This is a genomic window from Acinetobacter thutiue (assembly GCF_030385805.1).
GTDB classification, from domain to species: Bacteria; Pseudomonadota; Gammaproteobacteria; order Pseudomonadales; family Moraxellaceae; genus Acinetobacter; species Acinetobacter corruptisaponis.
Genome location: NZ_JAUDZE010000003.1, coordinates 230,686 through 288,356, shown reverse-complemented (window position 1 = coordinate 288,356; position 57,671 = coordinate 230,686). Strand labels below are relative to the sequence as shown.

At 45.2% G+C, this 57,671-nt stretch carries 46 protein-coding genes and 4 tRNA genes (1 of these 50 running past the window's edge); 33 read left to right on the top strand and 17 right to left on the bottom strand.

Annotated elements, in window-relative coordinates:
* Positions 1 to 21 precede the first annotated feature (21 nt).
* Positions 22 to 378, top strand: coding sequence for a hypothetical protein (locus tag QTA56_RS10070; protein ID WP_267980825.1), 357 nt, complete (start codon positions 22 to 24; stop codon positions 376 to 378).
* Here the strand turns inward: QTA56_RS10070 and QTA56_RS10065 are convergent.
* Both QTA56_RS10065 and ompR read right to left on the bottom strand, forming a co-directional pair.
* Positions 375 to 1,826: an ATP-binding protein gene (locus QTA56_RS10065; protein ID WP_267980824.1), complete on the bottom strand. Its 1,452-nt coding sequence runs from the start codon at positions 1,824 to 1,826 to the stop codon at positions 375 to 377. The two genes, QTA56_RS10070 and QTA56_RS10065, sit on opposite strands and share 4 nt — an antisense overlap.
* A gap of 17 nt (positions 1,827 to 1,843) precedes the next feature.
* Positions 1,844 to 2,608, bottom strand: coding sequence for an osmolarity response regulator transcription factor OmpR (gene ompR, locus QTA56_RS10060; RefSeq protein WP_004678831.1), 765 nt, complete (start codon positions 2,606 to 2,608; stop codon positions 1,844 to 1,846).
* 319 nt (positions 2,609 to 2,927) lie between these two features.
* Between ompR and QTA56_RS10055 the strand changes: the two genes are divergently transcribed.
* The 3 genes from QTA56_RS10055 (at position 2,928) to QTA56_RS10045 (ending at position 6,438) form a co-directional block, all read left to right on the top strand.
* Complete coding sequence (locus tag QTA56_RS10055) at positions 2,928 to 5,285, top strand: Tex family protein (protein ID WP_267980823.1); 2,358 nt, start codon at positions 2,928 to 2,930, stop codon at positions 5,283 to 5,285.
* Between the two features lie 131 nt (positions 5,286 to 5,416).
* A complete protein-coding gene (locus QTA56_RS10050) occupies positions 5,417 to 6,124 on the top strand; it encodes an AzlC family ABC transporter permease (protein WP_267980822.1) in 708 nt (235 codons plus the stop codon).
* Positions 6,121 to 6,438 carry an AzlD domain-containing protein gene (locus QTA56_RS10045; protein ID WP_267980821.1) on the top strand — a complete coding sequence of 106 codons (318 nt, stop codon included), beginning with the start codon at positions 6,121 to 6,123 and terminating at the stop codon, positions 6,436 to 6,438. Before QTA56_RS10050 ends, QTA56_RS10045 begins: the two co-directional genes overlap by 4 nt.
* 47 nt (positions 6,439 to 6,485) lie before the next feature.
* Here QTA56_RS10045 and QTA56_RS10040 read toward each other — a convergent pair whose 3' ends face one another.
* Positions 6,486 to 7,241 (bottom strand): SDR family oxidoreductase, encoded by a 756-nt coding sequence (locus QTA56_RS10040; protein WP_267980820.1) that lies wholly within the window; start codon positions 7,239 to 7,241, stop codon positions 6,486 to 6,488.
* Positions 7,242 to 7,347: 106 nt separating this feature from the next.
* Here QTA56_RS10040 and QTA56_RS10035 point away from each other — a divergent pair, with 106 nt between their 5' ends.
* Positions 7,348 to 8,232 (top strand): LysR family transcriptional regulator, encoded by an 885-nt coding sequence (locus tag QTA56_RS10035; RefSeq protein ID WP_267980819.1) that lies wholly within the window; start codon positions 7,348 to 7,350, stop codon positions 8,230 to 8,232.
* A gap of 99 nt (positions 8,233 to 8,331) precedes the next feature.
* Positions 8,332 to 9,096: an HD domain-containing protein gene (locus QTA56_RS10030; RefSeq protein ID WP_267980818.1), complete on the top strand. Its 765-nt coding sequence runs from the start codon at positions 8,332 to 8,334 to the stop codon at positions 9,094 to 9,096.
* A 66-nt stretch (positions 9,097 to 9,162) separates the two neighbouring features.
* On the opposite strand, the gene QTA56_RS10025 is transcribed toward QTA56_RS10030, so the two are convergent.
* Positions 9,163 to 10,455: an MFS transporter gene (locus QTA56_RS10025; protein ID WP_267980817.1), complete on the bottom strand. Its 1,293-nt coding sequence runs from the start codon at positions 10,453 to 10,455 to the stop codon at positions 9,163 to 9,165.
* 211 nt (positions 10,456 to 10,666) lie between these two features.
* Positions 10,667 to 11,044 carry a MerR family DNA-binding protein gene (locus QTA56_RS10020; protein WP_267980816.1) on the bottom strand — a complete coding sequence of 126 codons (378 nt, stop codon included), beginning with the start codon at positions 11,042 to 11,044 and terminating at the stop codon, positions 10,667 to 10,669.
* A 101-nt stretch (positions 11,045 to 11,145) separates the two neighbouring features.
* Between QTA56_RS10020 and QTA56_RS10015 the strand changes: the two genes are divergently transcribed.
* The gene (locus QTA56_RS10015; RefSeq protein WP_267980815.1) at positions 11,146 to 12,246 is read left to right on the top strand and encodes an SDR family oxidoreductase; all 1,101 of its coding nucleotides are present in this window, start codon (positions 11,146 to 11,148) and stop codon (positions 12,244 to 12,246) included.
* A 61-nt stretch (positions 12,247 to 12,307) separates the two neighbouring features.
* Here the strand turns inward: QTA56_RS10015 and QTA56_RS10010 are convergent, their stop codons facing one another.
* Positions 12,308 to 13,195, bottom strand: coding sequence for an SDR family NAD(P)-dependent oxidoreductase (locus QTA56_RS10010; RefSeq protein ID WP_267980814.1), 888 nt, complete (start codon positions 13,193 to 13,195; stop codon positions 12,308 to 12,310).
* A 249-nt stretch (positions 13,196 to 13,444) separates the two neighbouring features.
* The gene (locus QTA56_RS10005) at positions 13,445 to 14,722 is read right to left on the bottom strand and encodes an O-acetylhomoserine aminocarboxypropyltransferase/cysteine synthase family protein (RefSeq protein WP_267980813.1); all 1,278 of its coding nucleotides are present in this window, start codon (positions 14,720 to 14,722) and stop codon (positions 13,445 to 13,447) included.
* A 302-nt stretch (positions 14,723 to 15,024) separates the two neighbouring features.
* On the opposite strand from QTA56_RS10005, the gene ettA reads away from it, so the two are divergent.
* The gene (ettA, locus tag QTA56_RS10000) at positions 15,025 to 16,686 is read left to right on the top strand and encodes an energy-dependent translational throttle protein EttA (protein WP_267980812.1); all 1,662 of its coding nucleotides are present in this window, start codon (positions 15,025 to 15,027) and stop codon (positions 16,684 to 16,686) included.
* A gap of 57 nt (positions 16,687 to 16,743) precedes the next feature.
* Here ettA and QTA56_RS09995 read toward each other — a convergent pair whose 3' ends face one another.
* Positions 16,744 to 17,112 carry a tetratricopeptide repeat protein gene (locus QTA56_RS09995; RefSeq protein WP_267980811.1) on the bottom strand — a complete coding sequence of 123 codons (369 nt, stop codon included), beginning with the start codon at positions 17,110 to 17,112 and terminating at the stop codon, positions 16,744 to 16,746.
* Between the two features lie 226 nt (positions 17,113 to 17,338).
* Here QTA56_RS09995 and QTA56_RS09990 point away from each other — a divergent pair, with 226 nt between their 5' ends.
* The 5 genes from QTA56_RS09990 to QTA56_RS09970 all read left to right on the top strand — a co-directional run bounded on the left by QTA56_RS09990 (position 17,339) and on the right by QTA56_RS09970 (position 24,836).
* On the top strand, positions 17,339 to 17,740 hold the full coding sequence (locus tag QTA56_RS09990) for a cation efflux protein, CzcI-like (RefSeq protein ID WP_267980810.1): 402 nt from the start codon (positions 17,339 to 17,341) through the stop codon (positions 17,738 to 17,740).
* A 54-nt stretch (positions 17,741 to 17,794) separates the two neighbouring features.
* A complete protein-coding gene (locus tag QTA56_RS09985) occupies positions 17,795 to 19,219 on the top strand; it encodes a TolC family protein (RefSeq protein ID WP_267980809.1) in 1,425 nt (474 codons plus the stop codon).
* 4 nt (positions 19,220 to 19,223) lie between these two features.
* A complete protein-coding gene (locus QTA56_RS09980; protein WP_267980808.1) occupies positions 19,224 to 20,465 on the top strand; it encodes an efflux RND transporter periplasmic adaptor subunit in 1,242 nt (413 codons plus the stop codon).
* Entirely contained in the window at positions 20,455 to 23,616 is a 3,162-nt protein-coding gene (locus QTA56_RS09975; protein WP_267980807.1) for an efflux RND transporter permease subunit, read from the top strand. Before QTA56_RS09980 ends, QTA56_RS09975 begins: the two co-directional genes overlap by 11 nt.
* Before the next feature lie 275 nt (positions 23,617 to 23,891).
* Positions 23,892 to 24,836, top strand: a complete 945-nt coding sequence (locus tag QTA56_RS09970) for a cation diffusion facilitator family transporter (RefSeq protein ID WP_267980806.1) — start codon at positions 23,892 to 23,894, stop codon at positions 24,834 to 24,836.
* A gap of 31 nt (positions 24,837 to 24,867) precedes the next feature.
* Here the strand turns inward: QTA56_RS09970 and QTA56_RS09965 are convergent, their stop codons facing one another.
* Complete coding sequence (locus tag QTA56_RS09965; protein ID WP_005156642.1) at positions 24,868 to 25,206, bottom strand: zinc-ribbon domain-containing protein; 339 nt, start codon at positions 25,204 to 25,206, stop codon at positions 24,868 to 24,870.
* A gap of 228 nt (positions 25,207 to 25,434) precedes the next feature.
* Here QTA56_RS09965 and QTA56_RS09960 point away from each other — a divergent pair, with 228 nt between their 5' ends.
* Positions 25,435 to 27,054: a hypothetical protein gene (locus QTA56_RS09960; RefSeq protein WP_267980805.1), complete on the top strand. Its 1,620-nt coding sequence runs from the start codon at positions 25,435 to 25,437 to the stop codon at positions 27,052 to 27,054.
* 173 nt (positions 27,055 to 27,227) lie between these two features.
* A complete protein-coding gene (locus QTA56_RS09955) occupies positions 27,228 to 28,163 on the top strand; it encodes a hypothetical protein (RefSeq protein ID WP_411956093.1) in 936 nt (311 codons plus the stop codon).
* 84 nt (positions 28,164 to 28,247) lie between these two features.
* Here QTA56_RS09955 and QTA56_RS09950 read toward each other — a convergent pair.
* The 7 genes from QTA56_RS09950 to QTA56_RS09920 all read right to left on the bottom strand — a co-directional run bounded on the left by QTA56_RS09950 (position 28,248) and on the right by QTA56_RS09920 (position 32,394).
* Positions 28,248 to 28,323 (bottom strand) — tRNA-Glu (locus tag QTA56_RS09950).
* 39 nt (positions 28,324 to 28,362) lie between these two features.
* Positions 28,363 to 28,438 (bottom strand) — tRNA-Glu (locus QTA56_RS09945).
* Positions 28,439 to 28,683: 245 nt separating this feature from the next.
* Positions 28,684 to 30,090, bottom strand: coding sequence for an amino acid permease (locus tag QTA56_RS09940; RefSeq protein ID WP_267980804.1), 1,407 nt, complete (start codon positions 30,088 to 30,090; stop codon positions 28,684 to 28,686).
* Between the two features lie 113 nt (positions 30,091 to 30,203).
* Positions 30,204 to 30,279, bottom strand: a tRNA-Glu gene (locus QTA56_RS09935).
* A gap of 55 nt (positions 30,280 to 30,334) precedes the next feature.
* A tRNA-Ala gene (locus tag QTA56_RS09930) sits at positions 30,335 to 30,410 on the bottom strand.
* Between the two features lie 58 nt (positions 30,411 to 30,468).
* A complete protein-coding gene (gltX, locus tag QTA56_RS09925; protein ID WP_267980803.1) occupies positions 30,469 to 31,977 on the bottom strand; it encodes a glutamate--tRNA ligase in 1,509 nt (502 codons plus the stop codon).
* A gap of 108 nt (positions 31,978 to 32,085) precedes the next feature.
* Positions 32,086 to 32,394, bottom strand: coding sequence for a DUF4179 domain-containing protein (locus QTA56_RS09920; RefSeq protein ID WP_267980802.1), 309 nt, complete (start codon positions 32,392 to 32,394; stop codon positions 32,086 to 32,088).
* 409 nt (positions 32,395 to 32,803) lie between these two features.
* On the opposite strand from QTA56_RS09920, the gene QTA56_RS09915 reads away from it, so the two are divergent.
* The 8 genes from QTA56_RS09915 to QTA56_RS09880 all read left to right on the top strand — a co-directional run bounded on the left by QTA56_RS09915 (position 32,804) and on the right by QTA56_RS09880 (position 42,033).
* Positions 32,804 to 33,799, top strand: a complete 996-nt coding sequence (locus tag QTA56_RS09915; protein ID WP_267980801.1) for a sulfate ABC transporter substrate-binding protein — start codon at positions 32,804 to 32,806, stop codon at positions 33,797 to 33,799.
* A gap of 197 nt (positions 33,800 to 33,996) precedes the next feature.
* Positions 33,997 to 34,923 carry a 16S rRNA (cytosine(1402)-N(4))-methyltransferase RsmH gene (gene rsmH / locus QTA56_RS09910; protein ID WP_267980800.1) on the top strand — a complete coding sequence of 309 codons (927 nt, stop codon included), beginning with the start codon at positions 33,997 to 33,999 and terminating at the stop codon, positions 34,921 to 34,923.
* The gene (gene ftsL, locus QTA56_RS09905; RefSeq protein WP_004683425.1) at positions 34,920 to 35,258 is read left to right on the top strand and encodes a cell division protein FtsL; all 339 of its coding nucleotides are present in this window, start codon (positions 34,920 to 34,922) and stop codon (positions 35,256 to 35,258) included. The genes rsmH and ftsL overlap by 4 nt, the downstream gene beginning before the upstream one ends.
* Positions 35,259 to 35,268: 10 nt before the next feature.
* Complete coding sequence (gene ftsI, locus QTA56_RS09900; RefSeq protein ID WP_267980799.1) at positions 35,269 to 37,101, top strand: penicillin-binding protein PBP3; 1,833 nt, start codon at positions 35,269 to 35,271, stop codon at positions 37,099 to 37,101.
* A gap of 3 nt (positions 37,102 to 37,104) precedes the next feature.
* Positions 37,105 to 38,604 (top strand): UDP-N-acetylmuramoyl-L-alanyl-D-glutamate--2,6-diaminopimelate ligase, encoded by a 1,500-nt coding sequence (locus QTA56_RS09895; protein ID WP_267980798.1) that lies wholly within the window; start codon positions 37,105 to 37,107, stop codon positions 38,602 to 38,604.
* Positions 38,605 to 38,626: 22 nt separating this feature from the next.
* A complete protein-coding gene (locus tag QTA56_RS09890) occupies positions 38,627 to 40,036 on the top strand; it encodes a UDP-N-acetylmuramoyl-tripeptide--D-alanyl-D-alanine ligase (RefSeq protein ID WP_267980797.1) in 1,410 nt (469 codons plus the stop codon).
* Positions 40,037 to 41,155 (top strand): phospho-N-acetylmuramoyl-pentapeptide-transferase, encoded by a 1,119-nt coding sequence (mraY, locus tag QTA56_RS09885; RefSeq protein ID WP_267980796.1) that lies wholly within the window; start codon positions 40,037 to 40,039, stop codon positions 41,153 to 41,155.
* Between the two features lie 59 nt (positions 41,156 to 41,214).
* Entirely contained in the window at positions 41,215 to 42,033 is an 819-nt protein-coding gene (locus tag QTA56_RS09880) for a putative RNA methyltransferase (protein WP_267980795.1), read from the top strand.
* Between the two features lie 13 nt (positions 42,034 to 42,046).
* On the opposite strand, the gene ponA is transcribed toward QTA56_RS09880, so the two are convergent.
* Complete coding sequence (gene ponA / locus QTA56_RS09875) at positions 42,047 to 44,638, bottom strand: penicillin-binding protein PBP1a (protein WP_267980794.1); 2,592 nt, start codon at positions 44,636 to 44,638, stop codon at positions 42,047 to 42,049.
* 162 nt (positions 44,639 to 44,800) lie between these two features.
* On the opposite strand from ponA, the gene QTA56_RS09870 reads away from it, so the two are divergent.
* From QTA56_RS09870 to QTA56_RS09825, 10 genes are all read left to right on the top strand, one after another.
* Positions 44,801 to 45,859 carry a pilus assembly protein PilM gene (locus tag QTA56_RS09870; RefSeq protein ID WP_267980793.1) on the top strand — a complete coding sequence of 353 codons (1,059 nt, stop codon included), beginning with the start codon at positions 44,801 to 44,803 and terminating at the stop codon, positions 45,857 to 45,859.
* On the top strand, positions 45,859 to 46,491 hold the full coding sequence (locus tag QTA56_RS09865; protein WP_267980792.1) for a PilN domain-containing protein: 633 nt from the start codon (positions 45,859 to 45,861) through the stop codon (positions 46,489 to 46,491). The genes QTA56_RS09870 and QTA56_RS09865 overlap by 1 nt, the downstream gene beginning before the upstream one ends.
* The gene (locus tag QTA56_RS09860) at positions 46,488 to 47,210 is read left to right on the top strand and encodes a type IV pilus inner membrane component PilO (protein ID WP_267980791.1); all 723 of its coding nucleotides are present in this window, start codon (positions 46,488 to 46,490) and stop codon (positions 47,208 to 47,210) included. Before QTA56_RS09865 ends, QTA56_RS09860 begins: the two co-directional genes overlap by 4 nt.
* Positions 47,210 to 47,737, top strand: coding sequence for a pilus assembly protein PilP (locus QTA56_RS09855; RefSeq protein WP_267980790.1), 528 nt, complete (start codon positions 47,210 to 47,212; stop codon positions 47,735 to 47,737). Before QTA56_RS09860 ends, QTA56_RS09855 begins: the two co-directional genes overlap by 1 nt.
* A gap of 61 nt (positions 47,738 to 47,798) precedes the next feature.
* Positions 47,799 to 49,937 carry a type IV pilus secretin PilQ gene (locus QTA56_RS09850; protein ID WP_267980880.1) on the top strand — a complete coding sequence of 713 codons (2,139 nt, stop codon included), beginning with the start codon at positions 47,799 to 47,801 and terminating at the stop codon, positions 49,935 to 49,937.
* A 19-nt stretch (positions 49,938 to 49,956) separates the two neighbouring features.
* Complete coding sequence (gene aroK, locus QTA56_RS09845) at positions 49,957 to 50,517, top strand: shikimate kinase AroK (RefSeq protein ID WP_267980789.1); 561 nt, start codon at positions 49,957 to 49,959, stop codon at positions 50,515 to 50,517.
* 21 nt (positions 50,518 to 50,538) lie between these two features.
* Positions 50,539 to 51,621, top strand: a complete 1,083-nt coding sequence (gene aroB, locus QTA56_RS09840) for a 3-dehydroquinate synthase (RefSeq protein WP_267980788.1) — start codon at positions 50,539 to 50,541, stop codon at positions 51,619 to 51,621.
* 19 nt (positions 51,622 to 51,640) lie between these two features.
* Positions 51,641 to 52,519 (top strand): hypothetical protein, encoded by an 879-nt coding sequence (locus QTA56_RS09835; protein ID WP_267980787.1) that lies wholly within the window; start codon positions 51,641 to 51,643, stop codon positions 52,517 to 52,519.
* 464 nt (positions 52,520 to 52,983) lie between these two features.
* The gene (gene gltB, locus QTA56_RS09830) at positions 52,984 to 57,462 is read left to right on the top strand and encodes a glutamate synthase large subunit (RefSeq protein WP_267980786.1); all 4,479 of its coding nucleotides are present in this window, start codon (positions 52,984 to 52,986) and stop codon (positions 57,460 to 57,462) included.
* Positions 57,463 to 57,533: 71 nt separating this feature from the next.
* Positions 57,534 to 57,671 carry the 5' end (the start) of an FAD-dependent oxidoreductase gene (locus tag QTA56_RS09825; RefSeq protein WP_267980785.1) on the top strand. The gene runs 1,284 nt beyond the window's last position, so 138 of the gene's 1,422 nt are visible here — the first part of the coding sequence; it begins with the start codon at positions 57,534 to 57,536; the stop codon falls past the right edge of the window.

The window sequence follows — 57,671 nt, the reverse complement described above, 5'->3', positions numbered from 1 at the left end:
ACCGCATGATTGAGCAAGTCAATGAAAAAAATTCAAAGTGTAATTGTTTTGATGAGTATGCTTGCTTTACATGGCTGTAAAGTTGTTAATCATCATACCGTGAAGCTGACAGGTTCCGCAGAAATGCAGGGAGCAGAAATACACTTGCCGATTACAACAGGGCATATTTATCTCTCAACCCAGCAACTGACTGAGAAAGATAAAGAAATTTTAAAAAGCATTTTGCCTTTTCAATGCCTGAAAATTACCACTTCTGAACCCTTTGATATGCAAAATCGGGCTGTTCACTTTCGTGACTTCAAGTTTAAAAAATTGCCTATTGGCGATTCAGAATGTCGCAAGATAAAAGTGGGAACACGTATCAGTGCGACATTTTAAAAATGACCGCTTAGGGTTTGCTTGATCTTGTCGATGGTGTTGCTATGTGATTCATCTTCAGGTGTGGGAATAGGCAGGGAAATCACCACTTCCAGACCGCCTTGCTCTCGGTTGCGGATGTTGATCTGTCCCTGATGGATGTCCACAATACGTTTCACAATGGCGAGGCCCAGACCACTTCCCTGAATGGTACGTGCGGAATTGCCACGTACAAAAGGCTGCATCAGTTCCTCCACCTGATCGGGCGGGATGCCTTCTCCATGATCAGCCACGGTAATTAAAATATACTGGTCAACATGACTGGCAGACAGTTCGATGGGTTCGGCACCATAACGCTTGGCATTATTGATCAGGTTGGCAATCAGGCGCTTGAGTGACAGGCTGCGTGCAGGAATCACGGGAAGTTCCTGTGCCTCAAAGCGGATGTCCAGCGGCTTGAACTGCACCACCAGTTCTTGCAGCAAGCTGTTGATATTGGTATCTGTCAGCTCCTCATCCGAACCATCTCGCATATAGGAAATAAACTGATTCAGGATGGCATCCATATCATCCACATCATAAATCAGCCCCTCACGGAAAAACTCATCAGGCAGCATTTCCGCTGTCAGGCGAATACGGGTTAGTGGAGTGCGCAAATCGTGGGAGATGCCCGCCAGCATGACACGGCGGTCACGCTCGGTTTGTTCCAGTGTATACACCATGTGGTTAAAGGCCTGATTGACCTGACGGATTTCCAGTGGCCCGTGGTTGGTGTCCAGATAGGGGGCCTTGCCCGTTTTACTGTAGTTGTTGGCGGCATTCTGTAGGCGGCGCAAGGGACGGTTCATCTGCCGCACCAGAATCAGGATAATAACGGAGGACAGGATCGGCACACCAAACAGCCATGATGCAATCAGTTCAACACTGTAGTTGGTGTAGGTCTTGAGGGGTTCCCTGACCCAGTTGCCATTCATTTCAGGCGTTTGAATCCAGATACGTGGAATCGGCTTGAATTTAAAATAAACGGTAACTTTCTCAACACCCAGCTCTTTGGCAAGCTTTTCCTCAATCTGGTCGGTGAAGAACTCGGCCAGAAACTTATCTTCCAGTACTGGAAACTCCCGTGGATCGGTTACATATTCAATCCCAATACGGTTTTTTAGCCATGTGTCGATATCGACTTCGGTATCGCGGTGTAGGATGCGAATGTCAGGATTGTTGACCAGTTCCAGCTCAATGGCCAGATAGCGTGCATGCTGTTGCAGTTCAGGAAGGTAGAGGGTTCGCCAAAAGAACCACAAGGACATGAATAGGCTAAAGAACACCGTAAACAGTACCAGTACGGTGGTACGCATTGCGGCAGACCGTGGCTTGATCTTGTCTAAAAAACGTTCCCATTGGGTCCGTGGCTTTTCAGAGTAGGTCTCAAAGTCGGTAAATTCTTGTGGATCAATCGGTTCAAGCTTCAAGGTTGAGTTTCCCGCACTTACTCAGCACCATCTGGAACAAAAACGTAGCCTACGCCCCAAACAGTCTGGATATAGCGGGCGCGGGCAGGATTGTCCTCAATTAAGCGGCGTAAACGGGAAACCTGCACGTCAATCGAGCGTTCCATTGCCCCCCATTCACGGCCACGGGCAAGGTTCATCAGCTTGTCACGGGTCAATGGCTCACGGGGATGCTGGACCAGTGCTTTCAGCACGGCGAACTCACCTGTGGTCAGGGTCACCACCTGTCCCTCACGGGTGAGGGTGCGGGTAGACAGGTCCAGCGCCCACGGTCCAAAACTAACCACTTCAACCTGCTGGCTTGGTGCGCCTGGCACCTCGCGAACCTGACGGCGCAGTACCGCACGGATACGAGCCAACAGTTCATTTGGGTTGAATGGCTTTGGCAGATAGTCATCTGCACCCGCTTCCAGACCTGCAATACGGTCAGAGTCACTGCCACGCGCGGTCAGCATGATGATTGGAGTGTCAATATTGGACTGGCGCAGGCGACGACAGATACTTAAGCCATCTTCCACAGGAAGCATAAAGTCGAGCACGATAAGGGAGAACAGTTCACGCTGTAGCAAACGGTCCATCTGGGTGGCGTCATGCGCGGTTTTTACCACAAAGCCCTTGTCTTCAAGGAAGCGTTGTAACAGTGTACGCAAGCGCACATCATCATCGACGACTAGGATGCGTTCGACCCGATCGGTTTCATGGTGTACGGTTTCCGTTGATTCGGCAGGTACAACTAAACTCATGATGTGCTCCTTTTATCGTTTATTGTCATCGTCTTTATGCAATGCGAAGAAGTATACGATTCATTGCACAGTTTTGGCTATGTTATAAAGCAACAAATATTGCCAATAAAATCAAGAGATAGATACCAAATATATACAGGCAAAATGATGACAATCAACCTATTTTTCAATATTTAGCCTAAAAAACGCCGTTATTTTAGAAACATTGACGGATTTGCAAAAACTACTGGTTAAATATTCAAAAAAACAATGGTGGATTTTATAGCCATGAACTTTATAATCAGTGCTTTTAGACTTAACCCTTGTGGAATCAATCACGATGACTGACTTAGTTCAGCAGTTGGCAAATGAACTTGCCGTACGTCCAAACCAAGTAGAAGCTGCTATTCGTTTAATTGATGAAGGCGCCAGTGTTCCCTTTATTGCACGTTACCGTAAAGAGGTCACGCAAGGCTTGGACGATACCCAATTACGTCAACTCGATACACGTTTGACTTACTTACGTGATTTATACGAACGTCGTGAGAAAGTGATCCAGTCTTTACAAGAACAAGATAAATTAAGTGATGATTTATTGGCGCGTGTCAATGCCGCAGAAACCAAGAACGCACTGGAAGAAATTTACGCACCTTACCGTCCAAAACGGACCAGCAAATCATTTAAGGCAAAAGAAGCGGGTCTAGGCCCAGTTGCTGAAAAAATTATTTCAGATCAAATTGATCCAATTGAGGCGTTGACTGGTTTTAGCCATGAAGACTATCCAGATGTAGAAAGCCAGCTTGATGCAATCCAGCATATCCTGATTGATGACTGGGCGCAAAATATTGCACTGACCACTGAATTAAAGCAAAGCTTTGCCAAAACTGCGGTGTTGAAAAGTGCTGTCGCCTCTGAAGATAAAAAAGAAGTGGGCAAGAAGTTCCGTGATTATTTTGAGTTCTCTGAAAACCTGAATAAAGTGCCATCACATCGTTTATTGGCAATGTTGCGCGGCCGTCAGGAAAATGTATTGGGCTTAAAAGTGGATGGTGAGGATGATGCACCACTGGCACGTATTGAAAGCGAATATAATCTTGAAATGCTACAGCCACAAAGCCGTCAGGATTATTTAAAGCAAACGGCAAAACTGTTCTGGCTGGGCAAGGTTCGTCCACAGATTGAACATTCACTACTGACAGATAAACGTTTGTCTGCTGAAGCGGAAGCCATGGATGTGTTCGCTGAAAACCTGCGTCATCTACTGCTTTCTGCACCAGCGGGTGGCCGTACCACTTTGGGCGTTGACCCTGGTATTCGTACAGGCGTGAAGCTTGCGGTGGTGAGTGATGCGGGTGATGTGCTTGCCTACAGCACCATTTATCCATTTGCCCCGAAAGAAGATAAAGAGGGTTCTATTGCGGAACTTGCCCGTTTGTGTCGAGAGTTCCACGTGGAACTTATTGCGATTGGCAACGGAACTGCAAGCCGTGAAACCGAAGCAGTGGTTGCTGAGATGATGGCGGCAAATACTGATTTAAAACTGACGCGTATCACAGTGAGTGAGGCAGGTGCATCAGTTTATTCAGCAAGTGAACTTGCTTCGCAAGAATTACCAGAGCTTGATGTGTCGATTCGTGGTGCAGTGTCGATTGCACGCCGTTTGCAGGACCCGTTGGCCGAACTTGTGAAGATTGATCCAAAATCCATTGGTGTGGGCCAGTACCAGCATGATGTGAACCAGACAGGTTTGGCAAAAACACTGGATGCCGTGGTGGAAGACTGTGTGAACGCGGTGGGTGTGGATGTCAATACTGCTTCTCCTGCAATTTTGGCTTATATTGCTGGTTTAAATAAAGCGATTGCACAGCAAATTGTTGAATACCGTAAAGAACATGGTCGTTTTGACAACCGTCAGGCATTGAAAAAAGTACCACGTTTGGGCGAACGTACGTTTGAGCAGTCAGCAGGTTTCTTGCGTGTCCAGAATGGTTCAGAGCCATTGGATGCATCTGCGGTTCACCCTGAAAGTTATGGTCTGGTGGAAAAAATTGTTGCGGCAAAAGCAACAACCGTAAAAGATATCATTGGCAATACTGAAATCATTCGCCAAGTCAAGGCGGATGAATTTGTGGATGACAAATTCGGTTTGCCCACCATTCAGGATGTTTTGGCAGAACTGGAAAAACCAGGCCGTGATCCACGTCCAGAGTTTCGTACCGCCAAATTCCGTGAGGATATCACTGAAGTTGCACAATTGACTGAAGGCATGCAGCTTGAGGGTGTAGTGACCAATGTGACGAACTTCGGTGCGTTCGTAGACGTGGGTGTGCATCAGGATGGCTTGGTGCATATTTCTGAACTGGCGAATGAATTTGTTTCTGATCCACATAAGGTGGTGAAGCCAGGTCAAATCGTGCAGGTGCGTGTGATGCAGGTGGATGTGGAGCGTAACCGTGTCAACCTGAGTATGCGTGCTGAGGGTTCTGCACCTGCAAAAGCATCGCGCCAACAGCAGCGTCCACAGCAAGACCGTGCGGAACGTTCAGAGCGTAAACCGCAGGGACAGCGTCCACCACGTAAAGACGGTGAGTTTAAACGTCCGCAAAACAACAAACCAAAAACCGAGAAACCACAAGAGCAAAAAATTGGTGGATTGGGTGCCTTGTTGTTGCAGGCGGGAATTAAAGGGACGAAATAAGTCTATTACAATTTTTGATAATGTAGAAACCTCCCTCGGGAGGTTTTTTACATTCAAAATAGATGATTTTTCCATTTTTATTTTGAACTTTATTATAATTCCTCAGTTCCCAACGCAAACTTGTTGTTCTTATGTTCCCAGATTCTGCTGAAAATCTTTCCTCTCCCCAGCGTGCTTTTTTACAAGGGATAATCAAAATACTTCCCCTATGTTTCGCAGTGTTGCCGTGGGGTTTGCTGGCAGGTTCAATGGCGATTCAGGCTGGCCTGACCACTGGGCAAGCCATAGGAATGTCTGCACTGGTTTTTGCTGGTGCAGCACAGTTGATGACACTAGGTTTGGTCATGGCGGGTACACCTGCACTCACCATTATCATTTCAGTATTTTTGATCACCACACAGCATTATTTATATGCACTATATTTTCGTGAAGAAATTGCCAGACTGCCATTAAAACAGCGTTTGTTATTTGGTTTTTTGCTGACTGATGAATTGTTTGTTGTTGGTATTCATAAACGTGAACATTATATTTATTTTTTGCTTGGAGCTGGCAGTTGTTTCTATTTGGCTTGGGTGCTATTTAGTATTGGAGGTATTGTGTTGGCTTCCTCTCTGCCAAATTTAGACCAATATCATCTCGATTTCTCTATTGTTGCAACCTTTATTGCCATCGTGATTCCCTTTATTAAAAACCTAAATACGTTGGTGGGTGTACTGGTTTCGGTGATTTTAACGGTGGTGTTTCTAGGCCTGGACATTAAAAGTGCAGCCATCTTGGCAGGGGTGATTGGAATGTTGACCGCAACCTGCTTGCAGAATTTTCGGGAGCGTGTGGTATGAGTTGGTTTCTCCTGATTATTTTGGCAATTGTGGTGTTTATGAACCGCTATATCTTGCTCGAACCGAATCTTCCCGTGCGTTTGCCCAAATGGTTTCAACAGTCCTTGCAATATTCAGCACCATGCTTATTGACTGCGATTGCCACCCCGATTGTGTTTATGGATGAGCAGGGCGTATTTCGTTCAACCCTGCTCAATCCTTATTTTCTGGCCACGATTTTAACCATTGTGATTGCCTATAAGGTCAGACATACCTTATTGACCATTATCCTGAGTTTGGCGTGTTTTTATGCCTTGGTGTTTTGGTTAAATTAGCAGGCTTGGGCAATATGGAATTTGCCACAAGCCCCATTTAAAAACTGTTAACGTGTGGTATAACCACCATTGGCAAAAATAGTCTGCCCCGTAATCCACCAGCCATCAGTGACCAAGAAGCGAACTAAAGGCTCAATATCTTCAATCTTGGTTAAGCCACCTAAAGCTGAAGCAGATTTGTGGTAGGCCACTGCTTCAGGCGCTTCCTGACCATAGAAAAAAGGTGTATCCATTGGGCCAGGTGCAACGGCAGTCACTGAAATACAGCGTTCACCAAATTCCTTGGATGCCGCACGGGTATAGTGTTCCACGGGCGCTTTCAAGCCCTCATAAGTGGAATAAAGTCCTGTATAGGCGGCAAGTAAACTGGTCACAATGGTACAGATTTTTCCATTGGCATTGAGATGACGACCTGCTGACTGAATAAAGAAATAGGCAATCTTGTTGTTGATGTCATTCATGACATCAAACTCTTGCTCGGTGGTGTCCAGATAAGGCTTTTTCAACACACGCCCCACGGTGTTAATGGCAATATCCACACTACCAAACTCTTGTTTAGCCTTGATAAATAATGCCTCAATATTTTGAATATCGGATAAATCGGCTTGTACCAAGATGGCTTTTGCGCCTAAATCTTGTACTGCTTTTAAGGTGTCTTCGGCATCGGCTTGGGTTGATGTACTGTTGTAATGGATCAGTAGATTCGCACCTTGCTCAGCAAATTTACGCGAAATTAAACCACCTAAGTTTTTTGCACCGCCTGTGATCAATACCGTTTTACCTTTTAAGTCATGCTGTGACATCTGCTTATCCTCGTCTTTGTTTTGCATAAAAATCATGCTAATTGAATTTATTTGTTTGAAATAGTTGTTAGTATTGAACTGATTGTGCAGAAAAGTTGAATAATAAATGGACAAGATTGAGCGTTTAAAAATTTTCTGCCTGGTAGCGGAGAAACAGTCTTTTGCACAGGCAGCGGTGCAGTTGGGACTGCCACGTTCCAATGTCACCTATGCGATTCAGTCCCTTGAAAAAGAATATGAAGTGCTGTTGTTTTACCGTACCACCCGTAAGGTGGCGCTTACGCATGAGGGCAGCTTGTTTTATGAAGAAGCGATTCGCTTGGTCGCACAATTAAAAGAACTGAATCGCTTTAAAACCCATGTGCGTAGTCAGGAGGGAAAAATCAGCATTGGCATGCCGAAACGCTTGGCAACACAGGTGCTTATTCCAAATTTATTGACCTTTTATCAGCGTTATCCAACAGTAAAGGTGTTGATTAATGGCAGTGATGATTTTTGCAACCTGATTGAACAGCAACTGGACTGTGTGGTACGGGTGGGACAGGTTCAGGATGAATACCTGCTGATCAGGCCTATTAAACCAGCCAAAATCTGGACGCTGGCATCACCTCACTATCTGGCAGAATTGGGCGAGCCTAAAAACTTTGATGAGTTACCGCAGCATTTTGCCGTGGATTATCATGTGGCAAAACATTATCGTGAGTTAAGTGAACTGGAGTTTCGTAACCAGCGTGTCAAAATGCCCTACCGTCTGCTGGTTGAAAATACCGAGGCCTATATTCAGGCAGGTTTGGCGGGGATTGGCATCATCCAGATTCCTGAATTTGATGCCAAATCTTATGTGGAACAAGGGCAGTTACAACGCCTGTTTACCGATATTCCAGCTTTGGAATTGCCTGTGAGTATTCTGCTGACAGATCGGCAATATCGTCCAAAATATTTTCAGGTCTTTATTGACTGGCTGGATGCTTTGCTAAAGAGCCAACTGTAAATCCATGTTTTGATTAATCGCAATTGCTTTGACATCCCTGTTTATTTCCAGTAAAACTAAAAATTAGAGTAATTACTCTAATTTTATTGGAGGGTAAATATGCAGATTGGTCGACAGGCATGGATGGCACAAACTTCGGGTGATTTATCATTGAAAGATCGTATGGCCTTATTGAGCCATAGTCTGCTGCCTGTGCTTAAGCAAAGTGTAAAAATGTATGCCTTGGCACATCGCTCAAAGGCAATGGTGCAGGGCAGTCTGACACTGGATGACCTACGCTTGCCCGACAGTGCAGAGGTCAGGCAGGCGCTGGAAAAGATGCAGTCCTGTAGTTCGGATGCCTTGCAGAACCATTGCCTGAGAACATGGTACTATGCCATTGGGTTTGCCAGGATGCAGGGCTTAAAGCGTGATGATGAGTTGTTGGCGGTGTCCTGCTTATTGCATGATTTGGGCATGACCGAGCTGCATTATCAGCACCATGCGAATTGCCGCTGTTTTGCAGGACAGGGTGCCTACGCCGCAAAAGATTGGTCGATTGAACGGGGCTGGGCTATTCCAAGGGCTGACCAGCTATTTGATGTGATCAGTATGCACATGAATCCCTATGTATCCCTTGATGAGGGAACGGAAGCACACTTGCTACAACAGGCTGCCAGTTGTGATGTGATTGGAAGCCGAGGTTTTGAGTTTGCTCCTCAGTTTAGGCAACAGTTATTTCAACAGTATCCCCGTTTAGACTTTAATCAACAGATGATTGAATTTACCCAGCGAGAAGCAGTCCATCGTCCCAAATCACGTACCGCAATGGTGGTGCAGAGTGGCTTTAAACAGTTGGTCAATCTCAATCCCTATCTTAATTAGTGCCTTGAAAATAAAAACCACCTTTGCCTGAACAAAGGTGGTTTTTATCTTATAGCCTTGTTTTTGCTAGTGGTCATGTTCCAGATATTCAGGTTTCTTCGGTAATGCCAGACTACAGAAGAAACAGATGATGAGCATGATAATCACGTAAACGAAAAACGTGTTTTCAATCCCTGCATCCTTGAACAGTAACGCCACAGAGGGAGCGGAACCACCAAACAGGGCATTACCCACCGCATAGGAAAAACCGACACCTAGGGCACGGACATGCGGTGGGAACATTTCAGCTTTCACCAGGCCACTGATGGAAGTATAGAAACTTAGCAACATCATCAGGAAAATCAGCAATAAAGTGATAATGATGGGTGAGTTGACAAAGCTGCGCATACCCGTGACCATCACAGGATAAATAAAGATTGCACTGAGTAGGCTGAAAGCCAGCATGGAGGTACGTCGCCCAATCCGATCAGACAGCATCCCGAAGAATGGCTGGGCGATCATAAACACGAATAGGGCCGTGGTCATGATAAAGCCAACGGTTTTGCCGTCCATACCGATGTTGGTGAGGTAGGTCTTGGAATAGACCGTGACCACATAAAATGTGAGTGAACCCGCTGAGGTATAGCCCACCACCAGTAAAAAGGTTTTCCAGTGCTTTTTCAACAGGGCAATCAGGCTACCCGATTCCTCACGCTCAGCATCCTCATGCGACAGGGTTTCCTCCAGACGGCTACGCGCTGCCAAAGACAGCAAGGCGGCGATCCCTCCAATCACAAAAGGAATACGCCAGCCGCCATCATTCAACTGCTGTTCAGTCATGAAGCCAAGCAAGATGACGCCGAGCAGGCTGGCAAGCAACTGGCCACCTGATAAGGTTACATACTGGAATGAGGCAAAGAAACCGCGTTGGCCTTTCAGGCCCAGCTCACTCATATAGGTGGCAACCGCGCCGTATTCACCACCCACGGAGAGACCCTGTAACAGTCGAACCATCAGCAACAGGAATGGTGCAAACATGCCCACCTGCTCATAGGTCGGCAATGCTGCAAATAGAAATGAACTAAGTGCCATAAGGCAGATCGAGATCACCATGGACTGCTTGCGTCCATGTCGGTCGGCAATCCGTCCAAACAGCCAGCTACCAATGGGGCGCATAAAGAAGCTTGCGGCAAACACCCCCCATACATAGATGGCCTTGGTGGTGGGTTCCATATCGGGAGCGGTCAGTGCATGGGTGAAATACGCAGCAAAAACGGCATAAATATAGAAGTCGAACCATTCAACCAAATTCCCTGATGCCGCACCGATAATACCCTTAATGCGGCTTGCTCTTTCTTCCCTGCTATATGTCTGAGTCATATATGTTCCTTTCTCAACCAGGCAAGATTCTGTAACTGAACCTTTACAGAATGTTATATACCGCTAAAAAGCATGAAAATGACGCGATTTTGTATGCTTTTTATGACTATATTTTTATATGGAGAGAATGAAGGCGGTTTTAGCTCATCATCTAAGAAAGAGGGAAATGGGCGCTATGGTCAATGGAAGATTTTAATTTTTTGAAAATGAATCAGTTTAATTCAGGAATCGGACAATCCTTTCTCAACGGGCAGGCCTCACCCTGGGTCAAGCGGCTGAGCATGGTCCTGATTTGATGTAACTGGGCAATCTTCTCATCAATCATGTTCAGCTTTTCCTGAAAGATACCCTGAACCTGTGTGGCTGGAATTTCATCCTGTGCGGTCATTTCCAGAATCTGCTGGATTTCACCCAGGGAAAAGCCCAGATTCTTGGCGGTACGAATCAACTGCAACTGTTGCAGGGTTTGCTCAGGATAGTCCTTGTAGCCATTATTGCGCGTGATCGACTGGATCAACTGCATTTTTTCGTAGAAGCGAATGGTGTCGCGGCTTAACTGTGCCTGTTTTGCCAATTCCCCAATCAACATGCTGCCACCGTTATTATTTAAAGATATGAAAAAAACTGCTTGACCATTGAGTGTACTCCATCCTTTAGCCTATGCCTATATTCAAGAAATAGGATGTAAAAATGGAAAATAAGCAAACCAGACCAGATCAGCAACAGCTTGCCCTGGTTGCAGGCGCAACAGGCTTTGTTGGGCGATTTCTGATCGCAGAGCTGTTAAAACAGGGACATCAGGTTTTTGCCCTGGTCCGCAATCAGGCGGCGCAGCAGCCTATACTGGAAAGCTGGCTGGGTGAAAAACAGCTTGCTCTGGATAGGCTGACATTCATTCAGGGGGATGTAACCCAGCCAAATCTGGGAATCAGTGGGCAGGACTGGAACAGGTTGGCTGTGGTAAACACCCTGTACAACAGCAGCGCACTGTTTGCCTGGAATCTCAGTATGCAGCAGGCACGCGCGGTCAATGTTGAGGGAGCACTGAATTTACTGCGCTGTGTTCAGCAGCACTGCACACTAAAACGTGCTGTGCATGTGTCGGGTTATATGCTCACCATAAAAGATCATTTACATCAGGCGGGTGTGTGTCTTGATCAACCAGAAAAGACCGATTGGCAGGCTGTTTATCAACATTTAGGTGCTTATGAGGCATCCAAGATTGAGGCACATTTTGCATGGATTCAGCAGGCGCAAAAACTGGCTGTAGACTGGACCATCATTCATCCCGCAACAGTGGTGGGAGATGAACTGACAGGTGAGATTCCCATGAACCAGCCGATTGCCCAGATGGTTGACCTGCTAAAGCGTAAAAAAATGAGTGCGATTCCTGCGACACCCCAGCATTACCTGCCTCTGGTCAGAGTCGATGACTTATGTCGGATCATGCTGAATGCCGCCACAGATGCCGAATTATGCAATCAGGCTTTACTGGTGGCAGCTGAACAACATATTCCAATGTGTCAACTGGTTCAAATTATTGCCGATCAGCTTGGCGTTTCAGCTCCCACCCAGTATGTGCCAATCGGGCTATTAAAAATCATCTTAAAATGGCGATGGTTGGCCCAAAAGCTGGAGATGTCGGGGGAAATGCTCAGTTTCCTCAGAACCGAACAGCTTGACCTAAAGGCATTGCAACAGTTTAGGCAACGCTGGAATATGCAGTCAGGTCATCTGGAGGCCGCCATTCGCAAAACAACTGACTGGATCAATCAGGGGGCGGGGGGCTAATTGGACAAATAAAAAAGCAGCGTTGTTGATACGCTGCTTCTTGAGGTTTGGACTGGACAGATTACCAGTGTTCACCTGGGAACAGGCGGGCATAGGCGCGCTGTACAATCGTTAATTTCTCTTGTTGACCAATAGAGGCAGTTGAACTTGGGAATAAGTTAAAGCCAATTGACATCAGGATGTTGTTAATGTCTGGTGCAACTGCATAAGTAATTGAAGCAATGCGACCTAGATTTGTTGCAATTTTCTTTGGACGTTTCACAATGGCAGTCGCAATTAAATCTGCTGCTTCCTCAGGTGATAAGGTTGGAACATATTTATACATCTTGGTTGGTGCGATCATTGGGGTACGCACTAAAGGCATATAAATTGAAGTAATTGCAATCTTGTGTGAATGCACTTCAGCAGACAGACAGCGGCTAAACGCATCCAGCGCAGCCTTGGACGCAACATAAGCCGAGAAACGGGTTGCATTGGCAAGTACACCGATTGAGCTGATGTTGATGATCTGGCCATCCTTGCGCTGCATCATATGAGGCAACAAGTTAAGGACTAAACGCACTGCACCAAAGTAGTTAAGTTGCATCGTACGTTCGAAATCATGGAAACGATCAACAGATTCATGTACAGCACGGCGAATTGAACGTCCTGCATTGTTGATCAAGATATCAATGTGATCTACGCTTGCCAAAATTTCTTTTGACACGGCATCAATTGATTCCATATCGTTGAGATCACATGGAAAGACCGATGCCTTGCCACCCTCTGCCTCAATTTCCGCCTTGACTTCATCCAGTTTATCTTTGGTACGTGCAAGCAACAACACATGAGCGCCAGCTTGAGCAAGATATTTTGAAACCGTTAAACCAATACCACTCGATGCACCAGTGACAATGATTGTTTTACCGTCGACTTTTTGCTGAAAAAGTTTTTTAAGTTTTGCGTTCATGTACGTGTCCTACATTAATCAAGCTGTTGTTTGCATTGCCATCCAGGTTGCGATTAGCACTGCACTTTATTTTGTATGTATATTAACCGATATTTTTTGTTTGTCTAGTGTAAATTGTTGAAAAATAATAATTTTTTTAGAGTAAAAACTCTAAAACAAGATATTGTAATAGTTGAAAAAGATATTATATTTTTGGGTTGCTGCATAAAAAATAGCCCCTAAAAAGGGGCTATACGGTTTTAGTTGAAATCAAACCTGGGCAAGGGCCTGTTCTAGGTCAGCAATCAGGTCGTCAACATGCTCAATGCCAATGGATAAGCGGACCAGGTCCTCACTGACCCCCGCAGATTTTAGTTCCTCTGCATTGAGCTGACGGTGGGTGGTGGTTGCTGGGTGGCAGGCCAGACTTTTGGCATCCCCAATATTCACCAGACGTGTAAACAGTTGTAATGCATCAATAAAGCGGGTGCCGCCCTCAAGGCCATCCTGTACCCCAAAGGAAAGGATGGCAGATGGTTTCCCTTTCACATATTTTTGTGCCAAATCATGCTGTGGATGGTCTTTCAGACCTGCATAATTGACCCATTTCACTTTTGGATGCTGTTTTAAGTATTCAGCAATTTTGATGGCATTTTCAGTATGGCGCTCCATTCGCAGGTTGAGGGTTTCCAGTCCCTGCAAGATCAGAAATACGCTGAGTGGGCTAATGGCCGCTCCAGTATTGCGTAAAGGCACCACACGGGCGCGGGCAATATAGGCGGCCGCACCCAATGCCTCTACATAGTTGACACCGTGATAGCTCGGATCAGGGGTATTGAGTGCCTTGAAGCGTTCAGGATACTGACCCCAAGGGAACTTGCCGCTGTCGACAATCACACCACCGATGCTGTTGCCATGACCGCCAATATATTTGGTGAGGGAATGGATCACAATATCTGCACCAAATTCAAATGGTTTGAGTAGTGCAGGTGTCGCCACGGTATTGTCCACAATCACAGGCACACCATATTCATGTGCAATCTTGGCAATGGCTTCCAGATCAATGATATTGCCAAGTGGATTACCAATGGATTCAACAAACACCAGCTTGGTTTTATCATCAATAATGGAGCGTAATGCTTCTGGATTCTGGTAGTCAAAGAAGTGGACCTCTATGCCCTGTTTTGGCAAGGTATGGGCAAATAGGTTGTAAGTGCCGCCATACAGGGTTGAAACCGAGGCAATGTTGTCCCCAGCTTCAGCAATGGTCTGAATGGCATAGGTAATCGCGGCCATGCCCGATGCCAAGGCAAGCGCTCCAATACCACCCTCTAGTGCCGCGATCCGCTGCTCCAGTACCGCCGTGGTTGGGTTCATGATACGGGTATAGATATTGCCCTGAACCTTTAGGTCAAACAGGTCTGCACCATGCTGTGTGTTATCAAAGGCATACGAGGTGGTTTGATAGATTGGCACAGCCACAGCCTTGGTGGTGGCTTCTGGTGAATACCCTGCATGAATAGCTAAAGTTTCATCTTTATAGGTCATGGTTACATCATCTACGTGAGTTAAATAATCATCGAGTGTAGCTTAAAAGCTATCCAAAATGGTGCATAAATTATGCGATTTTTAGCATTTTTATTCATATAAATGAGATGACGATAACGGTGCCTGTATTTTTCCTGGCAAGGTCCTTGCCGCTCTGCAATGTCTTGAAAAAGAAAATCCTTTGTTCGGGACAAACAAATCCTATCTTAACTTCAAGTTGATCGGGTTTTCAGCGTATAATACGCCCGATTATTTTATTCGCTTTTTTGCGATGTATTGGTTTTTCAATTGAGGAGTCCTGCGTGGCCCAATATATTTATACGATGAACCGAGTGTCGAAAATGGTTCCGCCTAAGCGCGAAATCCTGAAAGACATCTCTTTATCATTTTTCCCAGGCGCAAAAATTGGTGTGCTTGGTTTGAACGGTGCAGGTAAATCGACCCTGCTCCGTATTATGGCTGGCGTAGACAAAGATTTCTCAGGTGAAGCACGTGCACAACCAGGAATCAAGATCGGCTATCTGGAACAGGAACCGCCACTTGACCCAAGCAAGGATGTTCGTGGCAACGTTGAAGATGGTGTACGTGAAGCGCTGGATGCTTTAGAGCGCCTTGACCAGGTGTTTGCTGAATATGCCGACCCAGATGCTGACTTTGACAAGCTTGCCAAAGAACAGGAAAAACTGGAAGCGATTATCCAGACTTGGGATGCACATAATTTAGATAACCAGTTGGAAATTGCAGCAAACGCCTTGAACCTGCCTGCATGGGATGCTGACGTGTCTTTGCTTTCAGGTGGTGAGCGTCGTCGTGTGGCACTTTGCCGTTTGCTGTTGTCTAAACCAGACATGCTATTGCTGGACGAACCGACCAACCATTTGGATGCAGAGTCAGTGTCCTGGTTAGAACGTTTCCTAAAAGATTTCCCTGGCACCATCGTTGCGATTACGCATGACCGTTATTTCTTGGATAACGTGGCCGAGTGGATTCTTGAACTTGACCGTGGCATGGGGATTCCTTATCAAGGAAACTATTCTTCTTGGCTGGAACAAAAAAATGCTCGTCTAGAGCAGGAACAGAAGCAGGAAGAATCTTTTGCCAAGGCATTGAAAAAAGAACTTGAATGGGTTCGTTCAAATGCCAAAGGTCAGCAAAAGAAAAACAAGGCGCGTATGGAGCGTTTTGAAGAGTTGAACTCTAAAGAATTCCAGCAGCGTAATGAAACCTCTGAAATTTACATTCCACCTGGTCCACGTTTGGGCAACAAGGTTGTGGAAGTTGAAGGCATCAGCAAGTCATTCGATGGTCGTCTATTGTACGAAAACCTGACCTTTACTGTACCACCTACAGCGATTGTCGGGATTGTGGGTCCAAACGGTGCAGGTAAAACCACCTTATTCCGTATGATGACTGGCGAACAGCAGCCTGATACAGGTACTGTGACTTTGGGTGAGTCGGTTAAAGTTGCGTATGTTGGTCAGATTCGTGACACCCTGGATAATAACAAAACCGTATGGGAAGAAGTTTCTGGTGGTTTGGATATCTTAAAAATCGGTGATTATGAAATCGCATCCCGTGCTTATATTGGTCGCTTTAACTTTAAAGGCCAAGATCAGCAAAAACGCGTAGGTGAATTGTCTGGTGGTGAGCGTAACCGTTTACAACTTGCGAAAATCCTGCAAATGGGCGCAAACGTCATCTTGCTGGATGAGCCATCGAACGACCTGGATATCGAAACCCTGCGTGCGCTTGAGGATGCCATTCTGGTGTTCCCTGGTACCGTCATGGTGGTATCGCATGACCGCTGGTTCCTTGACCGTATTGCTACGCACATTCTGTCATTTGAAAATGAACAGCCAGAATTCTACACAGGTAACTATGCAGAATATGAAGCTTATCGCCAATCACGTCTAGGTGATGATGCAGCTCAAAAACGTACCAAGTACAAAAAAATTACAGGTTAAGTCCTGATATAAAAAAACCAGCTTTCGGGCTGGTTTTTTTATTGCCTGAATCTGGTTTTAAAATGCCAGTTCACTATAGGCCTGAGATAAATATCTTTTTGCTTCAGGATGCCCCTGACTGGCAGCGCGTTCCAGCCATTTTTCTGCTTTCTGATAGTTTTTATCCAGTCCCAGATCACCATGCAGATAGCTGACCCCAAGCTTAAACGAGGCATTGGCATCACCGCGCAAAGCGGCACGCAGAAAGTACCAGATTGCATTGCGGTCATTTGATGACACCACATAGGCATTTTCATGCAGATGGGTTTCATGGGCGAGATGTTCAAAAAATTCAGCGCGCTCAATTTCCTGATGCGCATCTGACAATTGCAAGGCAGGCGTAAAGTATTTAGGCAAGAGATGTTGCAGCAACTGTCTAATATTCATGATTCCCACCCCAAAAAATAATTGTTCTATCTTTCTAATATATGCCTGTTTTTCATTGGCTTGATATAAAAATTGTAAGGAAATTATTTTTGGCTGTACTGTTTAATTGGTTAAAAATAATACCGTTTCAAGATGAAGCAATGATTGGTATAAATTCTGTTTTTGTAATTTTATTACATGGTGCTTAGTTGCTATAGTGATGCAAATTTTGAAAAGTTGATGAAGCGTGCGCCGTTCCGCCGTATTGATGACCCTCTTGCTGAGTTTGTTCATGTTCCAGAGTTTCTGGAATGTGGCGGCGGCTTTTTGCGGCCATGAAACGGTTAGCCAGTCGAAAGGTCTGCACCACTTTGGGCATCATGTGGTCGATACCTCTTCCTGTACCACACCACCACATCAGCATACTACTGAACATACTGCATCCAATGGTTCAGTGCCAGTCAGCCTGCAAGATCACCATGATCATTTGCCATCATGTTTCCATGTGGTGGTGACTGAAGCACAGCAACAGCTACTTCAACCGATTCCCAAAATTAAGCAGTTACAACCACAATATCACTGGTTCAATTCCTATCAGTCGCCTGATTTAACTGGACACCATCCGCCTCCTGTATTGACCCCGCTATAGGTGGGGTAGCCGAAAAATAGCCCACCGCAACCTTATTTATTTGCGGGGCTTTCTATGTCTTTAAATTTAAATCAGCGTATTGATGCACTCAAAAAGCATGCGCTTAAACATCATGTCCTTGTATCGTCATCAAGATACTCAGTTTTGGCTATCGCTTTATCAGCGGTGGTTCTCAGTCCATCCATCACGGCAAAGCCCTTGCTGGATGTCAATCAACCCTCAACTGTTGTTCAGGGAACTAGCAGTTTTGAACAAATTTTAGTGCGGGTTCGGACCTACCAGAACCAGCAAGCCAGTTGGCAAACCCAGCAACAGATGGCAAATGCTCAACTAAAACAAAGTGGTCTCTGGACTAATCCCAGTATCTCGATTGAACAGACGGGTTTGCAAAGTGATCAGGATCGGGAATTGGCAATTGGCATTTCCCAGCCGTTGGACCTGTTTGGGCAGCGTAAAGCGGTGCAGGCAGTTGCAAAGCTTTCAGCCAGTCAAGTTGATCTGGATCAGCAGCGCTATGATGCGGAACTGGAACTGATCGTGCAGTATCTCTGGTCACAGGTGGCGTTATTGCAACTGGAAAAATCCGTCATTCTCGAGCAGCTACAGGTCAGTCAGCAAAATCTGGAGGCATCAGAAAAGCGTTATCAGGCAGGCGGTATTGCACAGGTGGATGTGGATCGGATTCGAATTGCCCATCTGGAAAACCAGCGCATTTACCAACAGGCGGATTTACAACTGCAAGTGGTGCAAAAGCAATTGGCTAGCCTGTGGGGAGAAAACCGCAATACATTTGTGATTGAGCCAAGTGTTAATGATCTGTGGGTACAGGCAACACGGATTCAACCTGCAATTGAGCAAAACCAGAATGTGTTTGAACGTGGTCTACAGTTGGAAACCCAACGCCAACAGGCACATATTCAGCAACTCAAGGCACAGGCACGTCCACAGCCGACCATGACCTTTGGCGTAAATCGTACCCGTTCGGCAGATCAAAACAGCGAAAACCAAGTGCGGTTGGGTGTTGAAATTCCATTGAATATTTTCAACAAACAAAAATATGGGATTCAGATTGCTGAGGCCAAACAAATCCTGATTCAGCAACAGCAGCGTTTCTACCGTCAACAAAACCAGATGGATATTGATGTTCGTCTGGCCGAGCTGAATGGCTTGCAAACACAGTTCCAGCAACTGAATGATCAGCAAATTCCTTTAGCCGTTCAAGTCCAACAGAAAACCTTGCAGGGTTTCCGTTTAGGCAAATTTGCAGTGACCGATGTACAGCAAGCCACCGTGCAATTACAGGATGTGCGTTTGCGCAAGGTGCAACTACTGAAACAGGCATGGCAGCTTAGTGTTGAAGTGCAAAGCGCACGCATGGGACTTGCAACAGAACAAATCACAGCTAAAGATGCCTTGATGCAACTCAATCAGCGTATGTGGCAACAAAGTAATGCTTTTCCAAGCCAGCTAGGAGAATAAAATCATGAATATCAAACAAAAAACACGTTCTCAGTGGCTTTGGATTGTAGTGATTGTAGTCATGACCTTATTATTATCTGGCGGATTATGGTGGGGTGGCAAAAATAAAACGGCTGAAAATGCAGATCAGGGACATGCGCATCAGGAAAATGAAAAAGATGAACATGACGAGGGTGAAGAACATGATGAGGAAAGTCTCAGCTTAACCACTGAGCAGATGCAGCAACATGGTGTGAAGCTGGCACAGGTAGCATTGGGCGAGGTCAATCAGGTTCAAACTTTCCCTGCAAAACTGGTGGTGAATACCGACCGTCAGGCGCATGTTTCTCCAAGCTTTGCAGGCCGTGTTGAATCGGTCTACGTTGAGTTGGGTCAGCAAGTGAAACGTGGTCAGGCTTTGGCACACTTATTGGTACCAGACTTGGTGGATCAACAGGCCAATTTACAAATTGCCCAGACCAATCTGGATTTGGCCAAACAGGATTATGAGCGTGAGCATCGCTTATGGTCGCAAGGAATTTCTGCCAAGCAGGACGAACAACGTGCCTACAATGCCTATCGTCAGGCGCAAATTCAGGTACAGGCAGCCCGTTCGCGTCTTACCGCTTTTGGTGCAGGCTCTGGCTCAAATGGTCGTTATACCTTAACCGCACCCATCAGTGGTGTGATCAGCAATAAAGATATTGTCATTGGTGAGAATGTTCAGCTTGCGGATCAATTATTTACCATTGATCAGCTCGATCAGTTGTGGCTGGAATTTGTATTGCCGACCATGGCGAATATCAATGTACAGCCAAATCAGCAGATTCGTTTTAAATCGCTACAAACAGGCAATACTTTTAATGCCCAAGTCCAGAGCTTAACCACGGAGGCCGATGCACAAACAGGTCGATTACAAGTTCGTGCCAAAGTGTTGTCCAATGCGGCTGAATTACGTCCAAACCTGATGGTGAATGTGGAACTACAGGCAGGCTCTAAAGCATCTGTGATCCGTGTCAATGCGGAAGCCATTCAGCAGGTTGAGGGCAAGGATGTGGTCTTTGTTGCACAAGCCAACCAGAACAAAGGTTTTGACTTTAAAGCTGTCCCTGTTCAGATCGGTCAACGTCACATTCCAAAAGAGCAAGGGGATGGACAATGGGTCGAAATTATTCAGGGTCTCAGTGAGGGGCAGTCTTATGTGGCAGCAGGCAGTTTCTTGTTGAAATCGGAGCTTGAGAAAGGAGAGGCCGAGCATGGACACTAATGCTTCTCAACTCCCCAAACCTGAAGGTTTGTTTGATCGGCTGATTCAGTTTGCGATCAGCAACGCCATCTGGGTGATGCTGTTTGTTATGACATGGATTGCTGTTGGTGTTTGGAGCTATCAAAAACTGCCGATTGATGCCGTTCCTGATATCACCAATACCCAGGTACAGATTAATACCCAAGCCAATGGCTATACCGCATTAGAAGTTGAACAGCGGATTACCTATCCGATTGAAACAGCAATGGCAGGGATTCCTGATCTGGAACAGACCCGTTCGATTTCTCGTTATGGTCTGTCACAAGTCACTATTATCTTTAAGGATGGCACCGATATTTACTGGGCAAGGCAGTTGATTAATCAACGTTTGCAGGAAGCGGATGGGCAATTGCCTGATGCGGTTGATCCCGTGATGTCGCCAATTTCCACAGGGCTTGGCGAGATTTACCAGTGGGTGATTAAAGCCAAGCCTGATGCAAAAAAGCAAGATGGAACGCCTTATAGTGCAATGGACTTGCGTGAAATTCAGGACTGGATTGTACGTCCGCAATTGCAACGGGTTAAGGGTGTTGCCGAGATCAACAGTATTGGCGGCTACAACAAAACCTATATTGTTTCACCTGACCTAAAACGTTTACAGCAACTGCAAATTTCTTTAACAGAATTTCAGGTTGCGTTGCAAGAGAATAATGAAAACCGTGGCGCAGGTTTTATTGAAGAAAATGGACAGCAACTCACGGTTCGTGTACCTGGCATGCTCAGCACTGTTGAAGATATCCAGAACATCACGGTCTCAGTTAAGAACGGTCTGCCGATTCGTGTTGCCGATGTGGCTTCGGTTGCGATTGGACATGACTTGCGTACAGGTGCGGCGACCTATAATGGCGAGGAAACTGTACTAGGCATTGCCATGATGATGATGGGTGAAAACAGCCGCACTGTTGCACAGGCGGTTGATGCCAAGGTCAAGGAAATCCAATCGACATTGCCAACGGGTGTCGAGATTGAAACGGTGTATGACCGTACCAGTCTGGTCAATAAGGCCATCAAAACCGTTCAGAAAAATCTGGTGGAAGGTGCGATTCTGGTGATCGTGATCCTGTTTATTTTTCTGGGTAATTTCCGCGCAGCCTTGATTACGGCCTGTGTGATTCCACTGTCGATGCTGTTCACCTTAACGGGCATGGCTGAGCAAAATATCAGTGCCAACCTGATGAGTCTGGGGGCGCTGGATTTCGGCATCATTGTTGATGGTGCGGTGGTGATTGTGGAGAACTGTATTCGACGGTTGGCGGAGGCACAGCATCATACAGGACGCTTATTAACACGGCAGGAACGGTTTAGAGAAGTGTTCCTTGCGGCAAAACAGGCACGAAAACCCTTACTGTTTGGTCAGGCCATTATTATGGTGGTGTATTTGCCGATTTTTGCACTGACAGGTGTAGAAGCGAAAATGTTCCATCCAATGGCGATGACTGTGGTGATGGCGCTGCTCGGTGCCATGATTCTGTCTGTGACTTTTGTGCCTGCGGCAGTTGCCTTGTTTATTACAGGTGAGGTGAAAGAGAAAGAATCTCGCTGGATGCAGACCTTAAAACGCAAATACCAGCACATCCTTGATTGGGCTTATCAATTTAAAATGGTGGTGGTGGCTTTAGCCATTAGTATTCTGGTCCTAACGGGTGTATTGACCACACAAATTGGTAGTGAATTTGCCCCACAATTAAGTGAGGGAGATTTTGCCCTACAACAAATGCGTTCACCAAGCACAGGTCTGGAACAGTCGTTACGCATGCAGGAAAATACAGAAAAGCTGATTTTGAAGAATTTTTCAGAGGTAAAGGCTGTATTTGCCAGAACGGGGACTGCTGAGGTTGCCACCGATGTGATGCCACCAAATATTTCCGATGCGGTGGTTTTATTAAAACCACGTGATCAATGGGAAAACCCGAAACAAAGCATAGATGAACTGCGTACACGTATGCAGGAATTTCTGGAAACCATTCCAGGCAATAACAGTGAATTTTCTCAGCCGATTGAGCTGCGTTTTAATGAGCTGATTTCTGGTGTTCGTAGTGATGTTGGGATCAAGGTCTTTGGCGATGATATGGATGTGCTGAATACTCAGGCACAGGCAATCGCGCAAAAGGTACAGAAAATTTCGGGTGCAACCGCAGTGAAAGTAGAGCAGACCACGGGTTTGCCTGTACTGAATGTGGATATCAATCATGCATTGGCGGCGCAATATGGCCTGTCGGTCAAAACCATTCAGGATGTGGTCGCTGCCAGTGTTGGCGGGCAGAATGTGGGACAGATTCTACAGGGTGATCGTCGTTTTGACTTTGAGATCCGTTTGCCTGATGAACAACGTACGGCACAGAATTTGGCACAACTGCCGATTCAATTGCCGAATGGCGGTTTAATTCAGCTACAGGATGTTGCCAGGGTGGAAACCATTTCAGGCATGAGTCAGGTGGGGCGTGAAAATGGTAAACGCCGTGTCATTGTCACCGCAAATGTTGAGGGGCGTGATCTGGGTTCATTTGTACAGGAGCTACAGGCAACACTGAAACAGCAACCATTACCCGCAGGTTATTGGCTGGAATATGGCGGACAGTTTGAGAACCTCGCTTCAGCGGCTGCGCGAATGCAAATCGTGATTCCATTGGCTTTGGTCACCATCTTCATTTTACTGATGGCGGTGTTTCATAACTTCAAGGAAAGCCTGTTGGTGTTTAGTGGGGTGCCATTCGCCTTGTCAGGTGGTCTGGTTGCGCTGTGGTTGCGGGATATTCCATTGTCGATGTCGGCAGGCGTCGGTTTTATTGCACTCTCAGGCGTGGCGGTGCTGAATGGTTTGGTAATGCTCAGTTTTATCAAGGAACTGCGTGAGCAGTTAGATATACACACGGCCACATGGCAGGGGGCAGTTTTACGCTTGCGCCCTGTGTTGATGACTGCTTTTGTGGCATCACTGGGCTTTATTCCCATGGCGATTGCCACAGGTACAGGCGCGGAAGTACAGCGTCCATTGGCAACGGTGGTGATTGGTGGGATTATTTCATCGACTTTACTGACCTTGGTGATTTTGCCTGTGGTGTATCGCTGGATGAATGAGAAAGCTGCTGTTCAGTCTAGCAATATTTCATAAGTCATCGAAATTCTGAATGTGCTGTGTATAAAGTTTTTGCCTTACTTTTCAAAGATGAAAAGTAACAAAAATCTTTTGTTGGACAGAGGGTACATCCCTGTAACCCCTGTCCAACGGGCGGCATCCATGCCGCCACCACGATAGTAAATGTGTACTAGAGATATAGGATAGAAAGATTTTAGGACAATTATTTGCACTTCATAAATCATATTCATTAATGATTTGAGATAGTGTAATTAAAAAGCAGTTTGAGCTTTGTATATAAGGAGTCCAACATGAGTGGACATCATGGGCATGACCATAGTCATGCAGTGGTGACTGAGGGTAATGCCAGAAAACTTACCATTGCCTTAATACTCACCAGCACATTTTTAGTGATTGAAGTCATTGCTGGTTTAATCACGCAAAGCTTGGCTTTATTGTCCGATGCCGCGCATATGTTTACCGATGCCGCAGCACTGGCAATTGCATTGGCGGCGATTCAAATTGCCAAACGTCCAGCAGACAACAAACGGACTTTTGGCTATCAACGTTTTGAAATTCTGGCGGCATTGTTTAATGCCTCTATGCTGTTTTTTGTGGCGATGTACATTCTTTATGAGGCCTACCAGCGTTTTACCCAGCCACCTGAAATTCAGAGTCTAGGAATGCTGATTGTTGCATCAATTGGATTGGTGATTAACCTGATCTCCATGAAGATTTTAATGTCGAGTGCTGCTGACAGCCTGAATGTAAAAGGTGCCTATTTAGAGGTACTCAGCGATGCTTTGGGTTCGGTAGGGGTCATTATTGGGGCAATTATCATCTATTTCACCAATTGGTATTGGGTCGATACGATTATTGCGGTTGCGATTGGTTTCTGGGTGTTGCCAAGAACATGGATTCTGCTTAAGCAAAGTATCAATATTTTGCTGGAGGGTGTGCCTGAAGAGGTGGATATTGAAAAGCTGCGCAATGACTTACTGGCGCTGGATGGCGTTGAAAGTATCCATCAATTGAAAGTCTGGGCGATCACTTCAAAAAATATTCATCTGACTGTACATCTGTTCGCGCCAAATGCTGACCGAAAACAGCTGCATTATGCCGCAGCGGAGATGCTATCGCACGAGCATGGTATTGCCGAGGTGACCTTACAAATTGAGGATGATGCAGAAATGAATTGCCAGCATACCCATCAACATGATGAAGATGATGAACATGATCATTCACATCAGCATTAAGCTGATGTGAAACCTACTTCTTTTATGTGGTTTAATTCTGCCATTCATGATTGCAGTCACGGCATTTCCAGTGCTTTTGTGCCTGCATAAAGGCCTGCATGGAGATTTTAAAATCTGGCAGATCACGCCAGAACAGAACACCTGCAATCACACAAACACCAAATACCGCAACGGTTGCGATTTGCAGTGTTTGTCCTGCACCATTACCAAAAATCCACATCCCAACACTGATCAGCACCAAAACCAGTAAAATAAAAATGGCGGGAACGAGAAGCACCAGGCTTTTTGGCACGTTGGGACGAGGGCTGTTGGCACCCTGACTGACAGGCATAATTTTCACGCTTTGACATTTAGGGCAACGGTATTGCATAGAGGATTCCTATAGTGTTTTGGCTATTTTAGCGAAAATTATGCAAAAGCTAAAATCCTGAATTATTCAAATACATAATTTTACTTGTTTTGTACTTTTAACTGCTTCGAATCAGCGCTGGAGTTAAGCCAAAGGTCTATATACAGCTCGTCTAAACCTGTTCGCAAAACTACAATCAGTCATGATAGTTTTATTCTAGGGTTTATTTACGGTTGTGAAAGGAAACGCATGTTATCCACCAAAATTCTAAAATTGCGTTTGTCTCGGATTGAAAAGGGAAAGGAACATCTTTCCACTCAGGACAAGTTGATGCTGGTCAGTATGGAAAGTCCTGATCTCAGTGCCAATTTCTTTTTACGGCTCTTTAAGATGTCTTTGCCAAAAGAGTGGAAATTCAGGCATGAGACGGAAGAGGACATCCTGTATTCAACACAGCTGATTCAATTGGTTGAAGATGAGTTTATTCCTGCCTATGAAACCCATGCCAGAAAACATGCCTGGTATGAACAATGCCTGATGTATCGATTGAACTTCATTACGCCACAACCGACTCAGCAGCAAATCAACATCTATTTGCGTCAACTCGACCCATGTCTGGACCAGCAGCCTAAACTGGATTTGCTTCATCATTTTCAGCAGCAATATCCAAGTGCCCAGCATGCGGTGGCACTGGCGAAGTCCTATGCAGGTGCAGGGCAATATGCGCAGGCCATCACACAATATGAATGGGCAGCGCAGCAATCCATCCAGCGCAGTGAAGTTGCCTTTTATGGCTATATCGACTGCCTGCTTAAGCGGAACCAGCCTGAATATAAGCCACAACTGAGTGATGTGGAATATGCAGTTGAGTTGTTAAACCAATATGGTAAACCGATTGACCAGAAAACCCATGCCATGCTGTTGCAGCGGGCAGTGAGCCTGTTGTTACCCGCCAACATCTTGCAGACACGGGCAACTGAAACCAATATCTTGGCGGATGTCGGACGTGGTTTAAATTCACTGGGGAAATCCTTGGGAGGAATACTGGGTGGAAGAGAGTTGCATCTTCCTTATAGTCAGGATGTGATTGCCAGCGCGCCCCAGCTTTTAATAGATCAGACCATTCTTGCGAGCCTGGTTCATTCAAATAACATGCAGGCAGCGTTAAAACGTATTTTAAACCCTGAAAATGATTTGGCAATCACACAGGATAATGCTGAACAACAACTTGGGTGTTTATGGCTTGCTGTTCAGGCCAACCCTGATATTTTGAAATTATTGGACCAACCTGAGCAATTGACAACAACGCTGACCAATACAAAGGCATTGGATGAAACCACTTTAAACTTGGGTTCAATCCAGACCATTCTGGAGCAAGGCTTAATGGCCTATCTAGGCGATATTCGTCTGGATAAACACCATCCTGAAAGAACGGCCTTATATGACCAGCGGGATGTGGTGGTTGCAGAAATGACTGCATTTGCCCAATGGTTCCATCAGGATATTTTAAAGGTCTACCTTGAGCAACAAAGCAAACGATTGCAACACATGCTGCGTTTGTTGCGTGAGCAGACGGTTGAGGCTGGGCTGACAAGCGGGCTATTTGCCTATCAGTTTGAACAGCAGCAGCGGGCTCAGGACCTGTTTAACTGGATGCAGCAAAAACTGGAAAAGGGCAATGATTTTGACAGGATGCAGGCTGCATGGGTGGCGCTGAGGGAAATTGTTCATTTCCATCTTGAGGGTGTGGAAAGAAAGATTGAATTACTCGAGCAGGCTTTGGACAAGTATAAAACCATCCGTCTGGAACAGGTGTGGGTACGACCAGAGCAGCCTGAAACCACATCCATCAAAGAAGATGAAAAGTAACGTTTTTTTATTAGGGATTGTATGTCTGACGCATTAAATAATTTGAAGTTACGCAACAAAAAGACGCAATTTGCCATGCGTTGCATGCTAATCTAGAAAAAAACGTTGAATAAGTTTAAGTAGAGTGTAGCCCATAGAAATGGGCCAGTAAGAAAGGGAAGAGGGAGAACATCTTGAATCGACAAGATGATAAAAAGGCAATGTTTGATATTATGCCAGCAGACTCAGATGAATCGGGTGAAAAACCATCACTGTCACGTCGGCTGATCAACAAAACCCTGCAACATGCGCAGGATGCGGTTGAATTTGCCACGGACACATCCCGTAATATTGCAGGTGTTGCGGATGCCGCACTGGATGCCCTGGATCATGTGACCCACCAGACCAAACGGGGAGTGGAGGGGATGCGCAATTCCGTGCGTGACATGGTTTCCGAAACCAGCGAGGCGGCACGTCAGGTTGCACTGGCAATGGCGAGGGCATCTCTGGGTAAAGGTACAATTACCCTGTATTTGCCTGAAATGTTATTGAACAGCCAATTGCGTAAACGCATCAATCGGGCGGAAATTGATGACATTAAGGTGGAATGTGGCAATGACCGCTTTCACATTGAACTGGACGGGCATTACCGTCGTTTTCTCTACCGTCTTTCGCTTGAGTTCAATGTGCTGGAATGTCGAATTGGTCAGGAAAAATATCTGCGTTTACGCCAAATTGATGAGCATCTGGACCTGCAAATCCGTCATGGTGGCACGCTAACCAACTGGGCGGCACGTCGGGTGGGTAATGTCAGCTTTGAAGTCATTAATTCCTTGCCCATTCCTTTTTTAATTAATCACCTGATCCGTGATGTGCCAGGCATCCAGAAAGAGGGGCACCGCATTTGGTATATCGACCTTGAGGAAGCGGGCTTTATTGATTTTATTAACAATCGTTCATGGATGGTTGATAAGCTGCTCAGCCTGTCTGATTTTAGCATCCTGCCTGGCTTGAACATTTTGCAGGAAAGCCGTGAGCTGGTACAGCAACTGGTGGACCAGTTTGAGATTCGTGGCTTACGGGTACAGTCAGGACGGCTGGAAGTACAGGTTGGTATCGGAACAGATTAGGGTAGGGGCGTATTGTATACGCCCTGTAAATTGCATATGTTCAATAAAAAAAGCCACTGTCAATGCAGTGGCTTTTTTAGAATCTGGCGTCCCTACGGGGATTCGAACCCCGGTTACCGCCGTGAAAGGGCGATGTCCTAGGCCTCTAGACGATAGGGACTTATTGAGGCATACATCTGATTAATTTATTTAAATAAATTGGCGTCCCTACGGGGATTCGAACCCCGGTTACCGCCGTGAAAGGGCGATGTCCTAGGCCTCTAGACGATAGGGACGTTTCAGAGGTGGGCGTATATTAGGTTGAATTGCATAGGGTGTCAAACACTTTTCTCAGGAAAATCCATAAAAACTTGATAAGTGTCTAAAAATAAAGCGTTGTGCGGAATAAATAAGCAAAAATGGTTTTAAGGTTAGTTGCTTCAGCCAAATCACTTTTTTATGGAGATAAAAAATGCAGCTTAAGCAAGCCAAAGCGATTGAAGCTTTGGCGAAGTGCAAGTGCATTTTTATTGAGTCGATTTTATGTACGGTTACGATAGAAAATGTAATGGCTGAGATAACAGACTGCGATAAACAGTAAACAGCCAACAAAGCCAGCCTGCATTTCAGGATCTGCCGCCATACTTAAACCTGTAATAAAGCAGAAGACAAAACCCAGAATCGGAACAATCGGATAAAGTGGCGCAGCAAACTTGAGGTCTTTTGCGGAGTGACCCGCCTTGTACCATGCACGTCTAAAGTTGAACTGGCTCCAGCAGATGCTCATCCACACAATCACCATAGTAAAAGCGGCAATACCGAGTAAATTCTTAAAAATGGTTTCAGGGGCAAAATGCTCTGATAACAGTCCTGGAATTGCACCAAACATGGTGACCACCAGTGCAATCACAGGTGTGCCACTGCTCGACAGACGCGAGAACACTTGTGGAAGCTGGCGTTGCGCGGACAATGACCACATCATCCGTGATGCCGCATACAGACCAGAGTTGGCGGCAGACAACAGTGCGGTAATAATCACGAAACGGATAATGTCATCGGCATAAGGAATACCAATGTAGTTAAACACAGTCACAAAAGGACTGTTGCTTACACCCTCACCACCCAGGCCTGCAACCTGAAATGGCAATAAGGCACTAATCACCACGATGGTGCCGACAAAGAAAATCAGTAATCGCCAGATTGCGGCGTTGATGGCTTTTGGCACATTCACCGCAGGGTCTTTGGTTTCACCTGCTGCCACTCCAATCAGTTCAGTACCTGAAAAGGCAAAGTTTACAATCAGCATGGTGGTGAAAATTGGAACCATCCCCTGAGGAAACCAGCCTTGTGCAGTAAGGTTATGGAATAGGGGGGCAGACTCGGCGCCGTGGAAAGGAATCAGGCCGAAAATTGCCAGCAAACCCAGGATAATAAAGGCAACCACAGTCACCACTTTAACCAGTGCCAGCCAAAATTCAGATTCAGCAAAAATACGGGTTGAGCTGAGGTTCAATGCAAAAATGGTGATGGCAAAGATAATGGTCCAGATCCACATGGAAATATGTGGAAACCATTCCTGCATCAGCAAGGCCGCGGCCGTAAATTCGGTCCCCAGGGTTGCGGTCCATGTCAGCCAGTAGACCCAGGAAATCATGTATCCCGTACCTGGACCAATGTATTTTTGCGCGTATGCACCAAATGAACCCGCCACAGGCATGTGTACCGCCAGTTCACCTAGACAGAGCATGACCATATAGGCGATCAGGCCACCTAAAATATAGGCAATGATGGCACCAACTGGACCTGTTTGGGCGATGACTTCACCAGAACCAAGAAACAGGCCTGTACCAATTGCACCACCTAAAGAAAGCATGACCAAATGGCGGGTACTCATCGCACGTTTCAGTGCCTTGGTTTCTGAATTCGCATTTGAGTTGGAAGATTGCATAGCACAATTTGTCCAAGCATGGAGAAGCGGCTATTTTATGGAAAATTCGGAAATGTGCAATCTGAATAATGGAAAGATTGAGAGAAAAGTATAATTATTGGATAAACAGAATATGGCGTCCCTACGGGGATTCGAACCCCGGTTACCGCCGTGAAAGGGCGATGTCCTAGGCCTCTAGACGATAGGGACAGATGAGGCAGTCATTTATCTGCATAGCGCAGATGAAACATACACATAAAAAACTTGGTGGAGTCAAGCGGGATCGAACCGCTGACCTCTACAATGCCATTGTAGCGCTCTACCAACTGAGCTATGACCCCAGTATGTGTGACAGCAATCTTAGGAGGATTGCCATCACACGTCAATGATTAGATTGAATTAATTTTCACTGTTTGCATCATTTTTCGGCAATTTCAGCGTTTCATTCAACTTTTCCCAAACTTTCAGTTCCTTCTTGCTTGGAGAACCAACAATCTCAAGCGCATGGCGTAGACGGGCAAAGGTCAGGTCAGGCCCAATGGTCACCATGGATTGCATGACAGGCGTGGAGCTGGTTGAGCCTGCAATCGCAATAAAGAATGCAGGCATGAAGTCACGCAGCTTCACTTCCATCTGGTTTGCCAAATCCATCAGTGTCTGGCTGACTGTGTCATTGTTCCAGGTGAACTGGCTTTCCAGACGCCAAATGGCAAACTGTAGACTTTGGCGAACCTGTTCTTCAGTCAATTTCTTGCTTTCAAACTGTTCCTTGCTGATTTGAGGCATGTGGTTGAAATAGAAACCTGCCCAGTTTACCGCTTCAGACAACAGGTTAATACGTGGCTGAATGGCGGCGGCAATATCTTCCAGCGTTTGACGGTCATTTTTCCATGCCAGTAAACGGTCCAGCAATTGTCCAGGAGTCAGTGCCTTGATCCATTGACCATTCAGCCAGTTGAGTTTTTCAACATCAAAGATTGGACCACCCAGAGAAACACGCTGTACATCAAAGTTTTCCACCATTTCCTCTAAGGTGAACACCTCACGCTCATCTGGCATTGACCAGCCCATACGGCCTAAATAGTTGAGCAGGGCTTCTGGTAACACGCCGATGTCGCGATAATAGTTGATTGAGGTTGGATTTTTGCGTTTAGACAATTTTGATTTGTCTGGGTTACGCAATAAAGGCATATGGCACAGGGTTGGCATGTCCCAGCCAAAATATTGATACAGCAACTGGTGCTTTGGTGCAGAAGGCAGCCATTCCTCGCCACGCAATACATGGGTGATTTCCATCAGGTGATCGTCAACCACATTGGCAAGATGGTAGGTCGGCAAGCCATCAGTTTTTAATAGTACCTGCATGTCCACCTGTGCCCACGGAATCTCCACTTCACCACGCAACAGGTCATTGATCTTACATACACCCTCTTCAGGGACTTTCATGCGGATCACATGGGGCTCGCCCGCAGCAAGACGACGTTCCACTTCTTGCTGTGATAATTTTAGCCCACGACCATCATATTTTGGTGTTTCGCCACGCGCCTGCTGTTCAGCACGCATCTGGTCAAGTTCTTCCGCGGTTGCAAAACAGTAGAAAGCATGACCTTTTTCAACCAATTCCAGAGCATACTGCTTATAGATTCCCATCCGTTCCGACTGGCGATAAGGCGCATGCGGCCCACCAACATCAGGACCTTCCGACCAGTTCAGACCCAGCCAGCGCAAAGAGTCCAGAATCATCTTTTCAGATTCGGGTGTTGAGCGAAGCTGGTCGGTATCTTCAATACGGAGAATGAACTCACCACCATGCTGTTTGGCAAAACACAGGTTGAACAGGGCAATATAGGCAGTGCCTACATGCGGAAAGCCTGTAGGAGAAGGAGCAATACGGGTACGAACTTTCATAGGGGAATGGGTTTTTTAAAATAAAATTGGCACTATTATAACGAAAAAGCCTAGTCACGACATGACTAGGCCCATTTAAACATGCAAGGGGACTACATATTTAAAAAATCAGGAATTTTGCTGCTGGAACAGGCTCTGCACAAAACGTGAAAAACGCTGGTTCTGCGTTGCAAAGAAATTCTGTGTTGGCGTGGTGCGGATGGTGTTCAACATTTTCAATTCATCATCTGTCGATGGAATCATGCTGGTGTTTCGTTTTTGCTGATCCAGCGCCTTGCCAATAAGTGAGGATGAGGTCGATTTATCAATCGTTTTTATGTTACTGCTTTCTTTAATTGCAGCTGCATGCCCGAACTGGACTGAACATACCAAAAATAAACTTAAGCATAATGTTTTTTTCAATTTTAATGCTCGCATTGCTACGCCCCTACATGATTTCGAGTCTACAAGACTAACTAAGCGAATATAGTATTGCTTTAATGATACAATTCAAACATAAATATTAATGAAAAAGTAGAACTAAGTCACATTTTTTACAAAAAAGATAAAATTCCATTAATTTTATGTCCAATATTTATAGCTGTGTGGCTACTTTGTGTGCAAGTTAAATTTAGCAGGCAAATATGTAGAAAGCGTGAAGAAGTGTCATTATTCTTTATTTTATTAAACTTTCTTGATTTTAGCTTTTTTTCTGCTAAGTGTAGGCGGTTTTACTATATCTCTAAAACTGGATAATAAACAAATTATTAATATAACTATATGATTGTAAAATAATTATAAAGAAATATAGTGGTCGTCAATGGGGCGAAAAACGAGTAATCGGTCAATGAAAAAATTAATTGCGACTGCTGTATTGGCATTGGGGCTGGGTGGAGTGGCACAGGCGGCAACAACTTTCCTGAATGTTTCCTATGATCCAACACGCGAGTTCTATCAGGAATACAATCAGGCATTCGGGCAATACTGGAAACAACGTACAGGTCAGGAGGTTGACTTCAAGCAATCTCATGGCGGCTCTGGCAAACAGGCACGGTCTGTAGTTGATGGTTTGCAGGCGGATGTGGTGACCTTGGCACTGGCCAATGACATTGATGAAATTGCCAATGCAGGCCTGATTCGAAAGGACTGGCAAAAACAGTTCAAGGATAATTCCGCACCGTATACCTCAACCGTGGTTTTTCTGGTGCGCAAAGGCAATCCTAAAAACATCAAGGACTGGAATGACCTGACCAAAGAGGGTGTGGAAATTATTACCCCAAATCCAAAAACAGGGGGGGCGCCTCGCTGGATTTATTTATCTGCCTGGGGCTATGCATTGAAGCAGCCAGGTGGAAATGATGCAAAAGCACGTGATCTGGTGAAAAAGCTGTATCAAAATGTCAAGGTGCTGGACTCTGGTGCGCGTGGTTCATTAACCACCTTTGCTGAGCGTGGCATTGGTGATGTGCTGTTGTCCTGGGAAAATGAGGCTTTATTGGCGACTCAGGGACTCGGCAAGGATAAATATGAAATTGTTTATCCATCCATTTCAATTTTGGCAGAACCCTCGGTTGCAATCGTTGATAAGACCGTGGATAAAAATGGAAACCGCCAGTTGGCGCGTGGCTATTTAAACTTCCTTTATTCACCGTTGGGACAGGAGCTGGCGGCGAAACATTATTTCCGTCCGCGTAATCCTCAGGTTGCGGCAAAATACGCAGCACAATTCCCCAAAATTAAGCTGTTTAGCATTAATGATGTGTTCGGTGGATGGGCAAAGGCGCAGAAAACCCACTTTGTAAATGGTGCGGTCTTCGACCAGATTTATACAGAGAAGCAATAAACACTCAGAACAAAAACAGGGTAAGTAAACGTGAAAAGCAAATACATACGATGTATTTGCTTTTTTCTTTGCCAAAAAGATGAAGAAAACGGTTTTATCTATAGAAAGTTAAGAATTCTCTACAAAAAGTCGTTTGGTACTGGCATAAAACAAGGTAATAATGTGCAGTTACATTTTTAGCTATTGATCTATTTCTTATGTCGCATATTTCTGTCTTACTTCATGAAACCGTTGATGGCGTATTGGCAGGTCGCGACACAGGCATTTATGTCGATGCCACCTTTGGTCGTGGCGGACATACCCGACTGTTGCTCTCAAAGCTGGATCAGGATGCGCGTGTTTACGCATTTGACAAAGATCCGCAGGCGCTTGAGGTTGCGGCACAACTGGAACAGGAAGATTCCCGTTTCAGGATCATCCATGCCAGTTTTGCTGATATTCAGGCTGAGCTTGCCAAGATCGGCATTACTGAAGTCGATGGCATTATGGCGGATTTGGGCGTGTCATCGCCGCAGCTTGATCAGGCAGAGCGTGGTTTTAGCTTTATGCAGGACGGGCCATTGGATATGCGGATGGATAATTCGCAGGGTCTAACCGCAGCACAATGGCTGCTTGAAATCGAAGAAGAAAAACTGGCCAATATTATCTATCAATATGGTGAAGAGCGTTACAGCCGCCGTATCGCCAAGGCAATTAAGCAGGCTGGTGAAATCACCACCACCGCGCAGCTTGCTGAAATTGTCAAAACCGCACATCCAAAATGGGAAAAGCATAAGCATCCCGCAACCCGTAGCTTTCAGGCCATTCGTATTGCCATTAACAAGGAGCTGGATGACATTGAGACATTCCTGCCGCAGGCGGTAGAATTGCTCAAGGCAACAGGGCAGTTGGCGGTGATCAGCTTTCACTCTCTGGAAGACCGTTTAATCAAGCAGTTTATTCAAAAAGAATCGAGTCTGGCTGAAGATTCAGGCTGGGGCATGCCACAGGCACAGGTGGATACCCGACGTTTAAAGAAAGTTTCACGTGTTCGTGCCAGTGAAGCGGAAGTCAAGGCAAATCCCCGTTCGCGGAGCGCATGGCTGCGCGTGGCGGAGCGTTTAGAGCAAAAAGGCAAACAATGAACAATAACAATAATGATGATATTTTATCAAGTGGCAACAAGGGACTAAAAAAGGTTGTTGTTTACGCTGTACTTGTTGCGCTGGTGTTTGTCAGTGCAATGATGGTGGTGTTTCAGGTATTTGAGTATCGCCATGATTATCGTGACTTAAGTGCCTACATGCGTGAAAAGGATGATTTAAACGCGGAGTGGGGCCGTTTGCTGATTGAGCAGCAAACCTTTGGTGCCACGGCACAGATTGGTTCCCGTGCGGTCACGCAACTGCGCATGTTTTCACCGCCTGCGGCACAAACGGTTGTGATTTCTTTACCTATGACTTCAAAGCAAGACAAATAAGGCATGCTGTATGGCAGATAAGCGAAGCAAACCAATACGAAAAAAACAGCAGTCCATTTCGGAAAGACCCACCCTTGCGCTGGATATGTGGCGATTTTACTTGCTTTGGGGAACGGTGCTGCTGTGCTTTGTGGTGATTGTGGCGCGCGCTTTCTATGTACAGGTGGTCAATAAGGATTTCTTGCAGAACAAGGCCAATGCCAACATTTTACGAACTGAGCGTCTAGAGGCAATGCGTGGGGTGATCAGTGACCGTCATGGCGTGCCACTTGCGATCAGCACCCCAATTATGAAGATTGTCATCGACCCAAGGGATTATTGGGAAACCAAGCAGCTTTATGATGAAACGATGGCTGAGCTCAAAAAAGACCCGACCAGTCGTAAATTAAAACGTCAGTTGCCTGATAAAAACCTGAATCTGGATGAGTTGGCGGATGTCGTTGGTGTAGACCGTGCGGATCTGAAAAAACAAATGGAGGCTCGTCCACGGTCACGTTATCTGGTACTGCAAAAAGAAATTCCACCGCAACAGGCCGATTTAATTGTTAAGCGTAACTTTCAGGGTGTCTATGCAGAAAAAAGTTATAAACGCTACTATCCGCAACCTCAGCCCAATGCCCAGATTATTGGCTTGACCAATAGTGAGGGAACAGGGATTGAAGGTTTGGAAATGCAACTGAACAAGCAACTGGCAGGACTGGATGGCGAACAAAAAATTATTCGGGATAAAAAAGGCAACCGTTTAAAGGTTTCAGAAGTCATTAAGGAAGTTGAATCGGGCGAAAATATCACCCTGAGTATTGATTCACGTTTGCAGTACATTATGTATCGTGAACTGACCGCCGCTGGGGTGGCAAACAATGCACGTTCCGCAACCGCGATTGCGGTGGATGTGAAAACGGGTGAAATCTTGGCAATGACCAGTTGGCCATCCTATAACCCGAATGATAAAAATGGGCTTTCCAATAAGGATGCGATGCGTAACCGTGGTGCAATTGATATGTTTGAGCCTGGTTCAACCATGAAGCCGTTTACGGTTGCGGCGGCATTGGAAAGTGGCAAATATACGCCGAATACGATTGTCAACACTTCACCAGGTTCGATGCGTTTGGGTTCACATACGATTCGTGATACCCATAACTATGGCGCCTTGACACTGACAGGCATTATCGTTAAATCTTCCAACGTGGGATCAGCCAAATTAGCCTTGTCCTTGCCTAAAGATGCCATTCCCTCGTTCTTCCGTCGGGTCGGTTTTGGTCATCGTTCAGATGTTAAATTTCCAGGGGAAAGTGCAGGTCTGCTGTATTCAGGTGATAAATTGAATCTGTCACAATTGGGGACTATGGCCTATGGTTATGGCTTAAGTGCAACGATTTTGCAGTTGGCGCAAGGTTATGCCATGTTGGCAAACCATGGGGTGGAAGTACCATTAAGCCTGCATAAACTGGATCAGCCGCCTAAGGGTACACAGGTGCTTGATCCTAAAATTGCCGATCAAGTGTTGATGATGCTGGAGCAGGTTACCATGCCAGGCGGAACAGCGACCCAGGCCAATATTCCTGGCTATCGTGTAGGGGGTAAAACAGGAACGGCACACAAGTTGCGTGCAGACCGTAAAGGCTACTCCAGTAATGAGTACCGCGCCTTATTTGCTGGCGTTGCACCGATTAGTGATCCACGTTTGGCCATGATCATTGTCGTGGAAAATCCACAGGGACGTTATTACGGCGGTCTGGTTGCCGCACCTGTGTTTGCGCGAATGATGCAGGAGTCTTTACGTCTGCTCAATGTTCCACTGGATAAGCCACTCGATACCCCACAAAACCCAATCCGTAGGTAAATTATGTCGATTAGTTTTCAACAGATACATCAAATCAGCATAGATGCGGCTTGGTACACACAACCGTTTAAAGGCTTCTGTCTGGATAGCCGTAAGGTTGAAGCAGGGCAAATCTTTATTGCCTTAAACAGTTATAGCCAACCTGAGAAAACGCGTTTATTTGCTGAGAATGCCATGAATGCGGGTGCATTGGCGGTGATAAGTGAAACAGATCTAGGTCTTGCAAATGAATGGGTTTGTCCCGAAGTCCGTTATTTAATGGGTGAATGGCAGAAGCAATATTTGCAGGCAGTTGATCCTGTAACAGCGCTGCGTGGAATTGCAGTCACAGGCACCAATGGCAAAACCACCATTTCACGCTTGATTGCTGAATTGATTAGCTCGCAGGGCCAAGGCTGTGCAGTGATGGGGACAACGGGCAATGGCATTCTGCCAAACCTTACGCCATCAACACATACCACTTTAGATGCCTTGCAGTTGCAGAACGCATTGCATGACTATGCCAAACAGGGTGCCAATTTTGTTGCACTTGAAGCCAGTTCACATGGTCTGGAGCAAGGCCGTTTAAATGGCTGTGCGATTGAAATTGCGGTATATAGCAATTTAAGCCGAGACCATCTGGATTATCATGGTACGCTGGAAGCCTATGCTGAAGCGAAAGCGTTACTGTTCAAATTTACGACCTTAAAAACTGTCGTCATTAATCTGGACGATGCTCATTCCAGCCTCATGCTGGATGCAGCCAAAGCCAATCCATCACAGCCTAAAATTTTGACTTATTCCTTGACCCAAACAAATGCGGATTATCATATTGCCGATTTGCAATATCGTTTGAGTGGGGCAGGTTTCAGTCTGGTCAGTCCGACAGGTTGTTATGCGGTACAAAGTCCATTGCTTGGGCATTTTAATGTAGAGAACCTGTTGGCAAGTCTGATTGCGGCTGAATATGCAGGTTTTGACCTGAACGATCTGGTGCAGTTTGTGCCGCAACTCAAGGGTGCGCCAGGACGGATGCAGGTGATTCAGGACGCGGAGCGCCTGTTTGTGGTGGATTATGCCCATACGCCTGATGCCCTGATTCAGGTTTTAACCACCTTAAAACGGCATGTCACTGGACAGCTTTGGGCGGTCTTTGGTTGCGGCGGTGATCGTGATCGTGGCAAGCGTCCACTTATGACTCAGGCCGCATTAAATCATGCCAATCCTGTGATTTTAAGCTCGGACAATCCCCGTACTGAAAGCCCTGAACAGATTTTTGCCGATATGAAACAGGGAATTGATTTTGCTGATCATATTGTGCATGAAATCCATGACCGTCGTGAAGCGATTAAATTTGCGGTGGCACATGCACAGGCAGGAGATATTGTGGTGATTGCAGGCAAGGGGCATGAGAACTATCAGGAAATTGATGGGGTCCGTCACTGGTTTGATGATGTGGTGGAAGTACAGTCAGCGCTTGCTGCACAGTCACATTCTGTAGATTCGGCTTATCCTGCACAATAGGGTCAAAAGGTAAATAAAAATCATGCATACCTCAACCACCAGTACCGTTCCACTCACTCCCTGGACCGCAGAGCAACTTCAACAGGCAACTCAGGGTGAATGGCATCAGCATAAGATCCCTCAAGGGGAAATTAAGCGAATTTTGACTGACTCACGTCATGCGGAAGAGGGTGATGCTTTCCTTGCATTAAAGGGCGAGCGTTTTGATGCGCATGACTTTGTAAAGCAAGTGGCAACACAGGGTTGCCAGATCGCCATTGTCGAGCGGCCAGTTGATGCGGATATTGCCCAACTGATTGTAAAAGATACCCGTGTGGCCTTGGGGCAGCTTGGCGCCTATCGCCGTCAGCAGAATCCGCAGCTCAAGGTGATTGCCCTCACAGGCAGTAGTGGCAAAACCACCACCAAGGAAATGCTGGGCAGTATCCTGTCGCGTTTAGCACCCACCCTGATTACGCGGGGTAACCTAAACAATGATTTGGGTGTGCCGATGATGTTGCTGGAGCTGCGTCCAGAACACCAGTATGCAGTGATGGAGTTGGGAGCCAGTCATCAGGGTGAGATTGATTACACTTCAAATCTGGTGCAACCGCATGTGGCTGGGATTCTGAATATTGGAACAGCACATTTGGGTGAGTTTGGTGGACGTGATGGAATTTGCCGTGCCAAGTCAGAAATCTACACACATATCTTGCCGAATGGTACCGCAGTTGTCCCTGCACATGATGATTTCACGGCCACCATTCGCCAAAATGCAGATAATCACCCCATTCTGAGCTTTGGCGAGGGCGGTGATGTGTATGCAAGCGAAATTCAGCTTAATCCACAGTCCGCACAATTTAACCTGCATACGCCGCAAGGTAGCCGAGCAGTGAACTTGCCATTCGCAGGGGTGCATAATGTGCAAAATGCAGCGGCGGCAACGGCTTTTGCTTTGGCGATTGGTATCGAACTGGATGATATTGTCCAAGGTCTGGAGCAGGCGCAGGGAGCGAAAGGCCGTCTGAATTTCATTCAGCAGCAACATTGTTTATTTATTGATGACACCTATAATGCCAATCCAACCTCAATGCGTGCAGCAGCACAGGTATTGTTGCAGCAGCAGGGCTTAAAAGTCATGGTGATGGGGGATATTGGCGAACTGGGTGACAGCAGTTGGCAGGAGCATCATGATCTGGGCCATGACCTGTCGGCGTTGCCGCTAGACCATTTGGTCGTGGTAGGTGAGTTTGCCACGGCAGCCCAGCAGGGTTCGGCGCATTCAGAAAAGTTACACGCATTTGCAACACAGGCAGACGCTTTACCATTTTTAGTTAATTTAGTCCAAACATACGGATTAGGCGAATCCGCACAGCCGATCAGTTTCCTGTTCAAGGGGTCGCGTTATACCCATATGGAAACGCTGATGGCTGACTTGATGGAGAAAATTTAAATGTTGTTATGGTTATTTGAACATCTGGCGGGTTATGAAAGCTCATTTCAGGTGATTCGTTATTTAACACTGCGTTCGCTACTCAGCATCCTCACTGCCTTGACGATTGGTTTAGTGCTTGGCCCAATCATGATCCGCAAATTGCAGGCACTAAAATATGGTCAGGCAGTCAGCTCATTTGCCCCTGAAAACCATGCCAAGAAAATGGGTACGCCAACCATGGGTGGGGTGCTGATTCTCCTGTCGATTGGGATCAGTACTCTGCTTTGGGCGGACTTATCCAATCCCTATGTCTGGATTGTTCTAGGGGTGATGGTGGTATTTGGTGCTGTGGGCTGGGCAGATGACTGGATCAAGATCCGTTATAAAGATAATGCGGGCCTACCTGCACGCAAAAAATTCTTTTGGACTTCAGTTGCTTCGCTAGGGGCAGGTATTGCCTTATACATCATTGCAAAACAGCAGGACAATCCTGTTTATACTGCGAATATGCTGGACTTGTTGATCCCTTTCTTTAAAAACCTTTCCATCCCACTTTCGGCTGTTCCATTAGGGTTGGCATTTATTGGCTTTACCTATCTGGTGATTAACGGGGCATCCAATGCGGTTAATCTCACCGATGGTCTGGATGGTCTGGCGATTATGCCGATTGTGATGGTCGCGGCAGGTCTGGGTGTGTTTGCCTATTTGTCAGGTGACATCCGTTTTGCCAACTATCTACATATTCCATATGTGAAATATACATCAGAATTGGTGGTGATCTGTTCTGCCATGGTGGGTGCTGGTCTAGCATTCCTTTGGTACAATGCGCACCCTGCACAAATCTTTATGGGTGATGTTGGTGCCTTGGCGCTGGGAGCGATGCTCGGTACGATTGCAGTGATGGTTCGTCAGGAAATCGTGTTTGCGATTATGGGCGGTGTATTTGTGATGGAAGCGGTTTCGGTGTTCCTGCAAATCGGTTCCTTACGGATGCGCAACAAGCGTGTATTCCTGATGGCGCCTTTGCATCACCATTATGAAAAACAGGGCTGGAAAGAAACTCAGGTGGTGATCCGTTTCTGGATTATTACCATTTTCCTGGTTGTGTTGGGATTAATGACGTTAAAATTACGTTAAGCCATGATTTAAGAGAGAAGCTGGTGAATACCAGCTTTTTTTATGTTTGGAGAAAATAGATGAGTGTATTGATGTGTCCTGTTTGTCGCCAAGCATTGAATTTGGTCGCAAATTCTTGGCAGTGTGAAAAAGGGCATCATTATGATGTGGCCAAACAGGGCTATGTCAATCTGCATGTGGTCCAGCATAAACACAGTAAAACTCCAGGGGATACGCCAGAGTCGGTACTGGCACGCCGAGAATTTTTACAGGCTGGTTTTTATCAGCCCTTACAGCAGGTGATGGTGGAGTTGCTGCAACAACTCAAGCCAAAAGCAGTTCTGGATATTGGCTGTGGTGAGGGCTACTATACCAATGCCATGCAGCCTTATACGAAACACTGTGTTGGTGTTGATATTGCCAAAACCGCAGTGCAAAGGGCGGCAAAACTCAATTCACGGGTAGTCTGGGTGGTAGGGACAGGGGCAATATTACCTGTGCAAGATCGTTCGATTGATGTCTGTATCAGCCTATTTAGTCCTATTCCTCAGAAAGAAATTACAAGGGTGCTGCAAGATGAGGGTTATCTAATCATTGCCACGCCTGCACCAAGACATCTTTATGCATTGCGTGAGGCATTGTTCGAACAGGTCAACCTGCACGAGCCGCAGAAATTTGTTGAGCAGCTGGATGCCGAGTTTGAATTGAAACATGAACAGCTTATTGAAGCACCTCTATCATTGGATCAGCAAGCATTAAAGAACCTGATTGCCATGACACCTTATGCATATAAAGCCAATCCAGAACGACGAAAAACGATTGAGCAGCAACAGCACTTTGCAGTGACAGCCGCGTTTCAAATTTATGTTTTCCAGAAAAGAAACAGGCCATCAATTTGATGGCCTGTTTCTTTTACTGAATTTCATTGATGAGGTTTTCAATCCGATCCCGTTGAGGGGGCGGATTTTGTGGTGTAGAACCCATCGCTGGTGGTTGCTTTCGAGTTGGCACCATGATTTGCTCCTCACCTGAGGTTGAATCAGGTAGGTCTGAGAAGTCATTTTGTGCTGAGCGATCAGGTACTGGTGGTGCTGGACGGTACAATGGACGTGCCAACGGTGGAGAGGCGCGATATTCCTTTTTGTCGTCGCCTTGCTGGAGCTGTAGTTTATCGCGAGAAATAGGCTCTTTTGCCTCCTTATCCAGACGTACCCAGGCAGATGGCGTATCTTTGAGTGAGTTCGCCATAAAGTTGGTCCAGATTGGCAAGGCTGCGACACCACCATATTCACGGCGGCCCAAAGTCCGTGGCTGGTCAAATCCAACCCAGGCAATTGCGACCAGTTTTCCATTAAATCCAGCGAACCAGGCATCCTTGGCATCATTGGTGGTTCCTGTCTTGCCGCCCAGGTCATCACGACCAATTTTGAGTGCGGCGCGACCCGTACCATGCTGAATCACATCACGTAAGATATTCGCCATGTCATAGGCCGAGCTTGATTTTAAAATACGTTGTGCCTGACGATAGTCACTGTTGGTTTTTGTTGCTTTATCAGTGTCTGTAGCTGTAATTTGGGTTTCAGAAGCAGCAGTTGCATCATCCAGAGTTTGATTGGTGATTTCCTTAACGTCCCCATCTTCCTGTTTTTGAGTTTCATCAGGTTGTTGTTCATTATAGGCATTTGAATTGTTAATACATGGAATACAGGCATACTCAGGCTTGGTTTCGTAAATCACCTTGCCAGAGGCATCTTCAATCCGCTTGATGAAATGAGGCTGGATTCGATAGCCACCATTGGCAAAGGTGGCATAACCTGTCGCCATCTGTACAGGCAGTACCTGTGGGGTTCCCAATGCAATGGTGTAGTTACGGGGAATCTGTTCCTCTTCCAGACCAAAATCCATAAACAGTTGGCGTGCACGCTCAATACCCACATTTTGCAATAGTCGGACTGATACGGTATTTCGTGATAAATAGAGTGCACGACGGAGTGGAATCATCCCCAGATAGCGTCCATCGGAGTTTTTAGGGGACCACTTGCCAATGGTGATTGGACTATCGTTCACCATGGTGTACGGGGTCATGCCACGTTCTATTGCAAGCGCATAAACGAAAGGCTTAATGGTTGAACCAGGCTGTCTCCAGCCCTGTACCGCACGGTTAAACTTGGACTGATAGAAGTTATAACCACCAACCACCGCTTCAATTGCCCCGTTATTTGGATTGAGGGCAATCAATTGTCCCTGAACTTTAGGCACCTGAACCAAAGACCAGACGCTCTTGTTCTCATTTGGGCGCAGGCGAATGATATCTTTTACTTTTACAATTTGAGAGGCATTTGAGGGACCACCGCCAACACTGTTGGCATTACGATAGGGTCTCACCCAGGACATGCCTGACCAATTCACTGTAACTGTGGCCCCATCCTGCATTAATGCGTCAAAGGAGTTGTTATTGACCTTAACCACTTCTGCGGGATAAGTGTTGGCATAGGCCATAAACTGGTTGAGTGGTTTATCATGTGCTTCAGGACCGCGCCAGCCATGACGGCGGTCATATGCTTCCAGACCCTCCTGAACAGCCTCTTCTGCATAACGCTGGCGGTTACTGTCAATGGTGGTATAGACTTTGTAGCCAGAATCAATTGCCTGCTCACCAAAATGCTCAACCAGCTCAGACCGTACCATTTCCCCCACATAAGGAAAGACATTGCTTACGGAACGGTCAATCATGTTGAGATTAATTGGTTCAGCAACAGCTTTCTGGTATTGGGCCTGATTGATATAACCCAATTGCAGCATGCGTCCAAGAATCCAGTTTCTCCGCTCAAGCGCCCGTTCTGGGTTGACAACAGGATTATATTTGGAGGGTGCTTTTGGTAAACCCGCAATCATTGCCATTTGTGCTGTAGTTAATTCGTTAATATTTTTGTTGTAATAGATTCTTGCCGCCGCCGCGATGCCGTAGGCATTTTTGCCCAGAAAGATTTTATTGACATAGGAACTTAAGATTTCCTGCTTGGTCAGGTTTTGCTCTATTTTTCGGGCTAGAAACACCTCGGTTAGCTTACGTCTCAGCGTTCTTTCAGGACTTAGATAATAGTTTTTTGCCACCTGCATGGTAATGGTTGAACCGCCTGTTTGCACATCTGAACCTGTCACGGATTCAGTTAGAGCTCGCCCCAAGCCCTTGAAACTAATACCGTTATGCTCAAAAAATGAGGAGTCCTCAGCAGCCAGAAAAGCATGGATAAAGGTGGGAGGAATATCTTCATATTTCACAGGGATAGAGAGTTTGCCACCATACTCAGCAATGAGTTTGTTATCCGCCGTATAGACTTGCAATGGTTTTAATAAAGGTGCCTTTTTTAATGAACTCATATCTGGCAATGAGGGTGCTAGATAGAGATACATGCCATAAAATCCCATTGGAAGTGAGACTAAGATAATAATAAGGATCAAAAAAAATGGGCGAACAATACCAGAACTGGATAGCTTTTTCATAATAAGTAAGTTTTAATAAGAGCGAATGGCAAACTAATTGTGGTCAGTATATCCTTTAGACATACGGATTGTTAGATGAGATATTGTATCCGTATCAATTAAAGACCAAAACAGATTAGTGAGTTGTACTTTTGGGGATAAAAAAATAAATAGGAAAGAACTGTGCTCAGGTTATATCGTAAACCAAGTAAGGGGTTAGTAGGGGTCGATATTAGTTCGACAACTGTTAAGTTATTAGAGCTCTCTGTAAAGAACGGTAGATATTGGGTTGAAAGTTATGCCGTGATGCCACTGCCTGAAAACAGTGTGGTGGAGAAAAGCATTCTCAATCCAGAAGCAGTGGGTGATGCACTTGAACGAGTCATCAACCTTGCGAACCCTCACACTACTCATGTGGCAATTGCGGTGCCTACCTCAATGGTGATTCATAAGATCATTGAAATGGATGCCGATATGTCGGATGAAGAGCGAGAAGTTCAAATCCGTATGGATGCTGAGCAATATATTCCGTTCCCTTTAGATGAAGTTAGCCTTGATTTTGAGGTTTTGTCAGACCGTCTGGCAAACCCGAATCGTGTCAATGTACTTTTGGTGGCCACGCGAACTGAAAACGTGGATACGCGTGTTGAAGTTTTGGAACTTGCTGGTCTAAGCGCGAAAATTGCTGATGTCGAAAGCTATGCTATGGAACGTGCTTTTAGCGTGTTCGCCGATACCTTGCCAATGGGCGCAAATACCGTTGGTATCTTGGATATTGGCCATACCATGACGACCTTGTCTGTCATGCAGAAAGGCAAGATTATTTATACTCGTGAACAGGTATTTGGTGGTCGTCAATTAACCCAGGATGTTCAGAGTCGCTACGGTTTGTCTTTCGAAGAGGCTGGACGTGCGAAAAAAGAAAGAACATTGCCAGATGACTATGATACTGAAGTGCTGGAACCATTTCTTGATGCAGTGGTTCAACAGGCTGCCCGTTCACTTCAGTTCTTTTTCTCCTCTTCCCAATTTAATGAAATTGATCATATTTTGCTTGCGGGCGGAAATGCAAATATCCCAGGGTTGGCAAAATTGTTACAACAAAAATTAGGTTATCGTGTCACGATCGCCAATCCATTTTTACAAATGGGTTTTTCTCCCCAAATTGACATTAAAAAAATTGAAAATGATGCTTCCTCATTAATGGTGGCATGTGGTCTAGCATTGAGGAGTTTTGATTAATGGCAAAGATTAACCTACTCCCTTGGCGTGATGAGCTAAGAGAACAACGAAAGAAAAAGTTTGTTGCATTTTGTGTTGGGGTTGCTGCGTTGGGGATTGCATCTGTCTTTTCTGGGTGGGTGTATTTTGATCAAAAACTGGATGATCAGGAACAGGCCAACCAGTTGATTGTGAGTACCAACCAGAATCTAGACACCCAATTAAAATCACTAGATGGTCTACAAGAGCGTCGTAATGCGATTATTGAACGTATGAAGCTGATTCAGGGGTTACAGGGGCAGCGTCCAATTACTGTACGCTTAGTTGATGAACTTGTACGTGTGACACCACCAACCATGTATCTTACTAAATTTACCCGTACAGGAGATAAATTTAGTATTGAAGGGAAAGCGGAAAGCCCCAATACAGTGGCTGAACTATTGCGTAATCTTGAGGCATCGCCTTGGTACCGCAATGCCTTTATGAATTCGTTTTTGGCGGCAGATGAAAATAAAAATAAAACAGCAATTTCCCTTGTTCCACGTGTTGAAGAAAACTATGGAAGCTTCGTTGTAACCGTGGATTTGGGTGAAATAGGAACTACAGCAGAGGCGGAGCCATCAGCAGCACCAGTAACGGGGGCGACACAATGAGTCAAGAAGAATTAAATGATCTTAATCAAGAAGTCGCTTTAAAGAAAAAGAAGATGACAGTAGATCAGTTCTTCCAACAGTTTAATACTTTGGATATGAATAATTATGGTAGTTGGCCAGTATCTGTCAAAATTACCTGTTGGATTTTTATTTTCTTGGCGGTGGCTGTGCTTGGCTATTTTGTGGTGATTAAGTCACAATTAGATGGTATTGCAAATGCTCAGGCAAAAGAGCAGAGTTTATTGAATGACTTTAGAGAAAAAGACTCAAAGCTGCGCAATTTGCAACAATACCAAACACAATTACAAGAGATGGAAGCAAATTTTAATCAGCAATTGGAGCAGTTGCCAAAAGAAACTGAAATTCCAAGTTTAGTTGAGGACATTAACTTGACTGGCGTGAACTCAGGTTTGAAATTTAAAAATATTCGTTTGGAGAATGAAGTTAAGCAAGAGTTCTTTATTGAACAGCCAATTAGTATTGAAGCCACAGGTGATTACCATGCTTTTGGGGCGTTTGTAACAGGGATTGCTGCGCTACCACGTATCGTCACCTTGCATGATTTTACGGTTGAGGCTCAACAAGATACCCAGAAAAAAACTGATATTCCTGTCATCAATTATACAGTAAAGGCAAAAACCTATCGTTATGTAGGTGTTGATGATCAGGTTGATACAAATGCTACAAGTGTCTCACCTGGACAGGGAGTACCGCATTAATGAATCATTATAAAGTTTTATTTGGTTTAATTTTAATTATTGGGTTAGTGGGATGTGATTCTCGTATTGATGCGGTAAACCAACAGATGGCAGAAATTCGTAACCAGCCGCCGCTACCGATAGAGCCTGCTCCTGTGTTTACGCCTGTGCCTCTATTTAACTACGCAGCACATCAGTTAAAAAGCCCGTTTATGCCGAGTTCTTTGGCTGCTGAACTTAAGATTATGGCAGGTAAACGTGTTTATCCAAACTTTAATCGTCAGCAGCAACCATTAGAGAGCTATGCTTTGGAGTCCTTGAATATGAAAGGCAGTATGCGTGGCAAGGCCAATAATACAATTGCCTTAATTCAAACTCCTGATGGACAAATTGAACGTGTACAAGTAGGTAGTTATTTGGGAATGAATCAAGGGCGCATTATTAAAATCAGTCCAACTCAGATAGATTTGGTGGAAATTGTGCCAGATGGGCGAGAGGGTTATGTGGAAAGACCTAGAACACTCGTTTTAATTGGACCAGCGCCGTAAGATTAAGGGAATAACAATGAAAAAACAGTTTAAAGATTCTTTATTTGGGGAAGCGAAGACCATGAATCATGCATTCCGTCAGTTTTCTATGGGTGTTGTTGCCATCGCAATGATGCAGGTTGCATCAGCACAAGTGAGTATGACTAATATTGTACCGATGAGTTTAGCTGATCAAGGTACGGAAATCCGTATCATGTTTAATGGCTTGCCTCCCCAACCTCAAGCATATCAGCTTGAACAACCTTCCCGTCTAATCCTAGATTTTGATAAGGCACAGCAAAGTCTAAAGCAAACCTCAATTCCTGTCTCAACTAGCGAGGCAAGCTCTATAGAGGTTGCTGCTGATGATCAACGCTCACGTGTGATTGTGAATTTAAAAGATGCAGGTGCATTCACTACGCGTGTGGAGGGAAATACCTTTGTTCTTAAAATTAATTCAGTTCGATCATCTGCAACAAATGTACCAGTAGTATCTCGTCAGCCTCAACAAGGGATATCAAATATTGGTTTCCAACGGGGCAAAGATGGTGAAGGGTTAGTTGTTATTGATTTGTTGGGAAGTAATACACCGATTGATGTACAGCAACAAGGTAGCAAGATTGTAGTGCGAACAATGGGTAATAAAATTCCAGCTCACTTGGCACGTCGTTTAAATACCAATGATTTTGCTACACCTGTTGCCAGTGTTGATGCCTATAATGATAAAGGTAATGGTGTAGTTACCATTCAATCTGCGGGTAGCTATGAGTATATGGCTTACCAAGCGGAAAATAAGTTAACAATTAGTTTAAAGCGTCCAGAGGACAAGTCTCCAGCAAAGGCAAAAGCACAAACTTATACTGGCAATAAAATCTCTTTAGATTTTCAGGACATTGAAGTGCGCCGTGTTTTGCAACTCCTAGCAGATTTTACTGGCATCAATATGGTGGCGGCGGATACAGTACAGGGTAATATTACGTTGCGCTTAAAGGATGTGCCTTGGGATCAGGCATTGGATATTGTTCTAAAAACCAAAAATCTGGATAAGCGTCGTAATGGAAATGTAATCTGGATTGCACCAGTTTCTGAATTGATTAAAGCAGAAGAGGAAGAGGCTAAAGCGATTGCACAAAGTGTTAAATTGTCTCCATTACAAACTGAATATATTCAACTAAGTTATGCAAAAGCCGCTGATATTGAAAAGTTGATTACACAAGGAAAAAATAGTAATACGAATAATAATGGTGGCTCATCTAACACAAATTTTAGTAATGATACGCTAACTGGCGGTTTATTAAGCCCACGTGGTACTATTTCAGTAGATCCGCGTACAAATACTCTAATTATTAATGATACATCACAAAAAATTGATCAAATTCGTAAAATGATTGATTTACTGGATGTGTCGGTTAAGCAGGTGATGATTGAGGCACGTATTGTCAGTGCAAGTACCGACTTTACCAAAGAGATGGGTGTGAAGTGGGGAGTGCTTTCTCAGGGTATTACCAATAATAGTAATTTGTTGGTAGGTGGTAGTGATACAACCTTGTGGAATTTGAGAGAACCTGAGAAAGATTCTGATTTAGGTGGTTATAAGTATACAATTGAACGTCCAGATAACTTGAATGTTGATTTGGGGGCAGTAACCCCAGGCGCAAGTCGTATCGCCTTTGGTTTAATTAGCTTGTCGGATTTTATGCTTGATCTAGAGCTTTCAGCTGTACAGGCAGATGGTTATGGTGAAGTAATTTCAACTCCGAAAGTTATGACTGCCGATAAACAGTCTGCAAAAATTTCATCGGGTACACAAATTCCTTATTCATCTTCTACAGGTAGTGGTGCAAATGCGGTACCGAAAACTGAGTTTATTGATGCAACATTAACTTTGGATGTTACGCCTAGCATTACTCCTGAAGGGAAAGTAATGATGAAATTAAATATTGCCAAGGATTCAGTAGGTGGCTCAACACCAACAGGCCAGCTCATGATCAATAAAAATCAGATCGATACCAATATCTTGGTGGATAATGGTGAAACAGTGGTGTTAGGAGGTATTTTTGAACAGACGAATCAAAATGCACAAACTAAAGTACCGTTCTTGGGAGATTTGCCATATATAGGTAGGCTCTTCCGTCGTGATTCCAAGACTGAAAATAAACGTGAACTACTTATTTTTGTGACACCGAGAATTGTTAATGACACCTTGACCAGAAATCATTAATATATTTTCAATAGTTGCAATGAATATAGGTGGCGCGTTGCCAAGCAAAGCGTTTGAATCCCTACCAAATATTTATTTGGTAGGGCCAATGGGGGCAGGTAAAACAACAGTTGGTCGGCATTTGGCTGAGCTGTTAGGGAGAGATTTCCTTGACAGTGATCATGAGATTGAACGGAAAACAGGTGCTACCATTCCCTGGATTTTTGAGAAAGAAGGTGAAGCTGGATTTCGGTTGCGTGAAACCAATGTAATAAATGAGTTAACTGCTCGTTCTGCACTGGTTTTAGCGACTGGTGGTGGTGCTGTTACCCAATCTGCAAATCGAGAATTTCTTAAACAACGTGGTATTGTTGTCTATCTTTATACACCTGTAGAACTTCAGCTACAGCGAACCTATCGTGATAAAAATCGTCCATTATTACAAGTCGAAAATCCAGAACAAAAACTACGAGATTTATTGACCGCCCGTGATCCTTTATACCGTGAAGTTGCGCATCATATTATTGAAACAAATCAGGGTGCTGCACGTGATTTAGCACAACGGATTCTCCAAATTATTTTATCCCAGTCCGTTCAATGATTTTCTTAGTGGTTTAATTATATGCAAACATTACATGTTGAATTAGGTGAGCGTCGTTATCCAATTTTTATTGGCAGTCATTTAGATCCTAAGGTATTGCTTGAACCTTATTTGCATGGTCGGCAAGTGATGCTGGTTTCAAATACAACAGTGGCCCCTTTATATATGCAGCATTATGTGGGTGCACTGACTGCTTTGGATAAACAGATCGCACAATGTATATTGCCTGATGGTGAGCAGTATAAGGATATTCAGCATTTAAACCTGATTTTTGATGCTTTACTTGAGGCTGGCTTTAACCGCGATTGTACGGTGTTGGCTTTGGGTGGTGGAGTGATCGGTGATATGGCAGGCTTTGCATCGGCCTGTTTCCAGCGTGGGGTCAATTTTGTACAAGTACCGACTACCTTATTGTCTCAAGTGGATTCCAGTGTGGGTGGGAAAACAGGGATTAACCATCCTTTGGGTAAAAATATGCTGGGTGCTTTCCAGCAGCCACAGGTCGTGCTTGCGGATATGGCGCAACTGGATACCTTGCCTGATCGTGAGTTGTCTGCGGGTTTAGCTGAAGTGATCAAATATGCATTGTTGGGTGATGTGGATTTCCTAATCTGGTTAGAGCAGAATATGGATGCGCTCGTAGGACGTGATGCCAACCTGTTGGCCGAGGCGGTATATCGTTCATGTGCACACAAAGCCAGAATTGTGGCGAACGATGAAAAAGAGCAGGGCGAACGGGCATTATTAAATCTGGGGCATACCTTTGGTCATGCGATTGAGTCCTATCTAGGTTATGGAACCTGGTTGCATGGTGAGGCCGTTGCAACGGGTATGGTGATGGCGGCAGATTTGTCCCATCGTCTGGGCTGGATTTCAGCTGAAGATGTGCAACGTACAAAAAATATCATTCAACGTGCCAATTTACCGATATCATGTCCAAAAATTCCATTAGATGAGTTTCTTGCTTATATGTCACATGATAAAAAAGTCTTAAATGGTCAGTTGCGCCTGGTTTTACTTAAGAAATTGGGGCAGGCTGTAATCACCAAGGATTTTGATATTGAGCTCATGAAGCAATCCATTCTTGCGAATCAATCTGCATAATTAAACATTTGGGAAAAGCATGGCTGTGTCACGATCAATCTGGCAAAATATTCAACAGTACAGTTGGCTGGTTTTTGCGCTGGCTTGTTTAATTGCCGCATTGGTTTTTTGGGCGATTACAGATAATAAAGCGTTGGTAGAGGTCGAACAGCCAGCTAAAACTGAAGCACAGGTGCAGATTCAGCCAGAGAAAGTTGCTGCGACCACCCATTTGGGAGCCCTTTCTGATGAGGTAAAACCATTGGACTTAACCACACGGGTGGTGGTGTCTAATGAGCATGCGCCTGAATTTCGTGGCACAAAGTTTGTTAAGGAAAATCAGCGTCAATGGACCATGGAAATTTTCCGTAGTTCAGATGAGGCGATTGTGAAAAACTTCCTGTTAAACCGTGCTGATCGGAAAAAGTTTATCTATTTCCGTTTAAGTGGTCAGGACCAGGCTGAGCAGTATGTTTTGGCTTATGGTGTATTTTCGAATTCGGAAGACGCAAACCGTCAATTTACACAATTGAATCTGGTTTTGCCTGAATCTATTCAGCCCAAAGCCCAGCAACTATCAACCTATGCCGATTTTGTAAATGATTTGGGTTCTGATGAACTAAAATCTGCTGCAAATCAGTTATATGCGATTCAATTAAAACCAGTAGCTCTTCCGAAAGTTGATGAAACTCTGCTGATTGGTGCTAACACATCACAAAAAACAGCATTGGCTGGGGGTGAGCGAACATTAAGCGACCCAACGACAACCGTGAAAACGACAGTGACACAACGTGATGCGCAGGGGAATGTTGTGAATGTAAAACAGAGCCAGTCTGCACCTCAACCCATTTCCAGTTCTGAAAAATTAAAAGAAAATTCAGATTCCCAGAGAAGAGAGATCAGTGATCCATTCAACTAATGTTGCACCAATATGAAACAATGTTGATTCTTTTTATGGCATTGTGATTTTTTTTGGTGCAATTTTATGTCTTGGTCTTTAGTGCTTAGTTTCTATAATTTAAAGTTATTTTAATTTTTTTAATGATTTAGTAAATGTGTATTTATTTGGCATGTTTTTTGCTTTCTTGTGGTGCTAATTTGTCTGCTCATTGCCCTTTTTTGTGCTAAAAGATTCATTAATTGAGTGAAATGGAAAGTTTTTTATACTTTACAAGTATTTGTTAAAGTGTAATAACTGAAAACACTTTATATAGTGAAATACGCTGATTCTTGCATAAGAAAGGCGTATATTTGCAAATCCGCCAGTGAAAATGTTTTTGCGAAGCATTGAACTTTAAATGAGTTAATCGACAATATCGCAGAAAATGAATTGATTGTTTGTTGCTCGAAAGAGCCATGTTGAAAGAAGGGTACGCTATGCACATGCCATCGCCTAATACTGTAGCTCCCGCTCAAGGTCTATATCAGCCTGATGAGTTTAAGGATAACTGTGGTTTTGGTCTGATTGCCCATATGAAGGGTGAATCAAGCCATCATCTGGTCGAAACCGCGATTCACAGTTTAAGTTGCATGACGCACCGTGGTGGTATTGCCGCAGATGGTAAAACGGGAGATGGATGCGGATTGTTGTTGGCAATGCCAAAACAGTTCTTTCGTGATGAGGCACAGAAATTAGGTGCAAATCTCACTGAGATTTTTGCAGCAGGTACGATATTTCTCAATATTGACCCTGCATTAGCGCAAAATGCCAAGAATATCCTAAATAAGGAAATTGCTGCTGAAGGCCTGACTGTTGCGGCATGGCGTATTGTACCCACAAATAATGATGCTCTAGGTGAAATTGCACTGCAATCGTTGCCTGCATTTGAACAAATTCTGGTTAATTGCCCAATGGGCTTAACTGAGGTTGAGTTTAACCGTAAACTCTTCCTGGCACGCCGTCGTGCTGAACAACAATTACAAAATGATCCTTTGTTCTACGTCACCACTTTGGCGACAACGGTCATCAGCTATAAAGGCTTGATGATGCCAGCAGCAATTGCTGACTTTTATACCGACCTGGCTGATGCACGTTTGACTTCACACATTGTGGTGTTCCACCAGCGTTTCTCGACCAATACCTTGCCGCGTTGGCCATTGGCACAACCATTCCGTTACCTTGCACATAATGGTGAGATTAACACCATTACTGCCAACCGTAACTGGGCATTGGCACGTACCCCTAAATTTGAAAACCCATTATTACCAGGTTTAACTGAGCTTAATCCGATCGTAAACCGTACAGGTTCGGATTCATCAAGCTTGGACAACATGCTTGAAATTCTTGTGGGTGGTGGCATGGATCTATTCCGTGCGCTACGTATGCTTGTTCCACCAGCATGGCAAAACGTTGAAACCTTGGATGCGGATTTACGTGCATTCTATGAATTTAACTCTAAGCACATGGAAGCTTGGGATGGCCCAGCAGGTCTGGTGATTCAGGATGGTCGTCATGCCATCTGTATGCTTGACCGTAATGGCTTGCGTCCAGCGCGTTGGGTCATCACTAAAAATGACTACATTACGCTTGCATCTGAAATCGGTGTATGGGGCTATGAGCCAGAAGACGTGGTGTCTAAAGGTCGTGTTGGTCCTGGTCAAATTTTGGTTGTTGATACATTGACTGGCAAAGTGCTGGATACCAAAGATGTTAGCAATCATCTTAAGAACATGCGCCCATACCGTGAATGGTTGCGTGATCATGCGATTCGTTTACAAGCCAATCCACAGCTTGAAGAGCAGTTGCTTGATCAGGGGCTAACAGGTGACAAGCTAAAAGCCGCGCAAAAAATGTTTATGGTGACATTTGAAGAGCGCGATCAACTGTTACGTCCAATCGCAGAAAGTGGTCAGGAAGCAGTCGGCTCAATGGGTGATGATACCCCAATGGCAGTATTGTCCCGTCAAGTACGTCATGTGTCTGACTATTTCCGTCAACAGTTTGCTCAGGTGACCAATCCGCCAATCGATCCATTGCGTGAATCGATTGTGATGTCACTGGAAACTTGCTTGGGCCGTGAACAGAATGTGTTTGAGCAAGGTCCAGAGCATGCAGACCGTATCATCATTTCCAGCCCTGTATTGTCTAATTCAAAAATGCAGCAGCTTCGTGATGTCGAAAAAGAACGCGAAGGCTATGGCGTGGTTGATATTGACCTGAACTATGCTGAAGCTGAAGGCTTACAAGCTGCAATTGCGCGTATCTGTGAAGAAGCTGCTCAGGCAGTACGTGATGGAAAAACACTGATTGTATTAACAGATAAGAATTTCCGTGAAGGCTTCTTACCTGCGAATTCAGCATTGGCAACAGGTGCCGTGCATCACCACTTAATTAAAACTGGTTTACGCACAGATGCGAACATTCTAGTTGAGACTGGTTTTGCCCGTGATCCGCACCAATTTGCAGTATTGCTCGGCTTTGGCGCAACAGCGGTTTACCCTTACCTGGCTTATGATGTGATCAATGACTTGGTTGCAAAAGGTGAGCTATTGGGTGACCCAATCCATGCGCAAGCAAACTTCCGTAAAGGCATTGAGAAAGGTCTATTAAAAGTTCTTTCTAAAATGGGTATCTCAACAGTTGCCTCTTATCGTGGCGGTCAGTTGTTTGAAGCGGTTGGTCTTTCTTCTGAGGTAGTCGATAAATGCTTCCTTGGCGTACCAAGCCGTATTCAGGGTGCAACCTTTGCTGACCTGGAAAATGACCAGAAAAAATTGGCAAGCACAGCTTGGTCAAATCGTAAACCAATTGATCAGGGTGGTTTGCTTAAATTTGTATTTGGTAAGGAATATCATGCCTTTAACCCAGATGTAATCAATGCATTGCATAAAGCGGTACGTTCTGGTCAATACCAAGACTTTAAAGAATATGCTGAACTGGTCAATAACCGTCCAGTGGCAACGATTCGTGACTTATTCAAGTTAAAAACAACCGATTCAATTGCGATTGATCAGGTTGAAACGATTGAAGAGATTCTGCCACGCTTTGACTCTGCGGGCATGTCTTTGGGTGCATTGTCACCCGAAGCGCATGAAGCGATTGCGATTGCCATGAACACCATTGGTGGTCGTTCGAACTCAGGTGAAGGCGGTGAAGACCCTGCACGTTATGGCACCATTCGCAACTCGAAAATCAAGCAGATTGCATCGGGTCGTTTTGGTGTTACGCCTGCCTATTTAACGTCTGCTGAAGTGTTGCAGATTAAAGTGGCACAGGGTGCAAAACCAGGTGAGGGTGGTCAGTTACCAGGTGGTAAAGTGAATGGCTTAATTGCACGTTTACGATACTCAGTACCAGGTGTGACCCTGATTTCTCCACCACCACACCATGATATTTATTCGATTGAAGATTTATCGCAATTGATCTTTGACTTAAAACAAGTCAATCCTCAAGCGATGGTATCGGTAAAACTGGTGTCTGAGCCAGGTGTCGGTACGATTGCTGCTGGTGTGGCAAAAGCATATGCTGACTTCATTACCATTTCTGGTTATGACGGTGGTACAGCTGCATCTCCACTTTCTTCAATTCACCACGCGGGTTCTCCATGGGAGTTAGGTCTGAGTGAAGCGCATCAAGCTCTTCGTGTCAATGACTTGCGTGGTAAAGTCCGTGTCCAAACTGATGGTGGTCTGAAAACTGGTTTAGACGTAATTAAGGCAGCTATTTTAGGTGCGGAAAGCTTCGGTTTTGGTTCTACACCGATGATCGCGTTAGGATGTAAATACCTGCGTATCTGTCACTTAAATAACTGTGCGACTGGTGTTGCAACCCAACAGGATCATTTACGTCAAGAGCATTATATTGGCGAACCAGAAATGCTGATCAACTTCTTCAAGTTTATCGCTGAAGAAACCCGTGAATGGCTGGCTGCATTGGGTGTTGCATCACTCAAAGACTTGATTGGTCGTGTGGACTTACTTGAAGTTTTACCTGGTGAAACTGACAAGCACGCACACCTTGATTTGAGTGCGTTATTGACTTCACACCCTGCGGCTGAAGGTAAGGCGCAATATTGCCAAGTTCAGGGCAATGCACCATTTGATAAAGGTGTCTTGGCTGAGAAAATGGTGGCTGAAATGTTGCCAGCGATTGAAGCAGGCACAGGTGGTTCATTTAACTTTACTGTAGGCAACTGTGACCGTTCAATCGGTGCTCGTATCTCAGGTGAAATTGCTCGTCGTTATGGCAACTTGGGTATGGAAGGCAGTCCTGTTGTAATGAACCTTGTCGGTACAGCAGGTCAATCACTGGGTGTTTGGAATGCGGGCGGTTTGCATATCAAACTTGAAGGTGATGCCAACGACTATGTCGGTAAAGGTATGGCAGGCGGCCGTGTATCGATCTTCCCACCGAAAGGTTCACCGTTCCAAACGCAAAATACTGCGATTATTGGTAACACCTGTTTATATGGTGCAACAGGCGGTAAGGTCTTTGCAGCAGGTACAGCAGGCGAGCGTTTTGCGGTGCGTAACTCAGGTGCATTTGCCGTGATTGAAGGTGCAGGCGACCATTGCTGTGAATATATGACAGGTGGTGTGGTGACTGTGCTTGGTAAAGTTGGACATAACTTCGGTGCAGGTATGACAGGTGGTTTTGCTTACGTGCTTGACCTTGATAATGACTTTGTCGATTACTATAACCACGAGTTGATTGACCTGAATCGTATCTCTACGGAGTCGATGGAAGACCATAAAGAAAACCTGTTGCGTATTCTTGATGAACATATTAAGGAAACAGGTAGTGCTTGGGCATACAAAATCCGTAATGAATTTGACTTCTATAGTCGTAAGTTCTGGCTTGTGAAACCAAAAGCTGCTAATTTGCAAACGCTTTTGAAAACAACCCAAGCTGATCCACAATAATTCCACGACTGCAACGACATAGGCAGGTGCAGAGATGAATGACATCACTGCGCCTACCCACGGAGAGAGACATGGCAGAACGCCTCAATAATGACTTTCAATTTCTGGATGTACCACGTCAGGATCCAGAGAAAAAAGATATTACTGTCCGCAAAGCAGAGTTTGTGGAAATTTATAAACCTTTTACTGCGGAAGTGGCGTCAAACCAG

Bases quoted from the DNA above. Each gene is read 5' to 3' on its own strand.
- QTA56_RS10070 (WP_267980825.1), top strand. From the start codon at position 22: ATGAAAAAAATTCAAAGTGTAATTGTTTTGATGAGTATGCTTGCTTTA.
- ompR (WP_004678831.1), bottom strand. From the start codon at position 2,608: ATGAGTTTAGTTGTACCTGCCGAATCAACGGAAACCGTACACCATGAA.
- QTA56_RS10055 (WP_267980823.1), top strand. From the start codon at position 2,928: ATGACTGACTTAGTTCAGCAGTTGGCAAATGAACTTGCCGTACGTCCA.
- QTA56_RS10050 (WP_267980822.1), top strand. From the start codon at position 5,417: ATGTTCCCAGATTCTGCTGAAAATCTTTCCTCTCCCCAGCGTGCTTTT.
- QTA56_RS10045 (WP_267980821.1), top strand. From the start codon at position 6,121: ATGAGTTGGTTTCTCCTGATTATTTTGGCAATTGTGGTGTTTATGAAC.
- QTA56_RS10040 (WP_267980820.1), bottom strand. From the start codon at position 7,241: ATGTCACAGCATGACTTAAAAGGTAAAACGGTATTGATCACAGGCGGT.
- QTA56_RS10035 (WP_267980819.1), top strand. From the start codon at position 7,348: ATGGACAAGATTGAGCGTTTAAAAATTTTCTGCCTGGTAGCGGAGAAA.
- QTA56_RS10030 (WP_267980818.1), top strand. From the start codon at position 8,332: ATGCAGATTGGTCGACAGGCATGGATGGCACAAACTTCGGGTGATTTA.
- QTA56_RS10025 (WP_267980817.1), bottom strand. From the start codon at position 10,455: ATGACTCAGACATATAGCAGGGAAGAAAGAGCAAGCCGCATTAAGGGT.
- QTA56_RS10020 (WP_267980816.1), bottom strand. From the start codon at position 11,044: ATGTTGATTGGGGAATTGGCAAAACAGGCACAGTTAAGCCGCGACACC.
- QTA56_RS10015 (WP_267980815.1), top strand. From the start codon at position 11,146: ATGGAAAATAAGCAAACCAGACCAGATCAGCAACAGCTTGCCCTGGTT.
- QTA56_RS10010 (WP_267980814.1), bottom strand. From the start codon at position 13,195: ATGAACGCAAAACTTAAAAAACTTTTTCAGCAAAAAGTCGACGGTAAA.
- QTA56_RS10005 (WP_267980813.1), bottom strand. From the start codon at position 14,722: ATGACCTATAAAGATGAAACTTTAGCTATTCATGCAGGGTATTCACCA.
- QTA56_RS09995 (WP_267980811.1), bottom strand. From the start codon at position 17,112: ATGAATATTAGACAGTTGCTGCAACATCTCTTGCCTAAATACTTTACG.
- QTA56_RS09985 (WP_267980809.1), top strand. From the start codon at position 17,795: ATGTCTTTAAATTTAAATCAGCGTATTGATGCACTCAAAAAGCATGCG.
- QTA56_RS09980 (WP_267980808.1), top strand. From the start codon at position 19,224: ATGAATATCAAACAAAAAACACGTTCTCAGTGGCTTTGGATTGTAGTG.
- QTA56_RS09975 (WP_267980807.1), top strand. From the start codon at position 20,455: ATGGACACTAATGCTTCTCAACTCCCCAAACCTGAAGGTTTGTTTGAT.
- QTA56_RS09970 (WP_267980806.1), top strand. From the start codon at position 23,892: ATGAGTGGACATCATGGGCATGACCATAGTCATGCAGTGGTGACTGAG.
- QTA56_RS09965 (WP_005156642.1), bottom strand. From the start codon at position 25,206: ATGCAATACCGTTGCCCTAAATGTCAAAGCGTGAAAATTATGCCTGTC.
- QTA56_RS09960 (WP_267980805.1), top strand. From the start codon at position 25,435: ATGTTATCCACCAAAATTCTAAAATTGCGTTTGTCTCGGATTGAAAAG.
- QTA56_RS09940 (WP_267980804.1), bottom strand. From the start codon at position 30,090: ATGCAATCTTCCAACTCAAATGCGAATTCAGAAACCAAGGCACTGAAA.
- gltX (WP_267980803.1), bottom strand. From the start codon at position 31,977: ATGAAAGTTCGTACCCGTATTGCTCCTTCTCCTACAGGCTTTCCGCAT.
- QTA56_RS09920 (WP_267980802.1), bottom strand. From the start codon at position 32,394: ATGCGAGCATTAAAATTGAAAAAAACATTATGCTTAAGTTTATTTTTG.
- QTA56_RS09915 (WP_267980801.1), top strand. From the start codon at position 32,804: ATGAAAAAATTAATTGCGACTGCTGTATTGGCATTGGGGCTGGGTGGA.
- rsmH (WP_267980800.1), top strand. From the start codon at position 33,997: ATGTCGCATATTTCTGTCTTACTTCATGAAACCGTTGATGGCGTATTG.
- ftsL (WP_004683425.1), top strand. From the start codon at position 34,920: ATGAACAATAACAATAATGATGATATTTTATCAAGTGGCAACAAGGGA.
- ftsI (WP_267980799.1), top strand. From the start codon at position 35,269: ATGGCAGATAAGCGAAGCAAACCAATACGAAAAAAACAGCAGTCCATT.
- QTA56_RS09895 (WP_267980798.1), top strand. From the start codon at position 37,105: ATGTCGATTAGTTTTCAACAGATACATCAAATCAGCATAGATGCGGCT.
- QTA56_RS09890 (WP_267980797.1), top strand. From the start codon at position 38,627: ATGCATACCTCAACCACCAGTACCGTTCCACTCACTCCCTGGACCGCA.
- mraY (WP_267980796.1), top strand. From the start codon at position 40,037: ATGTTGTTATGGTTATTTGAACATCTGGCGGGTTATGAAAGCTCATTT.
- QTA56_RS09880 (WP_267980795.1), top strand. From the start codon at position 41,215: ATGAGTGTATTGATGTGTCCTGTTTGTCGCCAAGCATTGAATTTGGTC.
- ponA (WP_267980794.1), bottom strand. From the start codon at position 44,638: ATGAAAAAGCTATCCAGTTCTGGTATTGTTCGCCCATTTTTTTTGATC.
- QTA56_RS09865 (WP_267980792.1), top strand. From the start codon at position 45,859: ATGGCAAAGATTAACCTACTCCCTTGGCGTGATGAGCTAAGAGAACAA.
- QTA56_RS09860 (WP_267980791.1), top strand. From the start codon at position 46,488: ATGAGTCAAGAAGAATTAAATGATCTTAATCAAGAAGTCGCTTTAAAG.
- QTA56_RS09855 (WP_267980790.1), top strand. From the start codon at position 47,210: ATGAATCATTATAAAGTTTTATTTGGTTTAATTTTAATTATTGGGTTA.
- QTA56_RS09850 (WP_267980880.1), top strand. From the start codon at position 47,799: ATGAATCATGCATTCCGTCAGTTTTCTATGGGTGTTGTTGCCATCGCA.
- aroK (WP_267980789.1), top strand. From the start codon at position 49,957: ATGAATATAGGTGGCGCGTTGCCAAGCAAAGCGTTTGAATCCCTACCA.
- aroB (WP_267980788.1), top strand. From the start codon at position 50,539: ATGCAAACATTACATGTTGAATTAGGTGAGCGTCGTTATCCAATTTTT.
- QTA56_RS09835 (WP_267980787.1), top strand. From the start codon at position 51,641: ATGGCTGTGTCACGATCAATCTGGCAAAATATTCAACAGTACAGTTGG.
- gltB (WP_267980786.1), top strand. From the start codon at position 52,984: ATGCCATCGCCTAATACTGTAGCTCCCGCTCAAGGTCTATATCAGCCT.